General features: G+C 38.0%; 57 protein-coding genes, 5 tRNA genes and 1 other RNA gene (2 of these 63 cut by a window edge). 55 read left to right on the top strand and 8 right to left on the bottom strand.

All coding sequences use genetic code 11. The features are described 5' to 3' along the window. The 3 genes from Q0E03_RS02900 to Q0E03_RS02890 all read left to right on the top strand — a co-directional run. Window positions 1-188, top strand: partial view of a sensor histidine kinase KdpD gene (locus Q0E03_RS02900; protein WP_297129352.1) — the 3' portion only. The gene continues 805 nt to the left of window position 1, outside the view; only the last 188 of its 993 coding nucleotides appear in the window; its start codon lies beyond the left edge, outside the window; it ends in the stop codon at window positions 186-188. A 76-nt stretch (window positions 189-264) separates the two neighbouring features. Further along, on the top strand, window positions 265-957 hold the full coding sequence (locus Q0E03_RS02895; RefSeq protein WP_177664167.1) for an ABC transporter ATP-binding protein: 693 nt from the start codon (window positions 265-267) through the stop codon (window positions 955-957). Next, window positions 944-3,505 (top strand): ABC transporter permease, encoded by a 2,562-nt coding sequence (locus Q0E03_RS02890; protein ID WP_297129349.1) that lies wholly within the window; start codon window positions 944-946, stop codon window positions 3,503-3,505. The genes Q0E03_RS02895 and Q0E03_RS02890 overlap by 14 nt, the downstream gene beginning before the upstream one ends. Window positions 3,506-3,838: 333 nt before the next feature. Here the strand turns inward: Q0E03_RS02890 and Q0E03_RS02885 are convergent, their stop codons facing one another. Then, window positions 3,839-4,387, bottom strand: a complete 549-nt coding sequence (locus Q0E03_RS02885) for a flavodoxin family protein (RefSeq protein WP_297129346.1) — start codon at window positions 4,385-4,387, stop codon at window positions 3,839-3,841. Window positions 4,388-4,568: 181 nt separating this feature from the next. On the opposite strand from Q0E03_RS02885, the gene Q0E03_RS02880 reads away from it, so the two are divergent. Continuing rightward, window positions 4,569-7,070, top strand: a complete 2,502-nt coding sequence (locus tag Q0E03_RS02880; RefSeq protein ID WP_297129343.1) for a heavy metal translocating P-type ATPase — start codon at window positions 4,569-4,571, stop codon at window positions 7,068-7,070. Between the two features lie 16 nt (window positions 7,071-7,086). On the opposite strand, the gene Q0E03_RS02875 is transcribed toward Q0E03_RS02880, so the two are convergent. Both Q0E03_RS02875 and Q0E03_RS02870 read right to left on the bottom strand, forming a co-directional pair. Further along, on the bottom strand, window positions 7,087-8,163 hold the full coding sequence (locus tag Q0E03_RS02875; RefSeq protein ID WP_297129339.1) for a glycosyltransferase: 1,077 nt from the start codon (window positions 8,161-8,163) through the stop codon (window positions 7,087-7,089). 39 nt (window positions 8,164-8,202) lie between these two features. Continuing rightward, on the bottom strand, window positions 8,203-9,069 hold the full coding sequence (locus Q0E03_RS02870; RefSeq protein ID WP_297129336.1) for a BclA C-terminal domain-containing protein: 867 nt from the start codon (window positions 9,067-9,069) through the stop codon (window positions 8,203-8,205). Window positions 9,070-9,312: 243 nt separating this feature from the next. On the opposite strand from Q0E03_RS02870, the gene Q0E03_RS02865 reads away from it, so the two are divergent. The 8 genes from Q0E03_RS02865 (at window position 9,313) to Q0E03_RS02830 (ending at window position 16,976) form a co-directional block, all read left to right on the top strand. Beyond that, window positions 9,313-9,756: a CtsR family transcriptional regulator gene (locus Q0E03_RS02865; protein WP_294835356.1), complete on the top strand. Its 444-nt coding sequence runs from the start codon at window positions 9,313-9,315 to the stop codon at window positions 9,754-9,756. 16 nt (window positions 9,757-9,772) lie between these two features. Continuing rightward, window positions 9,773-10,300, top strand: a complete 528-nt coding sequence (locus Q0E03_RS02860; RefSeq protein WP_297129333.1) for a UvrB/UvrC motif-containing protein — start codon at window positions 9,773-9,775, stop codon at window positions 10,298-10,300. Continuing rightward, the gene (locus tag Q0E03_RS02855; protein ID WP_297129330.1) at window positions 10,300-11,298 is read left to right on the top strand and encodes an ATP--guanido phosphotransferase; all 999 of its coding nucleotides are present in this window, start codon (window positions 10,300-10,302) and stop codon (window positions 11,296-11,298) included. The genes Q0E03_RS02860 and Q0E03_RS02855 overlap by 1 nt, the downstream gene beginning before the upstream one ends. 44 nt (window positions 11,299-11,342) lie before the next feature. Beyond that, window positions 11,343-13,766, top strand: a complete 2,424-nt coding sequence (locus Q0E03_RS02850) for an ATP-dependent Clp protease ATP-binding subunit (RefSeq protein WP_297129326.1) — start codon at window positions 11,343-11,345, stop codon at window positions 13,764-13,766. Between the two features lie 112 nt (window positions 13,767-13,878). After that, complete coding sequence (locus Q0E03_RS02845; protein WP_297129323.1) at window positions 13,879-14,316, top strand: Rrf2 family transcriptional regulator; 438 nt, start codon at window positions 13,879-13,881, stop codon at window positions 14,314-14,316. A 10-nt stretch (window positions 14,317-14,326) separates the two neighbouring features. Further along, window positions 14,327-15,352, top strand: coding sequence for a DUF2804 domain-containing protein (locus Q0E03_RS02840; protein WP_297129321.1), 1,026 nt, complete (start codon window positions 14,327-14,329; stop codon window positions 15,350-15,352). Next, window positions 15,352-16,335, top strand: a complete 984-nt coding sequence (locus Q0E03_RS02835) for an FRG domain-containing protein (RefSeq protein WP_297129318.1) — start codon at window positions 15,352-15,354, stop codon at window positions 16,333-16,335. Before Q0E03_RS02840 ends, Q0E03_RS02835 begins: the two co-directional genes overlap by 1 nt. Before the next feature lie 11 nt (window positions 16,336-16,346). Continuing rightward, on the top strand, window positions 16,347-16,976 hold the full coding sequence (locus Q0E03_RS02830) for a hypothetical protein (protein WP_297129315.1): 630 nt from the start codon (window positions 16,347-16,349) through the stop codon (window positions 16,974-16,976). 24 nt (window positions 16,977-17,000) lie between these two features. Here Q0E03_RS02830 and Q0E03_RS02825 read toward each other — a convergent pair whose 3' ends face one another. After that, window positions 17,001-17,753 carry a YdcF family protein gene (locus Q0E03_RS02825; RefSeq protein ID WP_297129312.1) on the bottom strand — a complete coding sequence of 251 codons (753 nt, stop codon included), beginning with the start codon at window positions 17,751-17,753 and terminating at the stop codon, window positions 17,001-17,003. Between the two features lie 179 nt (window positions 17,754-17,932). Here Q0E03_RS02825 and gdhA point away from each other — a divergent pair, with 179 nt between their 5' ends. From gdhA to Q0E03_RS02615, 42 genes are all read left to right on the top strand, one after another. Further along, window positions 17,933-19,267, top strand: coding sequence for an NADP-specific glutamate dehydrogenase (gene gdhA / locus Q0E03_RS02820; RefSeq protein WP_297129309.1), 1,335 nt, complete (start codon window positions 17,933-17,935; stop codon window positions 19,265-19,267). Window positions 19,268-19,398: 131 nt separating this feature from the next. Next, the gene (gene ruvC / locus Q0E03_RS02815; RefSeq protein ID WP_297129305.1) at window positions 19,399-19,917 is read left to right on the top strand and encodes a crossover junction endodeoxyribonuclease RuvC; all 519 of its coding nucleotides are present in this window, start codon (window positions 19,399-19,401) and stop codon (window positions 19,915-19,917) included. Next, window positions 19,914-20,519, top strand: coding sequence for a Holliday junction branch migration protein RuvA (gene ruvA / locus Q0E03_RS02810; protein WP_294835333.1), 606 nt, complete (start codon window positions 19,914-19,916; stop codon window positions 20,517-20,519). Before ruvC ends, ruvA begins: the two co-directional genes overlap by 4 nt. A gap of 11 nt (window positions 20,520-20,530) precedes the next feature. After that, a complete protein-coding gene (ruvB, locus tag Q0E03_RS02805; RefSeq protein ID WP_297129301.1) occupies window positions 20,531-21,583 on the top strand; it encodes a Holliday junction branch migration DNA helicase RuvB in 1,053 nt (350 codons plus the stop codon). Window positions 21,584-21,592: 9 nt separating this feature from the next. After that, a complete protein-coding gene (gene glmM / locus Q0E03_RS02800; RefSeq protein ID WP_297129299.1) occupies window positions 21,593-22,945 on the top strand; it encodes a phosphoglucosamine mutase in 1,353 nt (450 codons plus the stop codon). Then, window positions 22,945-23,811 (top strand): class I SAM-dependent methyltransferase, encoded by an 867-nt coding sequence (locus tag Q0E03_RS02795; RefSeq protein ID WP_297129296.1) that lies wholly within the window; start codon window positions 22,945-22,947, stop codon window positions 23,809-23,811. The genes glmM and Q0E03_RS02795 overlap by 1 nt, the downstream gene beginning before the upstream one ends. A gap of 3 nt (window positions 23,812-23,814) precedes the next feature. After that, window positions 23,815-24,666 carry an energy-coupling factor transporter ATPase gene (locus Q0E03_RS02790; RefSeq protein WP_297129293.1) on the top strand — a complete coding sequence of 284 codons (852 nt, stop codon included), beginning with the start codon at window positions 23,815-23,817 and terminating at the stop codon, window positions 24,664-24,666. Next, a complete protein-coding gene (locus tag Q0E03_RS02785; protein WP_297129291.1) occupies window positions 24,666-25,538 on the top strand; it encodes an energy-coupling factor transporter ATPase in 873 nt (290 codons plus the stop codon). The genes Q0E03_RS02790 and Q0E03_RS02785 overlap by 1 nt, the downstream gene beginning before the upstream one ends. Continuing rightward, window positions 25,535-26,344, top strand: coding sequence for an energy-coupling factor transporter transmembrane protein EcfT (locus tag Q0E03_RS02780; RefSeq protein ID WP_297129287.1), 810 nt, complete (start codon window positions 25,535-25,537; stop codon window positions 26,342-26,344). The genes Q0E03_RS02785 and Q0E03_RS02780 overlap by 4 nt, the downstream gene beginning before the upstream one ends. Next, a complete protein-coding gene (gene truA / locus Q0E03_RS02775; protein WP_297129284.1) occupies window positions 26,341-27,084 on the top strand; it encodes a tRNA pseudouridine(38-40) synthase TruA in 744 nt (247 codons plus the stop codon). The genes Q0E03_RS02780 and truA overlap by 4 nt, the downstream gene beginning before the upstream one ends. Further along, the gene (locus Q0E03_RS02770; protein ID WP_297129282.1) at window positions 27,074-28,249 is read left to right on the top strand and encodes a DUF5711 family protein; all 1,176 of its coding nucleotides are present in this window, start codon (window positions 27,074-27,076) and stop codon (window positions 28,247-28,249) included. Before truA ends, Q0E03_RS02770 begins: the two co-directional genes overlap by 11 nt. Before the next feature lie 3 nt (window positions 28,250-28,252). Continuing rightward, complete coding sequence (locus Q0E03_RS02765) at window positions 28,253-28,978, top strand: CvpA family protein (RefSeq protein ID WP_297129280.1); 726 nt, start codon at window positions 28,253-28,255, stop codon at window positions 28,976-28,978. Further along, window positions 28,975-29,601 (top strand): CDP-alcohol phosphatidyltransferase family protein, encoded by a 627-nt coding sequence (locus tag Q0E03_RS02760; protein ID WP_297129277.1) that lies wholly within the window; start codon window positions 28,975-28,977, stop codon window positions 29,599-29,601. Before Q0E03_RS02765 ends, Q0E03_RS02760 begins: the two co-directional genes overlap by 4 nt. Before the next feature lie 21 nt (window positions 29,602-29,622). Further along, entirely contained in the window at window positions 29,623-31,929 is a 2,307-nt protein-coding gene (locus Q0E03_RS02755; protein ID WP_297129274.1) for an ATP-dependent Clp protease ATP-binding subunit, read from the top strand. A 65-nt stretch (window positions 31,930-31,994) separates the two neighbouring features. Next, window positions 31,995-32,068, top strand: a tRNA-Gly gene (locus Q0E03_RS02750). A gap of 10 nt (window positions 32,069-32,078) precedes the next feature. Continuing rightward, a tRNA-Arg gene (locus Q0E03_RS02745) sits at window positions 32,079-32,155 on the top strand. 23 nt (window positions 32,156-32,178) lie between these two features. Next, window positions 32,179-32,255, top strand: a tRNA-His gene (locus Q0E03_RS02740). Window positions 32,256-32,266: 11 nt separating this feature from the next. Further along, window positions 32,267-32,341, top strand: a tRNA-Gln gene (locus tag Q0E03_RS02735). A gap of 6 nt (window positions 32,342-32,347) precedes the next feature. Continuing rightward, window positions 32,348-32,423, top strand: a tRNA-Lys gene (locus Q0E03_RS02730). An 87-nt stretch (window positions 32,424-32,510) separates the two neighbouring features. Beyond that, window positions 32,511-33,413 (top strand): thymidylate synthase, encoded by a 903-nt coding sequence (gene thyA / locus Q0E03_RS02725; protein ID WP_297129272.1) that lies wholly within the window; start codon window positions 32,511-32,513, stop codon window positions 33,411-33,413. A 9-nt stretch (window positions 33,414-33,422) separates the two neighbouring features. Next, a complete protein-coding gene (locus tag Q0E03_RS02720; RefSeq protein ID WP_297129270.1) occupies window positions 33,423-33,902 on the top strand; it encodes a dihydrofolate reductase in 480 nt (159 codons plus the stop codon). A 163-nt stretch (window positions 33,903-34,065) separates the two neighbouring features. Next, entirely contained in the window at window positions 34,066-35,250 is a 1,185-nt protein-coding gene (nifS, locus tag Q0E03_RS02715) for a cysteine desulfurase NifS (protein ID WP_297129265.1), read from the top strand. After that, window positions 35,250-35,672, top strand: a complete 423-nt coding sequence (gene nifU / locus Q0E03_RS02710; protein ID WP_288312398.1) for a Fe-S cluster assembly scaffold protein NifU — start codon at window positions 35,250-35,252, stop codon at window positions 35,670-35,672. The genes nifS and nifU overlap by 1 nt, the downstream gene beginning before the upstream one ends. 31 nt (window positions 35,673-35,703) lie before the next feature. Beyond that, window positions 35,704-36,618 (top strand): quinolinate synthase NadA, encoded by a 915-nt coding sequence (gene nadA, locus Q0E03_RS02705; RefSeq protein WP_297129261.1) that lies wholly within the window; start codon window positions 35,704-35,706, stop codon window positions 36,616-36,618. A gap of 5 nt (window positions 36,619-36,623) precedes the next feature. Next, window positions 36,624-37,682 (top strand): tRNA 2-thiouridine(34) synthase MnmA, encoded by a 1,059-nt coding sequence (mnmA, locus tag Q0E03_RS02700; protein ID WP_297129258.1) that lies wholly within the window; start codon window positions 36,624-36,626, stop codon window positions 37,680-37,682. A 374-nt stretch (window positions 37,683-38,056) separates the two neighbouring features. Further along, window positions 38,057-39,361, top strand: coding sequence for a VCBS repeat-containing protein (locus Q0E03_RS02695; RefSeq protein WP_297129255.1), 1,305 nt, complete (start codon window positions 38,057-38,059; stop codon window positions 39,359-39,361). A gap of 30 nt (window positions 39,362-39,391) precedes the next feature. Next, a complete protein-coding gene (locus tag Q0E03_RS02690) occupies window positions 39,392-40,105 on the top strand; it encodes a response regulator transcription factor (protein ID WP_297129253.1) in 714 nt (237 codons plus the stop codon). Window positions 40,106-40,130: 25 nt separating this feature from the next. After that, a complete protein-coding gene (locus Q0E03_RS02685; RefSeq protein ID WP_297129250.1) occupies window positions 40,131-41,609 on the top strand; it encodes a HAMP domain-containing sensor histidine kinase in 1,479 nt (492 codons plus the stop codon). Window positions 41,610-41,628: 19 nt separating this feature from the next. Further along, window positions 41,629-42,603, top strand: a complete 975-nt coding sequence (locus Q0E03_RS02680) for a DUF1385 domain-containing protein (protein ID WP_297129247.1) — start codon at window positions 41,629-41,631, stop codon at window positions 42,601-42,603. Next, entirely contained in the window at window positions 42,600-43,415 is an 816-nt protein-coding gene (gene prmC, locus Q0E03_RS02675) for a peptide chain release factor N(5)-glutamine methyltransferase (RefSeq protein ID WP_297129244.1), read from the top strand. The genes Q0E03_RS02680 and prmC overlap by 4 nt, the downstream gene beginning before the upstream one ends. A 16-nt stretch (window positions 43,416-43,431) precedes the next feature. Beyond that, window positions 43,432-44,103: a site-2 protease family protein gene (locus Q0E03_RS02670; RefSeq protein WP_297129241.1), complete on the top strand. Its 672-nt coding sequence runs from the start codon at window positions 43,432-43,434 to the stop codon at window positions 44,101-44,103. Between the two features lie 10 nt (window positions 44,104-44,113). After that, window positions 44,114-44,842 carry a ScpA family protein gene (locus tag Q0E03_RS02665; RefSeq protein WP_297129237.1) on the top strand — a complete coding sequence of 243 codons (729 nt, stop codon included), beginning with the start codon at window positions 44,114-44,116 and terminating at the stop codon, window positions 44,840-44,842. Beyond that, on the top strand, window positions 44,835-45,467 hold the full coding sequence (gene scpB / locus Q0E03_RS02660; RefSeq protein ID WP_297129234.1) for an SMC-Scp complex subunit ScpB: 633 nt from the start codon (window positions 44,835-44,837) through the stop codon (window positions 45,465-45,467). The genes Q0E03_RS02665 and scpB overlap by 8 nt, the downstream gene beginning before the upstream one ends. Beyond that, window positions 45,468-46,244 carry a hypothetical protein gene (locus Q0E03_RS02655; protein ID WP_297129231.1) on the top strand — a complete coding sequence of 259 codons (777 nt, stop codon included), beginning with the start codon at window positions 45,468-45,470 and terminating at the stop codon, window positions 46,242-46,244. Between the two features lie 22 nt (window positions 46,245-46,266). Next, a complete protein-coding gene (locus Q0E03_RS02650; protein WP_294835275.1) occupies window positions 46,267-46,662 on the top strand; it encodes a GerW family sporulation protein in 396 nt (131 codons plus the stop codon). A gap of 92 nt (window positions 46,663-46,754) precedes the next feature. Further along, on the top strand, window positions 46,755-47,762 hold the full coding sequence (locus Q0E03_RS02645) for a D-alanyl-D-alanine carboxypeptidase family protein (protein ID WP_297129226.1): 1,008 nt from the start codon (window positions 46,755-46,757) through the stop codon (window positions 47,760-47,762). Beyond that, on the top strand, window positions 47,741-48,487 hold the full coding sequence (locus Q0E03_RS02640; RefSeq protein ID WP_297129223.1) for a pseudouridine synthase: 747 nt from the start codon (window positions 47,741-47,743) through the stop codon (window positions 48,485-48,487). The genes Q0E03_RS02645 and Q0E03_RS02640 overlap by 22 nt, the downstream gene beginning before the upstream one ends. Before the next feature lie 137 nt (window positions 48,488-48,624). Next, window positions 48,625-49,947 (top strand): carboxyl transferase domain-containing protein, encoded by a 1,323-nt coding sequence (locus Q0E03_RS02635; RefSeq protein WP_297129220.1) that lies wholly within the window; start codon window positions 48,625-48,627, stop codon window positions 49,945-49,947. A gap of 15 nt (window positions 49,948-49,962) precedes the next feature. Then, complete coding sequence (locus Q0E03_RS02630; protein ID WP_297129217.1) at window positions 49,963-50,340, top strand: biotin/lipoyl-containing protein; 378 nt, start codon at window positions 49,963-49,965, stop codon at window positions 50,338-50,340. Window positions 50,341-50,350: 10 nt separating this feature from the next. Continuing rightward, a complete protein-coding gene (locus Q0E03_RS02625) occupies window positions 50,351-51,748 on the top strand; it encodes an oxaloacetate decarboxylase subunit alpha (RefSeq protein WP_297129214.1) in 1,398 nt (465 codons plus the stop codon). Window positions 51,749-51,838: 90 nt separating this feature from the next. After that, on the top strand, window positions 51,839-53,320 hold the full coding sequence (locus Q0E03_RS02620; protein ID WP_297129212.1) for a transglutaminase domain-containing protein: 1,482 nt from the start codon (window positions 51,839-51,841) through the stop codon (window positions 53,318-53,320). A gap of 63 nt (window positions 53,321-53,383) precedes the next feature. After that, a complete protein-coding gene (locus tag Q0E03_RS02615; RefSeq protein ID WP_297129209.1) occupies window positions 53,384-54,403 on the top strand; it encodes an NAD(P)-dependent oxidoreductase in 1,020 nt (339 codons plus the stop codon). Window positions 54,404-54,503: 100 nt separating this feature from the next. On the opposite strand, the gene ssrS is transcribed toward Q0E03_RS02615, so the two are convergent. From ssrS to Q0E03_RS02595, 4 genes are all read right to left on the bottom strand, one after another. Next, a non-coding RNA gene (ssrS, locus tag Q0E03_RS02610) (6S RNA) lies at window positions 54,504-54,699 on the bottom strand. A gap of 27 nt (window positions 54,700-54,726) precedes the next feature. Continuing rightward, window positions 54,727-55,044: a DUF1292 domain-containing protein gene (locus tag Q0E03_RS02605; RefSeq protein ID WP_078768443.1), complete on the bottom strand. Its 318-nt coding sequence runs from the start codon at window positions 55,042-55,044 to the stop codon at window positions 54,727-54,729. Window positions 55,045-55,738: 694 nt separating this feature from the next. After that, window positions 55,739-56,620: an ROK family protein gene (locus tag Q0E03_RS02600; RefSeq protein WP_297129206.1), complete on the bottom strand. Its 882-nt coding sequence runs from the start codon at window positions 56,618-56,620 to the stop codon at window positions 55,739-55,741. A 1-nt stretch (window position 56,621) separates the two neighbouring features. Next, complete coding sequence (locus tag Q0E03_RS02595; RefSeq protein WP_297129203.1) at window positions 56,622-57,314, bottom strand: N-acetylmannosamine-6-phosphate 2-epimerase; 693 nt, start codon at window positions 57,312-57,314, stop codon at window positions 56,622-56,624. 89 nt (window positions 57,315-57,403) lie between these two features. Between Q0E03_RS02595 and Q0E03_RS02590 the strand changes: the two genes are divergently transcribed. Beyond that, a protein-coding gene (locus Q0E03_RS02590; RefSeq protein WP_297129199.1) for a dihydrodipicolinate synthase family protein crosses the window boundary here: on the top strand, window positions 57,404-57,671 show its start. The gene runs 641 nt beyond the window's last position; 268 of the gene's 909 nt are visible here — the first part of the coding sequence; the start codon lies at window positions 57,404-57,406; the stop codon falls past the right edge of the window.

The following is a 57,671-nucleotide window of genomic DNA, read 5'->3' as shown; positions in this document are numbered from 1 at the left end:
CCGAGGAGGATTTGCCACATATATTTGAGCGATTCTATCACGGCAAGAATTCTTCAAAGGACAGCGTCGGTATTGGTTTAGCTCTTGCAAAAACCGTCTTTGAAAAAGAAAATGCCTCCGTCACGGTTGAAAGTGAGCAGGGCAGAGGCAGTATTTTTGAAATAAGATTTTACAAATCTGTTGTTTAGTGACATAACTGTAATTTTTTTGTCACGGCATTGTAATTCTCGTTTTATAGAATAGGGCACGAAAGGAGAGAAAGATATGAATATTCTCGAAGTAAAAAATCTATCCAAAATCTACGGCAAGGACGAAACAAAGGTCGTTGCACTTGATAATGTGTCTTTTTCTGTAAAACAAGGTGAATTTGTGGCAATTATCGGTCCGTCGGGATCGGGCAAATCAACTCTTTTGCACATCCTCGGCGGAGTTGATGTGCCGACAAAGGGAAGCGTAATAATCAACGGAACCGATATTTCGACCCTTGATGAAACAAATCTTGCAATTTTCCGTCGCAGACAAATCGGACTTATTTATCAATTCTACAACCTCATCCCGATTTTGACTGTTGAGGAAAACTTAACCCTCCCGCTGTTGTTAGACGGCAGAAAGCCAAATCAAAAAATTATTGATTCTCTCGTAAAAACACTCGGTCTTGAAAACAGATTGAAGCATTTACCGAGCCAACTTTCAGGCGGTCAGCAACAGCGTGTTTCCATCGGCAGAGCGTTGATGAACAATCCGGCTCTTATGCTTGCCGATGAGCCGACAGGAAATCTTGACAGCGAAAACACAAAAGAAATTATTTCTTTGCTCAAAAAATTTAATAAAGAGAACAACCAAACTCTCATTGTCATAACTCACGATGAACGAATTGCACTTGCAGCCGACCGAGTTATTGCTATTGAGGACGGCAGAATTACAAGAGATGAGGTGAAAACGGATGAATATCGTTAACAAACTCACTCTCCGTCATCTCAAAGAAAACAAGGGCAGAACCCTTGTTACAACCTTTGGAATTATTGTTTCGGTTGCAATGATAACCGCTGTTTTTGTTGCAATGGCATCTTTTTTGCAGTTGTTTGCAGATGTTACTGTTGTGTCAGACGGCAATTATGCCGCAGAACTGTATGATGTAAAATCATCAAGTCTTGCCGAACTTTACAAAGACGAAAGAATAGAAACCGTCGGTCTGTGTGATGAAAATTACAAACAGTTAAAAATTGACAACGGCAAGTCTGACAGGCTTGCAACAGGCTCAATAGGAGCTTGTGATGACGGATATTATAAAATGTTCATTCAGGCTGATTATGAAGGAACTTTGCCAAAAACAAGTGACGAAATCGCTGTGCAAAGTGATTTTATCGAAAATAACGAACTTGATTGGCAGGTTGGCGATATTGTTTCTATCCCGTGCGGTATAAGAACTATGAGGGATAAAGACGGTGAATTTGATGTTAAGGGTGCATATTCAAAAGGTGAAAAGTTTGTCCGTAAAGAGGTTAAACAATACAGAATAACTGCGATTCTTCATCAAAATAAACCTACTTCCGAATTTGCATTTTTAACTTATTCGGATGATTTAAAGGCAAATCCGACTGTTGCCTTTCAACTTAAAACTCTTAACAGCAAGTCTTTGGATGTTGTGAACAGTATTATAGATAAGGCAAATCCGGGTTCAAGCACAGTAAATAACGAATTGCTTTATTCTAAACTTTCATATTCAAGTGATAGCTTTGTAGCGATGATTTTGCCTCTTGTTGCTATTTTACTTGCTATAATTATGGTTGCTTCCGTTGTTCTTATTTATAACGCTTTTGCAATGTCACTTTCCGAAAAAGTAAAGTATCTCGGTATGCTCTCGTCAGTAGGTGCAACCAAGCGACAAAAACGACTTTCCATATATTATGAGGGATTTATTCTTGCGCTGTTTGGTATTCCTCTTGGTATCGGTGCAGGTGTGGCAGGTATTGGTATAACACTCAAAGCACTTGGCAAAAAAATCATTGCTTCGTCAATGATTAACGGAGTAACCGAACAAAATGTTTCAATGAAAGTCGTATTCCCGATTTGGGCGGTTTTGATTGTTTTGGGTTTGAGTATCATTACAATTTTGATTTCTTGTTCAATTCCGGCTAAAAAGGCTTCAAAGATTTCTACAATTTCCGCCATCAGACAATCTGACGAAATCAAGGTTAAAGCAAAGACGCTCAAATGCCCGAAATATATCAAAGTGATTTTTGGCTACGAAGGAGAACTTGCATATAAAAATCTCAAACGAAACGGCAGAAAAGCAAGGGTAATTACCGTTTCAATCGCACTTTCTATTATTTTATTCTTGAGTTGCAATTATTTTTGTGCTATTTTTGCAAACGAAACGGTAGGGCAGGACTCAATGCCGTATCAAATCGGCGTTTATTTTGATGAAACAAACCGAGAAAGTGCAATAAAAGAATTTGAAAATGTTGACGGCATTGACGATATGTATTGTGTAACAAATGTTTATTATTTTGTTCAAAAAAGCAAGAACTATAAAAATAATTTCAAGATGTTTACCGATAATAAAAACCTTACCAATGCTTACAGTCGAGAGTTTTCAAATAGATTTGCTGTTCAAATAAATATGCTTGATGACGATATGTTTAATGAACTCTGTGCCAAAAACGGCATTGACAGCAAGGCGTATTATAACTCAAACAATAAGTGCAAATTGCTGTTGATGAACAATGTTTCGCACACCGCAAACGGCAAAAAGGTGTTCACCGATAATATTCTCGGTTCAAGTTTTAAAGAAGCATATTATCCGGAAGATAATCTTCAATTTGAAATTACGGACTTTGTTAAATATAGCAATACTAGACCTTGCAATTTGAACAAAATCGGAGTTATTTCACTGTATATGCCGTATTCACAGTTTGTAAAAGTTTGCAAGAATATCAATGCAAACGACAATCAACTCTCAAACTATATTTTGGGAATAGAAACAACCGACCATCAGAAGGTTACAGAAAAGTTGAACACAATATCCGATGAAGGAAAATATTCCGACTTCTCAGTTGTTGATTTTTCGGAACAAATGCAAGCATTCAATGCCATTGCTTTGGTAATTCAGGTGTTTGTTTATGGCTTCGTTGCATTGATTTCGCTGATTACTGTCTTTAATATTATCAACACGATTTCTTCGGGCATCGCTTCTCGTAAAAAGGAGTTTGCAATGATGAAATCTGTCGGAATAACACCAAAAGGCTTCAACAAAATGATTATGCTCGAAAGTGCTTTTTACGGAATAAAGGCTGTAATTTTCGGTTTGCCGATAAGTGCACTGATTTCTTTCGGTATGCACAAGGCTTTGAACAACAGCGCAGCAACATTTTCAATAGATTATCTGCTGTATTTGATTGTTGCACTTGTTGTGTTTGCAATCATCGGTATGACAATGATTTATTCAGTCAAAAAAGTCCAGCAAAACAATATAATCGAAACCTTAAAAGATGATATAAATTAAAAACAGAGGCTGCTCCAAAACGGAACAGCCTCTTAGACTGTCGATAAAGTCCCTGAACCACGCCAAAATATAATTAACCGATTTGCCTCCACTTGAAGCAAGGGGTGCGGGTCTCCTGTGGAGACCTCTGCATTTTAATGCAGAAGCACCGACCGAACCGGTAGGTGAGACGGTGGCAACACGAAGTGTTGACGGTGGGGTTTAAAAAAGCTGTAAGTTCAACACTTACAGCTTTTGGCGTTTTTCGTTTTTTGCTCAGTCGAGGTACCATCGTACATCTTCCTTCGTAAGAAAACGAAATTCAGAATCTTTCTCAACAGCCTTTGTTGGTTGTTATTTTTTGATTTGGTGCACAAATTTTTCAAGTTCAACAATGTTGAATGTGTAGTTATTTGAATCCGTGCCGGGGATGTAGTATCGTGCTTTCAATTCTCCGCCGAGAGGGGAGAACAGTTGCTTGATACTGTTTGACATATAGTTTGCACATTCTCGTGCGTTTGTTCCGCTTGTGATTACAAGACCCACACTTTTTTGTTTGCCTATAGGCTCGCTGTCGCCACGCAGATATTTTGCACTGCAAAAGCGTTGAAATCTGTCCATAAGAGCCTTTAGCGGAGCAGGGAAGAAGTTGTTGTACATCGGAGAAAGAATTGCAACATAGTCAGCTTCTTTCAAATCCAAAAAGAAAAAGTCAAGGTCTTTGTTTGCACAGCCGTTGTGCATTTCGCAATATCCGCAAGCCTTGCATGGCAAAGGGTCGAGTTTGTATACATTATATTCTTTTGTTTCACAATCAATAAAATAAGGCTTAATTTGCTTTAAAACCTCTGCGCAAACTCCGTTTTCCCTTGGAGAAGCATTTATAATTAATAGCTTTTTCATTTCATCACCAAAGGGTATTATATATTTTTGCACATAATATGTAAAGTAAAAATTGACAAATTAATATTTTGTGTATATTATTTATTTAGAAGGTGATTACTCGGTAATCATATTAACATAATAGGCTTTTGCGGCTGATTGCCTTTGTGTTATTATTGCAAAATTCAGAAACGAGGTAAAAATGACTCAATACAATGTGACAGGTATGAGCTGTGCTGCTTGTTCTGCAAGAGTGGAAAAAGCGGTTAGCTTGGTTGACGGGGTTTCTTCTTGCTCTGTAAATCTATTGACAAATTCAATGGGCGTTGAGGGTACCGCAACATCAAAAGAAATTATTGAAGCGGTGGAAAAAGCAGGATACGGAGCTTCGCTTAAAACAAAAAATAAAAAAGCTAAAAGTAATTCCGATGATGAACTGAAAGATATCCAAACACCGAAATTAGTTAAGCGACTTGTAGGGTCCTTGGTGTTCCTTGCTCCGCTTATGTATATCTCTATGGGGCATATGATGTGGGGGTGGAAGCTCCCGAGTTTTATGGAAAACAATCATATTGCCATGGGACTTGCACAAATGCTTTTTGCAATCATTATTATGGTGATAAATCAAAATTTCTTCATCAGCGGTTTTAAGGGACTAATCCACAAATCACCAAATATGGACACCCTTGTTGCTCTCGGAAGCGGTGCATCGTTTGTATACAGCACCTATGCGCTTTTTGCAATGACGGTTGCACAAACAAAAGGCGATATGTCTGCGGTTATGTCATATATGGATGATTTTTATTTTGAATCCGCAGCTATGATTCTTGCGCTGATTACAGTCGGAAAAACTCTTGAAGCATATTCAAAAGGCAGAACAACCGACGCTTTGAAAGGTTTGATGTCGCTTTCTCCGAAAACCGCAAATGTTGTTCGTGACGGTAAAGAAATAACGGTTGATATTGACGATGTTGCTGTCGGTGATGTTTTTGTTGTTAGACCGGGCGAGAGCGTTCCTGTTGACGGAATAGTTATTGAAGGCGAAAGTGCGGTTGATGAATCCGTGCTCACGGGTGAGAGTTTGCCTGTCGACAAAGCAGTTAACGATAAGGTCACATCAGCCACAATCAATAAATCGGGTTTCTTGAAATGTAAGGCTACGAGAGTCGGTGAAGATACAACATTGGCACAGATAATCAATCTTGTGTCGGATGCTTCGGCTACAAAAGCACCTATTGCAAAACTTGCCGACAGAGTGTCCGGGGTGTTTGTTCCGACTGTTATTGTTATTGCGATTATCACTTTTATCGTGTGGTTGATTGTGCCACAACCGTTTGGATATGCACTCAGCAGAGCAATCAGCGTCTTGGTTATCAGCTGTCCTTGCGCTCTTGGATTGGCAACTCCTGTTGCGATTATGGTCGGCAACGGCAAAGGCGCAAAGAACGGTGTTTTGTTCAAAACCGCCGTTTCTCTTGAAGAAGCAGGCAAAACTCAAATAGTTGTTCTTGATAAAACGGGTACTATAACTGAGGGCAAACCAAAGGTTACTGATGTAATTCCTGTTGGTATTTCCGAAAAAGAACTTTTGCAACTTGCTTATTCACTCGAAATAAAAAGTGAACATCCGCTTGCAAAAGCGATAGTGGAAAAAGCAGAAGAAATGCAAATTCCATCGCTTGATGTTACAGATTTTGAATCTAAAACAGGCAACGGCTTGTGTGCAACTTTGGATAATTTCAAGATTTATGCAGGCAGTTCAAAATATATTTCGACTGTTTGCGATGTTTCATCAGCCAAAAATGATATTGTAAGATTGTCTAATGACGGCAAAACTCCGTTGCTTTTTGCAAAAGATAAAAAGTTGATTGGTGTTATTTCTGTTGCCGACACAATCAAAAAAGACAGTCCGGAAGCAATCAAGCAACTTAAAAATATGGGAATAAAGGTTGTTATGCTTACAGGCGACAACAAACGAACTGCTGACGCAATCGGCAAGCAAACAGGCGTTGATATGGTTATATCCGATGTTTTGCCTGACGGTAAAGAAGCTGTTGTGAAAAAGCTTCAATCATTCGGCAAAGTAGCTATGGTTGGTGACGGTGTAAACGATGCTCCTGCTCTTACAAGGGCAGATGTCGGCATTGCAATCGGTGCAGGTGCGGATGTTGCGGTTGACAGCGCAGATGTTGTTTTGATGAACAGCAAGCTATCAGATGTTTGTTCCGCAATCAGGCTCAGCCGTCATACGCTTACTAATATAAAAGAAAATCTGTTTTGGGCTTTTATTTACAATATTATCGGTATTCCGTTGGCTGCCGGTGTGTGGATTCCAATCACAGGTTGGACGCTCAATCCTATGTTCGGTGCGGCTGCGATGAGTCTTTCAAGTTTTTGCGTTGTTATGAATGCGTTAAGACTTAATTTTGTGAATGTAACAAGTTCAAAATCCGATAAAAAGATTAAAGAAGTAAATATAAATTATACGGAGGAATTTAAAATGACAAAAACAATTAAAATTGACGGAATGATGTGCCCGCATTGCGAAGCTGCTGTGAAAAAAGCACTTGAAGCAATTGACGGCGTAACTTCAGCTACTGCAAGTCATACCGAAAAGCAGGCAACCGTTGAGCTATCCAAGGATGTTGATACAGCCGTTTTGGAACAAGCCGTTGTTGATGCAGGATACACAATCATTAAATAAAGAATTTAGGAATTCGTCAATTGATGAATTCCTTTATTTTTTGCATATTGTCCTTTAGTCTTTTGTTTTCAGGTTCAAGAAGATATGCAGACACGGCATTTTTTAGCGACAGGGGATAATTAACCAAATTGAAGTATGCAATCGCCAAAAGGTCATACGGAACATAATTCCAACAATAGCCTTCACTTATATATGTCATAGGTCGCTCCGTGATTTTCAAAGCGTTTTCAACCAATTCTGTGACTTTGTTCCAATTTTGGAGTTCATATTCAAGCTCTGCATATTCAATATACGGTTCACGCAAATACGGAGCTTCTTTTACAGCTTTTTCGTACCACAACTCTGCTTGACTGTAATCTGTTTTTTTGATATAACATTTTGCAATATAACGCATTGATGCACAACTCTCGTCTTTCCATTTGGCACTTGGCAACACAAGGTGCTTTTTCAATGTTTCAATGCTTTTGTCGTACATTTTATAAAACATATATTCTCGTCCGAGGTAGTGCATATTTCTGTCGTCGTTCGGGTTTTCTTTTACCGATAATTCGAGAAGCGGCAAATACTGACCACGCGATTTTGTTTTGTCAGGAAAATGTTTTAAAGTTACATTGTCCAATAAAACATACTTCTGTTCTTGAGTGCCTGTATATAGCAAAACTTCGTGTACAGGATGTATCCATTTAAAATTATGCCTTGAATGGATTTTTTCAATGTAAAACTGCATTTGCGGTTTTCCGTTTTCATCAAAACTCCAAATGTAATTATATCTTGCGTTTGTTGTGCCGTTTGTCCATTTTTCTTCCAATTCTTTTCTCCAACCTTTTGAGAACAATTCGTCAAGGTCGGTGCATACGCAAATATCAATATCCTTGCTTACAAATTCCAACGATTTATTTCGTGCCGTGTCAAACCTCCAAGGCTCAATTTTGATAGAATTTACAATAACACCTTTTTCCTTTAATAACTCAACGGTGTTGTCTGTTGAACCTGTGTCGGCAACATATATTTCGTCTGCCTCGCTCATTGAATTTACCCAACGCTCAACAAATTTTTCTTCGTTTTTTGAGATTGCATAAACAGCAATTTTCACATAATCACCTCTATGTACGGTGGCATAAGCCACCTTTATTCACGCAAGTTTTATGATGTTTAATGCCGAAACAGTCGAATTTGTTCCTCCTGCATCAGGCGTGATTGTTATACTTGTTGCATTTGGATTGACAATACTGAGCTCGGTATTCGGCGCAGTTGTCGTGATTATCGAAGTGCCGTCAATACTGCCGTTAGCCGTTGCAGTACCAAAGGTTGTGTTTGGCTGAACTGCTCCGTTGAGAGCAATGCCAAGTTGACCTGCTTCGTTGGAATTTACCTTAAACTGAACAAGATATTCACCCGGTTCGGCAAGATTAAAGCTTGTATTTGTCAATCTTGTTATGCCTGTTGTTCCTGCTGCTGCGTTAGGGAACGGAACGGCTGTGTTTTGTGCAACTACTGTCGGATCTCCTGCGGCAGAAGTTCCGTTAAACGAAGCAAACTCAGCAATTCCACCGGCAATACCTTGAGGACCTGTCGGACCAACTGCACCCGTTGCGCCTGCAACACCTTGCGGACCTTGAGGGCCTGTCGGACCAATTGCACCTGTTGCGCCTGCAATACCCTGTGGACCTTGAGGGCCTGTCGGACCTACTGCACCCGTTGCACCTACGGTACCGGGAACACCCTGTGGACCGGTTGGACCTGTTGCACCGTCAGGACCCGGAATACCTTGAGGACCTGTCGGACCTATAGGACCTTGCGTTCCTTGATACCCCTGTACGCCTTGCGGACCCATAGGTCCCATTGGTCCGGTCGGACCTGTCGGACCGACTACAGGGTACGGTACAGGAACAGGCTCCGGCGGAGCAGGAGGGTACGGAGGTCTTGGCGGAGGACACGGACAAGGCTTAATCGGAGCAGGGCATGCGCAGCATTGCTCTCTTTGATTATATATCATCATATTTATCACCTTTTCATCAAATTATATACGCCTGCCGTAACAGCCAAAGGCATATATTTTATTTTATGAATTCCATACATTTATGGTTACTTTTTCGACAAAAATATTTTTTAAAAAAAGTCAAAAAAACTATTGACTTTTCCTGACCTTTGTGATATAACACAATTAAAGGGCAAAGAAAGTCAAAGTCAGAGTTTGATAATTGCCCAATACAAATTGAAAGAAGATGATTAAGAAATGAAGATGAGTGATGTAATAGCTGATATGATACTTGATATGTTTGATGACAATACATCAACAGTCCAAATTCAGCGTAATGATTTAGCAAACAGAATCGGTTGTGTGCCAAGCCAAATTAATTATGTGATTACATCAAGGTTTACCCCCGAAGCAGGCTATCAGATTGAGAGCAGGCGAGGCGGCGGAGGATATATCTTAATCACCCGTGCAACTTCTCCGCAAAACGCTTTAATGGGTTTCATTAATTCAATAGGAAACAGTATTGACGAGAGAAGTGCAAAGGCAAATTTAATAAATTGTAATTATCAAAAATTAATTAATGACAAGGCAACAAAAATGATGGTTTGCGCTGTTGCAGACAGCAATTATAAAGGTGTTCCAAAGGAATACGCAAATGCAATTCGTGCAAGACAGCTAAAGCAGATGCTTCTTGCATATATTGATTAAATGGGAGGCGTTATTTATGAAATGTACACATTGTCATATGAATGAGGCTAACACTCATATTCAAAGAATTATTAACGGTCAAAAGGAAGAAATGTATCTTTGCGAGGATTGCGCAAGAGAACTCGGAGTTATGAATGATTTTAACTTTGAGCCATTTTCATCCGACAGCTTTTTCGGCGACAGTTTCTTCGGCAATCTTTTGGGCGCAGGTGCAAGTGCATTTAATTCACTTGTCGGATTGAACAGCTGTGCAACTTGCGGTTCAACACTCAATGATATTGTAAATTCCGGTCATGTGGGTTGTTCGGATTGCTACGACAAGTTTGATGACAGACTTGCCCCAAGTGTTGAAAAAATCCACGGAAATGTAAAACATATCGGTAAGAATGTAACCTATACCGAGGCTACAAATACCGAAAAGAAAACAGCTAACGACACCTTGACTCAACTCAAGGAAGAACTTAAACAAGCCGTAAAGGAACAAAGATTTGAAGATGCGGCGGTTCTTCGAGATAAAATCAAGGAATTTAACAAGGAGGATTGATGATGGAAAGCAGATATAAGAAAACATCTGAAAATTCGGATGTTGTGTTGTATTCAAAGGCTGTGCTTATGCGAAATTTGGCGCACACACCATTCCCGACAAGAATGAATGACGACATCAAAAGATCGGTAGTTAAAAAGGTTTTTGCCTGTATAAAGAATTCACCGCTTGCACAGGAATTTGATTTAGTCAATACCTCCGATATTTCAAAAGCAAAGGCTTTGTCTTATGCGGAAAAGGATTTGATTTCCAACAATTTTGCAAAGCAGAGTTCCTCGTTTCTTCTTTCAAAAAATGAGGATGTCAGCATTATGATAAATGATGATGACCACATCAAAATTTCATCATTTTCCGCAGGTCAAAATCCTATTGATGCTTATAACAAAGCAAACGACATTGATGATATATTGATTGACGGACTTCCGATTGCATATTCCGATAAATACGGATTTTTGACATCATCTCCGTACAATTTGGGTACAGGACTTAATGTTTCAATCGTTCTTCATTTGCCGGCACTTGCTCAAAAGAATGTCATTCCAAAGTTGTCAACCACGGTTTCAAAGCTCGGCTTTGTTCTCGGCGAAATGTATGACGGCGGAGCAGGAGACTTTTATATCCTTACAAACACGGTAACTCTCGGTATCACCGAGAAAAGTGCAATTGATAATTTAAATTCAGTTTGCAATCAAATTGTACTTCAAGAACGAAAACTCAGAGATTCTCTCAAAGAAAACGCCGAATGTGAGGATAAAATATATCGAACCTTGGGCATACTTAAACTTGCAAGAAAGCTGTCTGTTGATGAATTCTTAAACAGTATTTCGTTAGTCAGACTCGGTATCTCGCTCGGATATTTTGATTATTCATACGAACTTATCGGGGATATGATGTACAACCTTTTTGATGCAACTCTTGTTGAGTCATCAAAATCAGATTTAACTCAGTCAATGTGCGAAACCTTAAGAGCACAAATAGTCAGAGAAAAATTGGTGTAGCGTTTCGCACTGTTAATTAATTTACAGTGAAAGGCGATGATATTATGTATCGTTTTAATTCATTTACTACGAAAGCTAATGAGGTGCTTAACCTCGCAATCAAAAGTGCACAGGCATACGGTCACAATTATATCGGCACAGAGCATATCCTTATAGGTTTGCTTTCAACCGATTCAACCATTCCTGCACTCACTGACAATAACATTACTTATGAGGGTGTAGACCGTCTTATCCGTGAGGAAATAGGCGTCGGCAACCCAACATCTCTTACTCCCGATGATTTCACACCGAGAGCAAAGAGAATAATTGAAATTTCTTTCCAAATTGCAAGAACAATGCGTAATTCCTATGTAAGTGTTGAGCATTTGCTCGCTGCACTTCTCAAGGAGGACGACAGTTATGCCGTAAAGTTCATCAATGAACTTGGCACAGATTCTCAAAGAGTGTTTGATGATTTAATTACAGATTTGAGTTCAAACAGCTATGATTCAAATCCTCAGTCATCATCTAAGAAAAAAGGTAAGAGCAAAACTCCTACTCTTGATGAATTTGGCAAAAATCTTACAGAACTTGCAAAGCAAGGCAAGATTGACCCTGTAATCGGCAGAGAAAAGGAAATAGAAAGAGTTATTCAAATTCTTTCAAGACGAAACAAAAACAATCCTTGCCTTATCGGTGAACCTGGTGTTGGCAAAACCGCAATCGCAGAGGGACTTGCACTTAAAATTGTTAACGGCGAAGTTCCTGAAATGCTTGCAAACAAAACCATTTATTCACTTGATTTGACTTCAATGGTAGCCGGTACAAAGTACAGAGGCGACTTTGAGGAAAGAATCAAAAAGGCAATGGACGAAGTCAAGGACAACAAGGATGTTATCCTCTTTATTGATGAAATCCACAACATTATGGGTGCAGGTGCAGCCGAAGGTGCTGTTGACGCTGCAAACATTCTCAAGCCGTCACTTGCCCGTGGTGAAATTCAAGTAATCGGTGCAACAACCATTTCCGAATACAGAAAAAATATTGAAAAGGATGCGGCACTTGAAAGAAGATTTCAGCCTGTAACAGTCGGTGAACCAACCGAAGAAGAAACAGTTGAAATTCTCAAAGGACTTCGTGACAAGTACGAAGCACACCACAAGGTAAAGATTACCGATGACGCTATCGACTCAGCAGTAAAGCTTTCATCAAGATATATCAATGACAGATTTTTGCCTGATAAGGCTATTGACCTTATTGATGAGGCTGCTTCGGTTGTAAGACTCAATGCTTACACACTTCCGCAAAATCTTAAGGATATGGAAGAAGAAATCAAGCGACTTAACGCCGAAAAGCAGGACGCAGTCAACAATCAAAAGTTTGAAGAAGCCGCAAAATTAAGAGATAAGGCAAACGAACTCAAAAAGCTTCTTGAAGATGAAAAGTCAAAGTGGCGTAATTCGTCAAATCACGATGCAAAGGCTGTTTCAAGCGAGGAAATCGCACAGGTTGTTTCGCAATGGACAGGTGTTCCCGTAAGTCAACTTACTAAAGAAGAAAGCGAAAGATTGCTTAATATGGAAAATATTTTGCATGAAAGAATTGTCGGTCAAGACAAGGCTGTAAGTGCAATTTCAAAGGCAATCAGAAGAGGCAGAGTAGGACTTAAAAATCCTAACAGACCTATTGGTTCGTTCATCTTCCTTGGTCCAACCGGTGTTGGCAAAACAGAACTTTGTAAATCACTTGCAGAAGCAATGTTCGGCGATGAAAATGCAATTATCAAGCTTGATATGTCCGAATATATGGAAAAGCACACTGTATCAAAACTTATCGGTGCGCCTCCGGGATATGTCGGTTTTGACGAGGGTGGTCAATTGACCGAGAAAATCAGAAGAAAACCATACAGCGTTGTACTTTTTGATGAAATCGAAAAGGCTCATCCCGATGTGTTCAATATGCTTCTTCAAATCCTTGAGGACGGTGTCTTGACTGATTCACAGGGCAGAAAGGTTTCGTTCAAGAATGCAATCATCATTATGACTTCTAACGTCGGTGCTTCAAAAATTACCGATGAAAAACTTGCTCTTGGATTTGTTCAGGAGGACGGCAAGAAACTTTCAATTGAAGATTTGGTAATGCCTGATTTGAAAAAGACCTTTAAGCCTGAATTTCTTAACCGTCTTGATGATATTATTGTGTTCAATCAACTTAACCAAAACGATATTGAAGAAATTGCAAAGCGTATGCTTAAATCTTTGAAGAAGAGAACATCCGACCTCGGTATTGAACTTGATTTTACAGACAATGCCATCACGGAACTTGCAAAAGAGGGCTTTGATAAAACCTATGGCGCAAGACCGCTTCGTCGTGCAATTCAGTCAAAGATTGAGGACAGACTTTCCGAGCTTATTCTTGATAAGACAATCGGCGAGGGTTCAAAGTGCACTGTTGATTTTGCTGACGGTGAGTTTCAGTTTAACTCCTAATTTATAAAGATATACGGCACAAAGAAAATTTCTTTGTGCCGTATTTTTAATAAAATCCTTGAAAACCTACTAAAATGGTGGTATTATTAAATCAAGGATTGGAGATGATGTTTTGAAAATTTCTACAAAAGGCAGATATGCGCTGCGTATGATGATTGACTTGGCACAAAATCAAGGCGACGGATATGTGTCTTTGAAGGATATAGCAAATAGACAGGAAATTTCCAAAAAATATTTGGAACAAATTGTGGCAATTCTAAATAAACCTGATGTTCTTCGCACAAACAGAGGTTATCAGGGCGGTTACAGATTGGCAAAAAGCGCAAATGAATATACAGTAGGAGATATTCTGCGTTTGACAGAGGGTGGACTCGCTCCCGTGACTTGTCTTGACAATTCGCCTGTTTTGTGTGACAGAGCAGAGGATTGTATCACTCTTCCGATTTGGAAAGGGTTGTACAAGGTCATTTCCGAATATCTCGACAGCATCACTTTGCAGGATATTGTTGACAGAAATTCGGATATTTCAAACTTTGATTATATAATATAAGGAGTTAGTTATGAGAAATCACGAGGTAGTAAACAGCCACAATCTTCTTGATGAAAACGGTCATCTCATCGAACCCGGTTGGAGTAAATCTTTAGTCCAAAAATACGACAGAAATATGATTAAAAAACGCAAGACAAGAATTAAAGAATGGGATTATTATTACATAATATCAAATTCAAACAAGTTTTGCCTTGCTCTCACTATTTCCGATTTGAGTTATCTCGGTATGTACAGCGTCAGCTTCATTGATCTTGATAAAGCAGTTGAACACACTCAGTCGGAACTTACTCCGTTTCCTATGGGCAAAACTAATTTGCCGTCACATTCTGCAAGAGGCGATGTTTCGTTCAAGAATAAAAACCTTGATGTTTCATTCAAACACATTGGCGATTCTAGAGCAATAAAAATGAACTACAAATCATTTGATAACAAGCAGGGCGTTTCCTGTGATATTATTCTCACAGATGAACCTCGTGACAGTATGGTTATTGCAACACCTTGGGCAGAGGATAAAAAAGCGTTTTATTATAACCAAAAAATCAACTGTATGCGTGCAAGCGGAACAGTAACATACAAAGGCAAAACCTACACACTCAATCCTGAAACAGACTTTGCGGGTCTTGATTGGGGCAGAGGCGTTTGGACAAAAGATAATGTTTGGTATTGGGGTTCCGGTTCAGGTCAAATAGACGGTGTGCCGTTCGGTTTTAACATCGGCTATGGCTTTGGCGACACAACCGCCGCAAGTGAAAATGTTATTTTCTATAATGGCATTGCAAACAAATTTGATGATGTTGTGTTCAATATCAGTGACAATTACACTGACCCGTGGACAATAAAATCGTCCGATGGCAGATTTGATATGGATTTCACACCGATTATCGACAGGAATGCATTGATTGATGTTAAGGTCATCGTTACCGACCAACATCAGGTATTTGGCAAGATGAACGGTACTGCTATCCTTGATGACGGTACAAAAATTGAACTGAAGGACTTTGTCTGCTTTGCGGAAAAGGTACATAACAAGTATTGATGAAAAAGTTAAATAAGCTGTATGATTTGGCAGGCAAACTTGAAGATGAACTTGATTTCGATTTTCGAGCACAGTCAAACAGAATCGACTCTTTTCAAGAATTTTATGAGAATATAATCGTTCCGTATGCTCACGGTGACAGAATTTATTTCAGAGGCGAAAGGATAAGAAGCATCGACCGTCCGCTTTTGCCGTCAATTTTCAGGCATAGAAATATTGTGCTTGATGATGACGAAAATTTTGCACAGCTTGATGCTCAAAGACTGCTCTATTTTTATAATAAATATCCCGAATATACCGATGTGTTCAAAAAGACTATTGGGGGATTGTCAGAAGATAATTTGTATCCGTTTTTGAGCTTTTCACAGCATTATTTTGGTTTGAGTCCATTGATTGATTTGACGAAAAATCCTTTTGTTTCCTTGTCTTTTGCATTAAAGAACAGAACGGAATATAATGAGGATATTTTGCTTTATACCGTTGAAATCAAGGACGAAAACGACTATACATCTCATTCTCATATCGCAAATGAGTGGATGAAGAATTACAATGTTATTGTACTCCGAGAAGCACCGACAAACGCAACCGATGCCATAAAGGAGTATAGCAAGGAAAGTCTGCTTAAACGCAAAGAATATGGCAAAGAAAATTTGCTTCAATACAAAGATTTGATTGAAGAAATAAAGGGCAGGTCAATATTTGAAATCAGCGCCCCTACGGCAAAACTGATTGATGTTCCTACCAACGATTTGATGCGTTTTCAGCAAGGCGTGTTTCTTTTGCTTGATGATTTTACGATATTCGGCAATGGCTATCTTACAAAGAAAATCAGGGATGATTTTGCAATTAAAAAGTGGATAATCAACAAGAATATTTGTCATGAATTGTTGGATTATCAAAAACAAAAAGCGCCGTATTATGATTACGACACTATAACCGATTTGTCAAAAGCAGTCGGTAAAATTAAGCAAATTTATTTTTAGGATGTGATTTTATGACATTTTTCAGTCAGCTTTCAGGTGACAATAAAGAGTTGATAAAACTTGCGGTTTTAGTTTTATTATCTTCATTTTTATCTCTTGTTGTTTGTGTTTTGACCTCTGTTGCAATCAGTGAGGATTCAAAAGCAAGAGGAATAAAAAGCAGAATTTCTTTTGCGGTTTTTGGATTTTTCTTTCCTGTGCCAACTGCGATTGTTTATTTGATTGTCAGAAATAAAGCAAAGAAAATCCAGCCTAAAATATGCAACTGTTGCGGAATATCTCTTGATAATTCGTTTGCCGTCTGTCCACAGTGCGGTTCAACACAATTTACTGATTATTTAATTGTAGATAACGAAAAACATCGCAAAGTCGCTAAATCAACTGCTATATCTGCGGCTGTTTTGTATATTCTTGTTTTAATTATCGGCTTGTATATGCAATTTTCCGGATTGTTTTATACCACAAGTTTTGCACGGGATAAAAACAATTATAATTATGATAACGGTTATCAATACGGTTTTAATAATGACGACCGAGATGATGACGACGACAAAGATGACGAATTCGACAAGGATGATATGGACGAATACTTCAATCAATTTGGCAACGGTCAAAATAATTCGGAGTCATTTGACGATTGACGCTAAAAAACAAGGGGCTTTACATTATTTTTGTAAAGCCTCTTTTATTTTCATATACCATATTCCGAAAACTTCTCTTGTAAAATATGCCACTCGCAGTATCGGTATGCTTTTTGCAGGGAGTGACGACGGAACAAAACCAATCTTTTGAGCATACATTTTTGCTCGCAACATATGATATTCGCTTGTTGCGATTGCTGTGTTATTTGACAATTTTAATTCATCGACAATTTGTTTTGAAAACAGCATATTTTCATATGTGGATGTTGATTTTTCTTCTTTGATCAATCGTTCTTTTTCAATTCCGTTGGAAGTTAAAATTTGTTCCATACATTCGGCTTCGGATATATCCTCGTCATCACCTTGTCCGCCCGACAGGATTGCAACAGCATTTTTGTTTTTTGTCATATAATCTTTTGCGGCAAGGCATCTTTTTACAAGTGCTTTTGACGGAACACTTCCTTTAACTCTGCAACCGAGCACAATAACGGTGTTTTCGCTTTTTGCAGAATATTTTGAAGCTTTGATAATTCTGAATAAAGTTGTGAAAAATAGAATAAAGAATACAGTTGCTATTGTTGAAATTACGATTATAATAATTTTGCCGATTTGTGTTTTGTAAAACAACTCAATTTCATTTTGAAATGTTGCAAGCAAAAGCATAACCGTTCCTAATAGTATGCCGAATATGTTGCCGATATTTATTTTTGATTTGTACAACGGTGAAATATATATTCCTATGATTAAAACCGCAAAAATAATCAGTGCTGATTTCATACTATCTCCTTTGTGAAATTTATACAAATACTTTAGCATATTGACGAAAAATTGTAAATGATTTTATAAAATTTATCCAAAAATAGTGACAAAATAATATAAGTGTGATATTATATAAATGCTTTAATCAGTTAAAGTTATATAACAAACATAACAAACGAAATACGGAGGGATAAGTTATGGCTTATGTTGATGAGATACTTGAGTATCTTGAAAGAAAAGACTATTATGAACCGGAATTTGTTCAGGCAGTAAGTGAAGTTCTTAATTCACTTCGTCCTGTAATTGATGCAAACGAGAAGAAATACCGTCAGGTTGCACTTCTTGAAAGAATTATCGAACCTGAAAGAATTCTTAGATTTAGAGTTCCTTGGATTGATGATAAGGGTCAGGTGCATGTAAATCGCGGCTATCGTGTACAGTTTAACTCTGCTATCGGTCCATATAAAGGCGGTTTAAGACTTCACCCAAGTGTAAACCTTGGTATTATTAAATTCCTTGGTTTTGAGCAAATATTCAAAAACTCGCTTACCGGACTTCCAATCGGCGGCGGTAAGGGTGGCTCTGACTTTGACCCAAAGGGCAAGAGCGACAGAGAAATTATGATGTTCTGCCAAAGCTTTATGACAGAACTTTGCAAGGTTATCGGTGCCGACACAGACGTTCCTGCCGGTGACATCGGTACAGGTGCAAGAGAAATCGGCTATATGTTCGGTCAATATAAGAGAATTTGCGGTACCTATGAAGGCGTACTTACCGGTAAGGGTCTTTCATTTGGCGGTTCTCTTGCAAGAACAGAGGCAACAGGCTACGGACTTCTTTATTTTACAGAAGAAATGCTTAAGTGCAACGATTCTACTATCGAGGGCAAGACTGTTTGTGTTTCCGGTTCAGGTAATGTTGCTATTTATGCAGTTGAAAAGGCACAAATGCTCGGTGCAAAAGTTGTTACCGTTTCCGATTCAACAGGTTGGATTTACGATAAAGACGGCATTGATGTTGCTCTCCTTAAAGATATTAAGGAAAACAGAAGAGAAAGACTTACCGCTTATGCGGAAGCTCGCCCATCTGCTCAGTATCACGCAGGCAGAGGTGTATGGCAAATCAAGTGTGATGTTGCTTTGCCTTGTGCAACTCAAAACGAACTTACTATCGATGATGCAAAACTCCTTGTTGAAAACGGCTGTATTGCTGTTGCAGAGGGTGCTAATATGCCTACAACTCTTGAAGCTACAAAGTATCTCCAAGAGCACGGTGTAATGTTTGCTCCGGGTAAGGCTGCCAACGCAGGCGGTGTTGCAACATCAGCTCTCGAAATGAGCCAAAACAGCGAGCGTATAAGCTGGACATTTGAAAAGGTTGATGCAAAGCTTAAAGATATTATGGTTAATATCTATCACAATATTGACAATGCCGCTAAAAAGTACGGACTTGACGGCGACTATGTTGCAGGTGCAAACATTGCAGGCTTCGAAAAGGTTGCAGATGCAATGATGGCACAGGGTATTGTTTGATTTAACTTCAATTTACAGAGGACGACTTGTTTCGTCCTCTTTTTTATTATATATAAATATTATAATTATATTGCAAAATATATGTAAATGTGGTATAATTTCAAAAATATTATGTGAAAGAGCGTCTTGAAATGATTATCTTAGGAATTGACCCCGGCTATGCAATAGTCGGATGGGGAGTAATTGAATATTCTTATTCGCGATTTCACGTGCTCGGTTACGGAGCGATTACAACTCCTGCCGATTCGCCGTTTCCTCAAAGGCTTCAAACTATCTACAATGATATGTGCTATATTTTTGAAAAATACAAGCCTGAGGTTATGAGTATGGAAAAACTGTTCTATAACTCGAACCAAAAGACAGTTATTGACGTTGCGCAGGCAAGGGGAGTTATCACTCTTGCGGCGCAAATGAATATGAAGGATATTTACGAATATACTCCGTTACAGGTTAAGCAATCGGTAACAGGCTATGGCAGAGCGGAAAAAAAGCAAGTTATGGAAATGACAAAGAACATTTTGAACTTGCCTGCCATTCCAAAACCTGACGACACGGCAGATGCTTTGGCTATGGCGATTTGTCACGCACATTGCAGCGGATCGGCTATGAACAAAATCAGCAATATGATTAATTTTGGAGATAAAAAATGATTTACAGCTTAAAGGGCACACTTACATATCTTGAACCAACCTTTGCAGTTGTCGAGTGCGGAGGTGTCGGCTTCAAATGCTTTGCAAGCACAACGACTATAACTTCTTTGACTTCCGTCGGAACAGAAGTTCAGCTTTTGACATATATGAGCATCAGAGAGGACGCAATGGATTTGTACGGCTTCGCAACTCAAAACGAATTGGAGGCATTCAAACTTCTCATTTCTGTAAGCGGAGTTGGTCCAAAGGCTGCAATTTCTATTTTATCTGCTCTTGCTCCCGACCGACTTGCCGTTGCCGTTTCGTGCGGAGATGTCAAATCAATTCAGGTTGCACAGGGTGTCGGCAAAAAAACAGCAGAACGCATTGTTCTTGAACTAAAGGACAAAATGAACATTGTTGCAGGCGGCGAAACCGCAACTGTTGTGGAGAATATTCAATCACAGGTTGTCGGCAGTAATTCATCAGAAGCTATTGAGGTTCTTGTATCTCTCGGATTTAACCAATCCGATGCGGCGCTTGTTGTCAGCAAATTTGACCCAAAGATGTCTGTTGACGATATGATAAGAAAAGGACTTCAAAGTCTTTCTTCTAACTTATAACAGGTGAAATTATGATAGAAAACGAATTTGAATATGATTTTGAAAATCGTATGTCGGCACCGGAATACACTCCTGCTGACGAGGAAATAGAAAATTCCTTACGACCAAAACAACTGACCGATTATGTCGGACAGGAAAAGGCAAAGGAAAACCTTTCGATTTATATTAAAGCCGCAAAACAGCGTGGCGAATCGCTCGACCATGTTTTGTTCTATGGCCCACCGGGACTCGGCAAAACAACCCTTGCCGGAATAGTTGCAAACGAGATGGGGGTCAACATTCGTGTTACTTCAGGCCCTGCAATCGAAAAACAGGGCGATTTGGTTGCTATTCTTTCAAACCTTGAGCAAGGCGATGTCCTTTTTATTGACGAAATTCACAGACTTAACAGAACAGTTGAAGAAATCCTTTATCCGGCAATGGAAGACGGCAAGATTGATATCATCATCGGTAAAGGTCCGAGTGCAAGAAGCTATCAACTTAGCCTACCAAAGTTCACTCTTATCGGTGCAACAACAAGAGCGGGTCAGCTCTCAGCACCGCTTCGTGACAGATTTGGTGTGATTCTTCGCCTTGAAATGTATACACCTGAGGAACTTTCGCAGATTGTTAAGAGGTCGTCAAAAATTCTCAACATTCCTGTTGATGACGACGGTGCATATCAAATTGCAAGCCGTTCAAGAGGAACACCGCGTATTGCTAACCGACTTCTTAAACGAAGCAGAGATTTTGCCGAGGTTAAATATGAGGGCATCATAACAGCCGAGGCGGCAGCGTCAGCTCTCAACAGTATGGAAATTGATGAACTCGGACTTGATTCAATCGACCGCAGATTGTTAACAACTATGATTAAGAATTATAATGGCGGTCCTGTCGGACTCGAAACTATTTCTGCCGCAATCGGGGAAGAATCGGTTACTATAGAGGATGTTTATGAGCCGTATCTTATGCAAATCGGCTTTTTGGCAAGAACTCCGAGGGGAAGAATTGTAACTCCGGCAGGTTATAAGCATCTCGGATTTGAAAATTATTCAGACAATCCACAACAGTCATTTGATTTATAAGGAGAAATTATGGGTAGACTTTTTGGTACAGACGGTGTAAGAGGAATTGCTAATAAAGATTTGACAAACGAGCTCGCAATGCAAATCGGTGCGGCGGCTGCCGAGGTTTTGCTTAAAGAATCAAAGAGTGCAAAACCGACCGTACTTATCGGCAAAGATACAAGAGCTTCGGGCGATATGCTTGAAGCGGCACTTACCGCAGGACTTTGCAGCGTTGGTTGCAATGTTCTTTCTGTCGGAATTGTTCCGACTCCGGCGGTTGCATATCTTGTCGGTCTTTATGAATGTGAGGCAGGAATTATGATTTCCGCTTCTCACAATCCTTGTGAATATAACGGAATTAAAATTTTCCAAAAGTCAGGATATAAACTTGATGACGCACTTGAAGATGAAATTGAGGCTATCATTCTCGACAACGCTGAAAAAATCGAATATAAAACCGGCGGTGAAGTCGGCAATGCAACGAAGTGCAAATCTGCCGTAAAAGATTATATTGAACACGTTGTTGCTACTACAAACGTTAATTTTGACGGACTTAAAGTAGCACTTGATTGTGCAAACGGTTCGGCAAGTGTTTGTGCAAAAGAAATATTTACATCATTGGGTGCTAAATGCTTTATGTTATCAGATACACCGGACGGTGTGAACATTAATGATAAGTGCGGTTCAACTCATCCCGAAGAACTTATGAAGTTTGTCAAGGATGCAGGCCTCGACCTCGGTCTTGCATTTGACGGTGATGCTGACAGAATGCTTGCTGTTGATGAAAACGGTGAACTTGTGGACGGTGACAAGGTTATTGCTATTTGTTCATCAAAAATGAAACAAGAGGGCACTCTGAAAAAAAATACCGCAGTTGTTACTGTTATGAGCAATATGGGCTTTTTCAAGTTCTGCGAGGAAAACGGTATTAGATGTGAAAAAACTGCTGTCGGCGACAGATATGTTCTTGAAAAGATGCTTAAAGAAGGCTATAATATCGGCGGCGAACAATCGGGACATGTAATATTCCTCGATTATGCCACAACAGGCGACGGTGAGCTTTCAGGCGTTCAACTTCTTGAAGCTGTTGTAAAAAGCGGTAAGAAATTGTCTGAACTTGCTTCTGTTATGCAAGTTTATCCTCAGGTGCTTATTAACGTAAAAGTTTCGGCTGAGGGCAAGAAAAAATATAATAATGACGAATATATCATTGCCGCAACTCAAAAGGCTGAAATGGAACTTATGGGTGACGGTCGTGTGCTTGTAAGAGTCAGTGGTACAGAACCGTTGGTTAGAGTTATGCTTGAAGGCAAGGATATAAATCATATACAAAAACTCGGTGAACAGATCGCCGAAGTAGTTAAGGAAAGACTTTCATAATGAGATATTCAAAAGATTGGAAAGATTACGAACTTATTGATTGCTCTTGCGGTGAAAAACTTGAACGCTGGACAAGAGAAATCTTAATCAGACCGGACCCGCAGGTTATTTGGAAAAGCGAAAAAAATCACAAACTTTGGTATCAGCCAAACGCAAGATATGTAAGATCAAAAACCGGCGGAGGTAAATGGCAGGTGTTTTCGCATATGCCGTCTGCTTGGCAGGTTAGATACAAGGATTTGACTTTCAACATCAAAACAATGGGCTTTAAGCATACAGGTTTGTTCCCGGAACAAGCCGTCAATTGGGATTATGTAAGAGAACTTATCAAGAATTCCGATAAAGAGCAGGTTAAGGTTCTAAATCTTTTTGCATATACAGGTGCAGCTACAGTTGCTTGTCTTAAAGAGGGTGCAAGCGTTGTGCATGTAGATGCATCCAAAGGTATGACAAATTGGGCAAAGGAAAATGCACAGGCGTCAGGCGTTGCCGAGGGCGATGTCAGATGGATTGTTGATGATTGCATAAAGTTTGTTAAAAGAGAATACAGACGAGAGAATAAGTACGATATTATTATTCTTGACCCTCCTTCATACGGCAGAGGACCAAAGGGCGAAATTTGGCACCTTGAAGAGTGTCTGTATGACTTTATGCTTGAAGTTGAAAAAGTACTTTCAGACGAACCCATTGCAGTTATTCTTAATTCATACACTACAGGACTTTCTGCTTCCGTTATGAAATACATACTTGATGATATCATCACCTCAAAGCACGGTGGAAGCGTTGAAGCAGACGAAATCGGCTTGCCTGTAACTGCAAACGGCGGCATTCTTCCGTGCGGAACAACAGCTATTTGGAAGGCTTGATGTATGGAATTAATTAGATTTGAAAATGTTTCGTTTTCGTACAAAACGACGGATGAAAATGACAATCCTTTAAAAATTCCCGTACTTAAAGATTTTAATCTTTCGATAGAACAAGGCTCTTTTGTTGCTATTCTCGGACATAATGGTTCAGGTAAATCAACTGTTGCCAAATTAACAAACGGCATTTTATTTGCTGATGAAGGTACTGTTATCGTTAACGGAAAAGTCGCCAAGGATGACGACAGTATTTACGATATAAGACGAGATGCGGGTATGGTTTTTCAAAATCCCGACAATCAAATTGTTTCTTCTATCGTTGAAGAAGATGTTGCATTCGGCGTTGAAAATCTCGGCGTTCCGTCCGATGAATGCAGAAAAAGAGTTGACGAAGCGTTAAAAACAGTCGGTATGTATGAATACAGACTCAAAACTCCGTCAAAACTTTCGGGCGGCCAAAAGCAAAGGGTTGCAGTTGCAGGAATTATTGCAATGAAACCGAAATGTATTGTACTTGATGAACCGACCGCTATGCTTGACCCTGTCGGTCGAAAAGAAGTTATCGACACGGTTATGAAATTGAACAAAGAAGAGGGCATAACCATTGTTCTTATTACTCACTATATGGACGAAGCCGTAAAGGCTGACAGAGTTGTTGTTATGGATGATGGAGTTATCAAACTTGACGGCACACCGAGAGAAGTGTTTGCGGATGTTGACAAAATAAAATCTTTGTCACTTGAAGTTCCGCAGTCAACAGAACTTATCAATTGTCTTGGTTTAGACACAGAGCAAACCGTTCTTAATTCGGACGAGTGTGCAAAAGAACTATATAAATATTTAAAGAGAGAAAAATAATGGCGATTTTAGAGTGTAAAAATTTAAAATTCATATATGGCATAGGAACTCCTTTTGAGTTTTGTGCTGTTGACGGCGTTGATTTTTATGCTCAGGAAAACGAGATTATCGGCATAATCGGTCATACAGGTTCCGGCAAATCAACATTTATTCAGCATCTCAACGGTCTTTTAAAACCGACCGATGGTACAGTAATTGTAAACGGCAAAGATATTTGGGCAAAAGAGAACAAAGACAATATCCGTCAGGTTCGTTTTGCAGTCGGTCTTTGTTTTCAATATCCCGAGCATCAAATTTTTGAAGAAACTATTTTTAAGGAAATTGCTTTCGGTCCAAAACAAATGGGTCTTGACGATGTCGAAATCAAGAGCCGTGTGTACAAAAGTATGGAGTATGTCGGTCTTGACAAAGCAATTGAAAACAAATCGCCGTTTGATTTATCGGGCGGTCAAAAGCGTAGAGTGGCAATAGCCTCAATAATCGCTATGAAACCGCAGGTGCTCATTTTGGACGAACCTTGTGCAGGACTTGACCCAAAGGGCAGAGATGTCATTTTAAGCCTTGTAAAGGATTATCAAAGTAAGTCGGGCAGTACCGTGCTTTTTGTTTCACATTCTATGGAAGATGTCGCAAAAATTGCCGATAGAGTTTTGGTGTTTAACGACAGCAAAGTTGCTATGTTTGGTACGGTTGACGAGGTTTATTCAAGAGGCAAGGAACTTAAAGAAATGGGGCTTAATGTTCCTGAAGTCACCGAAGCGTTCATAAAACTTCACGATATGGGAATTGATTGCAGAACTGATATTTATACCGTTGAGCAGGGAATTGAGGAATTTGCAAGACTTAAAAGCCAAAAGGAGGAACTGCAATGATTGATGTTACCATCGGGCAGTATCTACCGGGTGATTCTGTCGTACACAAAGCAGATGCAAGAGTAAAAATAGTTACTGCGCTGTTGTTTATGATTTCTGTATTCTTGTGCAGAAACTATTACACAATGGGGGTGGCTCTTCTCCTTTCAATTGCCATAACAACAATTTCAAAGATTAAACCGAAAGTTATGCTTAAAGGTTTAAAACCGATTATTGTCATTGTTATTTTTACAACCGTTCTTAATCTTTTTTACGGTTCGGGCGAACCGCTTGTACAATTAGGCTTTTTGAAAATCACCGCTCAAGGAATCAATAATTCAATATTTATGGCACTTAGGATTATCATCCTTGTTATATTCGGCTTGATTTTGACATACACAACGACTCCGACTGCGTTGACTGATGCAATGGAATCTCTTATGAAACCGCTTAAATTATTCAAGGTTGATGTTCATTCAATAGCGATGACCATGACCATTGCACTTCGATTTATCCCAACTCTTGTTGAGGAAGTAGACAAGATTATGTCTGCTCAAAAAAGCAGGGGCGCAGATATGGAAAGCGGTGGAATATTCAAGAGAGTAAAGGCTGTTGTTCCTGTTATGATTCCGCTTTTTGTTTCATCATTCAGACGAGCAAACGAGCTTGAATATGCAATGGAATGCAGATGCTATCGTGGCGGTGCCGGCAGAACTAAAATGAAAATTATGAAAATGTCTGCAAAAGACTATGTATTGCTTATTTTGTCAATCATATATTTTGTCGGCATTGTTCTTGCAAGAATTTTTATGAGTAAGGTTATATGAGAAGATTACTTGTAACAATCAGATATGACGGCTCAGCTTATCACGGCTATCAGGTTCAAAACAATGCCGTGACGGTTCAAGAGGTGTTTCAAAACGCTGTTGAAAAGGTGTTCAATCAAAGGCTTGATGTCAAGGGTTGCAGCCGTACAGACAGCGGAGTACACGCAAATATGTACTGCATATCGTTTGACACGGATATGAATATTCCAAACGAGAGTGTAGTTTTGGCTCTTAACACATATTTGCCTGATGACATTGCAGCTTATGACTGCAAGGAAGTCAGCCTTGATTTTCATCCTCGATACAGCTGTGAATCAAAGGAATATGTTTATAAAATTTATAACGGAAAATATCGCAATCCGTTTTTTGCAAAATACGCTTTGTGGTACAGATGGAATTTAGACGCTGAATATTTGAATAAAGAGGCTCAGGCTTTTGTCGGCAAGTATGATTATTCAGGCTTTTGCAGCATTAAATCCGATGTTGAGGATTCTGTCAGAGAAATTTATTCTTGCAAAGTTTGGCGTGAGGATGATTTTGTTTTCTTCAAGGTTTGCGGTGACGGATTTTTATATAATATGGTCAGAATTATGGTTGGCACATTGCTTTTTGTCAACGAAGGAAAAATAAAAAGCGGTGAGCTAAAAGATGTAATTCTTTCAAAAGACAGGCGAAGGGCAGGAAAAACCGCTCCGCCACAGGGTCTTTACTTAAATAAGGTGAATTATTATGCCAAGTAATGAACGAGAAAATCAAAGAATAGAAAGAAAAAAGCTCAAAGACAACAAAATCAAAAAAATAATTTGGATTGTTTTGGGCATTATTGTTTTTCTTTTGATTGTTCTAAAGATTTGCGAAATTGATTTTGCGGATATAAAAAACAAAGTTGATTCAGCCAATATTTCAAGCTCGGTTGACAGCGATACATATCCTTATTCGGTTGATGTTCGTAAAGATTCCAATATGGAATTGGTAAACGGTAAACTATACGCTTTAACCGATACAAGTGTTGTTTCAATAGAACCGGCATCGGGCAAAACCGCATATCATTTTGATCACGGCTACGCATCTCCCGTGCTTAAATCAAACGGTAATTACACTTGCCTTTTTGACAGGGGAGGAACAAGAGTCAGACTTGATTCAACAACGAAGAATTTGTACGAAAAAACTCTTGACCGTAATCTAATAACTGCCGTTGTTGCAAAAAACGGTACTATTGTCTATTCTGCATTTTGTGATGATGCAAAATCAAAAATTGTTGTTATCAACAAAAACGAAGCTAAAAAACTTGAATATGAAATCAATGACGGCTACGTAACAACTCTTGCCGTAAATTCAAACGCTTCAAAAATCGCTTTTACAAGTGTTAACTCAAAAGATGCTTTTTTGTCATCTACGGTTCATATTTTCAATGTTTCAAATAAAGAAATGACATTTGAAAAAGAATTTAAAAAATCAGATGTTCTTGATTTACACTTTACTAATTCAAACAATTTGTATATCATCGGCGATGATTTTTTATCGATTGTAAAATCGGGAAAAAATGCCGAATATATATTTAAACAGGGCAGCATTTCAACAATGAATTATTGCTATACCTCATCAAACGAACTTTTGATTAATTACAGCGATTTTTCAAATTCATCAAAGTCAAAACTTGATTATATAAAATCAAACGGCAATATAAAAACAAGTGTTGCCTTAAAATCCGCTTCAAAGAGTATTACATCAAATTCTAATGAAATAACTGTTTTGTTCCATAATAAAATTTGCATTTATTCTTTGACAAGCGGTGAACTAAAACGTTCTGTAAAATGTGACAGTTCAGTAGACAGTGCTTATAAATTGTCGTCAAGAATTTATGTTCAATACGGGCAATGTATTGATGTAATAAAGAAGGAATAACAAATGACAATATTTAATTATACGGTTAATTATGTTGATTTGATTATTATCGGTATATTTTTACTTTTTGGATTTATCGGATTAAATAAGGGTATTTTCATTACTCTTGTGAACTTCATAAGATATGCGCTTGGATTATCTGCTTGTATGATATCGGCAGACAGATTGCCACAGCCTATTTATGACAATTTCTTAAAAAATAAAGTGCTTGACACTGTTAATCAAAAAATCGTAACCTCGACTAATATTGACGAAATAATGGATAATATTAACAGTTTCATAAACAGCTTGCCGAACATCATTAAAAACAACATTGATTTAACTTCGTTAAAACTTTCTTCAAACAATATTTCCCAAAATATAACAAATGATGTGTTTGAACCTGTTATAATAATATTTCTCAAGGTTGTTATATTTATCGTTGTGTTTGCTTTATTCTTTGGTATAACAGGTGCTGTCATTAGCCACATTAGAAAAAAGAATAAAGAAAAGAGAAAAGAAAATAATAAAAAAAGTTTTGTTGTGTTTATAGACAGACTTATTGGCTTTTTGTTCGGAATTCTTAAAGGCGCTCTTGTTGTATTTGTTTTTGTAAGTGCTGTAACAAGTCTTTTGGGAGTGTCAAACATTGCCGACAATCAATTTTTACAAACCGCTGCCAACAGTCAGCTTTATCAACTGTTACTCAACTATAATCCATTTAATGTGATTACGGAGGGAATTATATGAGCAAATTTAAAGAAAATGTAAATGATTTATTTGAAAACTGGAACACCATTCCAAACTGGCTGAGCTTTTTAAGAATTGCTCTTATTCCTGTTTTTTCAATTCTTTTCATCAAAGAAAAATACATACCTGCATTTGTACTTATGATTATTGCCGCTTTAACAGATTTAATTGACGGAAAAATTGCAAGAAAGTACAATATGGTGTCTAATCTTGGTAAAATCCTTGACCCTATTGCCGACAAGCTTTCTCAAGTTGCAATAGTAATTATTTTGATTGTTAAGTTTTGGTCTTTTGACGGTCCGCTCAAATATTTATTGTTTTTATTTATTGCCAAAGAACTCATTATGGTTGTAGGCGGTGGACTGCTTCTTGCAAAAGGCTTGCGCCCTGTTGCGGCTGAAATGTGGGGAAAAGTTGCCACAACTGTATTTTATGTATTTATGATTGCCATTATTGCTATCGGTCCAAACGGTGCATTGGTAGGCCATTGGTTCTTTAAGGCTTTGCCAACACCTGTTATCTATGGTATGGTGATTATATCGGTTATTCTTGCATTTGTATCTTTGTTCGGATATGCTCCGGGCTTTATTAAGCAAATCAAGGAGAACAAATCAAACAAATAACTTTAGGAGATTATATATCGAATGAAACAACCAATGTGTACACGATGCGGTGAAAGACCGGCTATTGTGTTTATTCAAAAAATGGAAGACGGCGTTATGAAGCCTGAGGGGCTTTGCTACAAGTGTGCCAAAGAACTGAATGTCGATATGGGACCTATTCAGGGTCTTATGGAAAAAATGGGTATCAGCGAGGACGAACTTGAGCAGGCAAGCGAGCAAATGGGTATGTTTATGGAAAATATGGACGATTTCGACTTCGGTGACATCGGAGCAATGTTCAATTCCGAAAATGCCGACGGTGCTCAAACAATGCCTTTTTCAGAAATGATGAGCAATATTATGGGCGGTTCTGAGTCATCAACCGAAGAACCAAAGAAAAAAGGAAAGAGAAATCATAAAAAGTCGCAAGATGAATCCAGAAAGTTTTTAAACAACTATTGCAACAATCTTACCGAAAAGGCTAAAAAAGGCGAAATAGACAATATTATCGGCAGAGAAAGCGAGATTGAGCGTGCTGTTCAAATTCTTTGCAGAAGAACCAAGAACAACCCTTGCCTTATCGGTGAGCCGGGCGTTGGTAAAACAGCCATTGCCGAGGGTCTTGCAATAAAAATTGCCAAAGGCGAAGTCCCTGCAAGACTTATGGACAAAGAGATTTATCTTCTTGACCTTACCGCCCTTGTTGCCGGAACTCAGTTCAGAGGTCAATTTGAGGGCAGAATTAAGGGACTTGTTGATGAGGTTAAACACGAGGGTAATATTATTCTCTTTATCGATGAGGTTCACAATCTTGTCGGCACGGGCGACAGCGAGGGCACAATGAATGCCGCTAACATCTTGAAGCCTGCACTTTCAAGAGGCGAAATTCAAGTTATCGGAGCAACAACTTTTAATGAATATAGAAAATATATCGAAAAAGATGCCGCACTCGAAAGAAGATTTCAACCTATTAAAGTTGAAGAACCGTCTATTGACGATGCTTACAGAATGCTTCTTGGTATCAAGAGTTATTATGAGGACTACCATAAGGTAAAAATCAACGATTCTTTGGTATACAAGGCTGTTACAATGAGTGAAAGATTTGTAACCGACCGTTATTTGCCTGATAAGGCGATTGACCTTTTGGATGAATCGTGCACCTGTGCAAATCTTCGTAATCCTGCTATCAGCAGATACCAAATGCTTATTGAAAAGAAAAACAATCTTATGGATAATATTGATAAGTTGTCCGAGCCTGAAGAGGGTGAACAGATTGACTATGAACTTATTTCCAAGCTTAAATCTCAGCTTATTAATATTGATAACGAAATTCCTGAGGTCGAAGAAAAAGCAAAGGACAATCAAGTTCTTGAAGCTGATTTGGCAAAAGTTATCTCACTTTGGACGGGTATTCCGGCTTCTAAGGTTGAACAGGGCGATATTAATAAACTTGCATCGTTAGATAACGAACTCAAGGCTCATATTATTGGTCAAGATGAAGCTATTAAAAAAGTTGCAAATGCTGTTCGCAGAGGCAGAATTCAAATCAGCCCTAAAAAAAGACCGCAATCGTTTATTTTTGTTGGTCCGACAGGTGTCGGTAAAACAGAACTTGTAAAACAGCTTGCTAATGCTCTTTTTGATTCACCGGATAACCTCATTCGCCTTGATATGAGCGAGTTTATGGAAAAATTCAGCGTTTCAAGAATTATCGGTTCACCTCCGGGATATGTCGGATATGATGACGCAGGTCAGCTTACTGAAAAAGTTCGCAGAAAGCCATATAGCGTAATTCTCTTTGACGAAATTGAAAAAGCTCATAAGGATGTTCTTAATATACTTCTTCAAATTCTTGATGAAGGAAGAATTACCGATGCACAGGGCAGGGTAGTCAACTTTGAAAACACCGTTATCATTATGACTTCTAATGCAGGTTCAACCGACCAAAACACTATGGGATTTGGAAAATCGACTGACGACATCAATCGTGAAGTCACTATGAAAGCTCTTGAAAGATTTTTGCGTCCTGAATTTCTTGGCAGAGTTGATGAGATTGTAATTTTCAACAAGCTTACTTTTGATAATTTCGAAAAGATTGCAAAAATTATGCTTGATGAACTTGTTCCTAGTTTAAAAGACAAGGGCATTGACTTGGTTTATGAGGACAGTGTTCCTGTTTATCTTGCAAAAAAGGCTTACGGTTCAAAGAAAAACGCAAGAGGACTTCGTGATGCTGTCAGACGAGATATTGAGGAAAAACTTGCAAATGCAATTGTTTTCAACAACAATATTGACATTAAAAAGATAACTTTGACAGGCACAGAAGAAATTTCTGTAAAAATAAATTAAGAAATTTGTTAAAAAAGTATTGACATTTCAGCGGTCATTAGATATAATAATGACCGTTGTGACACGCGGGTGTAGTTCAATGGTAGAATCCCAGCCTTCCAAGCTGGTCGCGTGGGTTCGATTCCCATCACCCGCTCCACATATCATATGCGCTGTTAGCTCAGCTGGATAGAGCAACTGCCTTCTAAGCAGTAGGCCGGAGGTTCGAGTCCCCCACAGCGCGCCACTTTTTTGTCACAACATGATATGGTGGGATTGGCCTAGTTGGTTAGGGCGCCAGTTTGTGGCACTGGAGGTCATCAGTTCGACTCTGATATCCCACCCCATTTTTTATTAATGGGGAGTAGCCAAGCGGTAAGGCAACGGACTTTGACTCCGTCATGCGTGGGTTCAAATCCCGCCTCCCCAGCCAGTATATGATCCATTAGCTCAGTAGGTAGAGCACTTGACTTTTAATCAAGGTGTCCGGGGTTCGAATCCCCGATGGGTCACCAAAGCCTCGATTTTCGAGGCTTTTCTTTTTTCTGTTTACTAATTTACTTGTTTGTGATATTATATATAAAAATGTTTGAGGTGAAGTTATGGGACTTTGGGATAAGGAATATATTGCGCTGTGCAAGAAAATTTTGACAACAGGCACAGAAGTTGTTAACAGAACGGGTATTAATACAATTAAAGTTCCGTCACATCATTTTCAACTTGATATTGGCGAGGAGTTTCCTATTTTAACAACCAAGCAGTTATTCATCAGACAAGCTGTACTTGAAATGCTTTGGATTTATCAGGCGCAGTCAAATGATGTTCGTTGGCTGAAAGAACGAGATGTAAACATTTGGAACGAATGGGAAATTGATGATAAAGGCTATTGGAACGCTACTCAAATGCTTCCCGATGAAAACGGAAATCTTGTTAAACAGGATGTTCACAAATTTTTCGGCGAAGAATATGCACACACTATCGGTACCGCATATGGTTATATAGTTAACAAATTTCAAATGACGCAAAACCTCATTGATAAGATAAAAAATCATCCTGAGGACAGACGAATGGTTATGACCTTGTGGCAAAATGATTATCTTGACACTGCCGTTCTTCCAAGTTGTGTTTGGTCTAGCGAATGGGATGTAACCGATGGAAAGCTTAACTGTTGGGTACATCAGAGAAGCTGTGATGTTCCTCTCGGTTTGCCGTTTAATGTAACGCAGTATTCTGTGCTTAATTGTATGCTCGCTCAGGTTTGCGGCTTGAAACCCGGCACTATTGATTGGTCAATTAAAGATGCGCACATTTATGTTAACCAGGTTGACGGAATAAAAGAACAAATTAAACGATTTGATGAGCAGGGAGATTTGCCGGCGCCTCAGCTATGGCTCAATCCCGATGTAAAAGACTTTTTTGAATTTGACAATTCAAGAGATTGTAAGGATGTAAAACTTTTGAATTACGAACATCTAGGAAAAATTAAATTTCCAATCGCACAATAAGGAGAATTTATGGCTATTTCTATGATTGCCGCAGTAGGTAAAAATCTTGAACTCGGTAAAAATAACGATTTGATTTGGCATTTTAAAGAAGATATGAAATTTTTTAAAGAAACAACTATGGGTCATCCTGTAATTATGGGCAGAAAGACCTTTGAATCCTTGCCAAAGGCACTTCCGGGCAGAAAGAATATTGTTATATCTGCCAATCCCGAATATAAAGCTGACGGAGCAGAAGTTGTTTCTTCGGTTGAAGAAGCGATTAAACTTGCCGAAGCTGAGAATACAGAAGCTTTTGTTATCGGCGGAGGCAGAATTTACACCGAATTTTTGCCGTATGCCGACAATTTGTATCTCACGGAAATCAATGCAGAATGTCCGGACGCAGACACATATTTTCCTGAATTTAACAAAAGTGATTATATCAAAGAAATTGTAAACTTCTATGATGTTAACGGAACAGAGTTCTATCACGTTATATACAAAAAGTAGTCTTAAGCCTCTTATTTTAGAGGCTTTTGTATTATTGTGTAAAAATGGATAATAATATTGTAAAAATATTTCAATTTCCTATTGACAAAGTAGGAAATAAGTTATATATTTATAGAATAAATACCTATAAATTTAATAGGAATAAAAAGGCAGGTTAAAAATTATGACAACTATTTATGTTGATAACGCTGCAACCACACAGCTTTCCGACACTGCTTTAGAGGCTATGAAGCCAATGATGCAAGAGATTTACGGCAATCCGTCATCACTTCATCATATCGGTCAAATTGCCAAAGAGCACCTTGAGGATGCAAGAGCAAGGGCTGCAAAATGTATAAATGCAAATCCAAACGAAATTTACTTCACATCAGGCGGAAGTGAAGCTGATAATCAGGCTATTATCACCGCTGCATATAATGGCGCAAAAAAAGGCAAGAAACATATTATTTCTTCAAAGTTTGAGCACCACGCTGTTCTTCACACTTTGGACAAGCTCGCAAAAGAGGGCTTTGAAATTGAACTTCTGGATGTTTACAGCAACGGAATCGTTAAGGTTGAAGATGTAAAAAATGCTATCAGAGATGACACCGCACTTGTTACAATTATGACTGCTAACAATGAAGTAGGCACAATTCAGCCTATCAAAGAAATCGGTGCTGTTTGTAAAGAAAAGGGCGTTTTGTTCCACACCGACGCCGTTCAAGGCTTCGGTCATATTCCGATTGATGTTGTTGATATGAACATTGATATGCTTTCTATTTCCGGACACAAATTTCACGGTCCAAAGGGCGTTGGCTTGTTGTATTGCAGAAAGGGCATTGTACTTCAAAATGTAATCAACGGCGGTGCGCAAGAAAGAGGCAAGAGAGCCGGCACAGAAAATATGGCGTCTATCGTTGGTATGGCTGCCGCAATGGAAGAAGCAGTTAAAGACCTTGATAAAAATGCAAAATATGTAAGTGCACTTCGTGACAAGATTATTGACGGTTGTGCAGATATTGAACGCCACACTTTGAACGGCGACAGATACAACAGACTTCCGGGCACAATCAATTTCTGCTTTGAGGGCATTGAGGGCGAAGGCTTGCTCCTTCTTCTTGACCAAGACGGCATTTGCGCTTCATCGGGTTCTGCCTGTACAAGTGGTTCGCTCGACCCGTCACATGTTCTTTTGTCAATGGGTATTCCTGTTGCAACTGCTCACGGTTCACTTCGTATTTCTCTTTGTGAATACAATACCGAAGAAGAAGCGGATATTATTATAAATTCAATCCACAAGGTTGTAACATATTTAAGATCGATTTCTCCTGTTTGGGAGAAAATTCAAAAAGGAGAGGTAGTAGAATAATGGCTTTATATTCAGAAAAAGTAATGGATCACTTTACAAATCCAAGAAATGTTGGTAAAATCGAAGATGCTGACGGTGTCGGAGAAGTTGGAAACGCAAAATGCGGAGATATTATGAAAATATATCTCAAGATTGATGAAAATCACATTATCACCGATGTTAAGTTCAACACCTTTGGTTGTGCGTCTGCTATTGCATCAAGTTCTATGGCAACATGCCTTATCAAAGGCAAGCCTGTCAGCGAAGCAGTTGAGCTTTCAAACAAGGCAGTTGTTGAAGCTTTGGACGGTTTGCCACCGATAAAAATTCACTGCTCGGTTCTTGCCGAAGAAGCAATCAAGGCTGCTGTTAAGGATTATTATGATAAGAACGGCATTGAGTACGATCCTGAAACATTTAAGGAGAAGGAAGCTCACGAGTAATATTTAATTTTGTGATGCTTAGGAGTAGGTTATGGCTTTAAAAGACATACAAGAGGAAATTATAAGATTAAAAAAAGAAAAAGATATTTGCATTTTGGCGCATTGCTATCAATCACCCGATATACTTGAAGTTGCGGATTTTGTAGGCGACAGTTTTGCTTTGTCTGTTTCGGCTTCAAAAGTAACAAACAAGACCGTAATTATGTGCGGTGTTAGATTTATGGCTGAAACCGTAAAAATTCTTTCACCCGACAAAAAGGTTATTCTTGCAAACGGCGACGCAGGTTGTCCGATGGCTGAAATGATGGATAAGGAACTTATCGAACAGGTTAAGGAACAATATCCCGACTACACAGTTGTTGCTTATGTAAACACAACAAGCGAACTTAAAACCGTTTGTGATGTTTGCGTAACTTCATCTTCTGCTCTTAAGATTTGCAGAAGCCTTGATTCGGATAAAATACTGTTTATTCCTGATAAAAATCTTGGCTCATATATTGCAAAACAAATTCCTGAAAAAGAATTTAAACTTCTGTCAGGCGGTTGTCCGACTCACGCAAGAATGGGTATTGCAGAAGTTAAAAAAGCAAAAGAAGCTCATCCAAACGCATTGTTTCTTGTTCATCCCGAATGTGTGCCTGAGGTTGTTGCAGAGGCTGATTATGTCGGCTCAACAACAGGAATAATGGATTTTGCAAAAAAGAGCGATGCAAAAGAGTTCTTAATCGGAACAGAGAACAGCATTGTTTCTCATTTGCAACTTGCGTGTCCTGACAAGATGTTTTATCCGCTTTCAAAAGACCTTGTATGCCACAATATGAAGTTAACAACAATTGTTGATGTGTTGAATTGCGTCAAAGGTATCGGCGGTGAAGAAATCGAACTTGATGAAGATGTCAGACTCGGTGCAAAACGCTGTATTGACAAAATGATTGAGCTGGGCTGATTGATATGAAAAAAGCAATTGTCGCAATGAGTGGCGGTGTTGATTCAAGTGTTGCCGCACTTTTTATGAAAGAGCAGGGCTATGAATGTATCGGCGCTACTATGAAACTTTACGATAACGAAGATATAGGCATTGACAAAGAAAAGACTTGCTGTTCTATTGATGATATAGAGGACGCAAGGGCTGTTGCTTATAAACTCGGTATGCCTTATTATGTCTTTAATTTTAAAGATGAATTTGAACATAAAGTCATAGACAAATTTATTTCAACATACGAAGCGGGTGGAACGCCGAATCCTTGTATTGACTGCAACAGATATCTGAAATTTGAAAAGTTGATGAAGCGAATGGAGGAGCTGCAATACGATTGTGTTGTAACAGGTCATTACGCAGATATTGAATATGTAAACGGCAGATATATGCTCAAAAAAGGCAAGGATTTGTCAAAAGACCAAAGCTATGTTTTGTATTCTTTGACTCAATATCAACTTGAACATACAGTTTTTCCTTTGGGTAAATATTCAAAAGATGAAATCAGGGAAGTTGCAGAGAAAAACGGCTTTATCAATGCAAAAAAGCGTGACAGTCAGGATATTTGCTTTGTTCCTGACGGTGATTATTCAAAATTTATTGAGCAATATAAGGGCAAAATCTATCCAAGCGGTAACTTTATTGACAAGCAGGGGAATTTTCTCGGAAAACATAACGGACTTATTCGTTATACCATCGGTCAACGAAAAGGGTTGAATATTGCTCTCGGTCATCCTGTTTATGTTATCAGTAAAGATATTGAAAGCAACACCGTTGTTTTAGGCTCAAATGATGAATTAAATAAAAAAAGCCTTGTCGCAATAGATTTTAATTGGATAGCTCAAAAGCCTGATGAGAAAATAGCTTGCTGTGCCAAAACTCGATATAATATGCGTGAAATTCCTTGTGTCGCATATTGTAATGATGACAAGGTTATTGTTGAATTTGACGAGCCTGTAAGAGCTATTACACCGGGCCAAGCAGTTGTTTTATATGACGGTGATTATGTTCTTGGGGGCGGAACAATAGAATAATTGTAAAATTAATGAAATTTTAATTAAATATTCATTATTGTTTCTTGAAAATTTCAGAAAAATATGTATAATATAATTGTAATTGAATAATTATAAAGGGTGGAAGACATGTAATGGTTTCTCCAACCATACGGCATTGACTGTTTCGGAGTCGGTAAAATGTTTCTCTTTTCATTGTTTCTCCTCTAACCGATGTCTTTAAAAAGGCTCCAATCCACCTCTTTTTTGTAGTATTTTTTTATAAACATCCAATTTTTCAGATTGGATGTTTATTTTTGTAACAAAAATGTTATTTTTTCTTAATTTGCTATTTATTTTATTTTACAAATCTGTTATAATTAATTTAATTATTGTGTCTGCAAGGGGGAATCGGTGTGAAATACATAAAAGTGCTTTTATGCATTGTGTTGATTGTTACATTATTCTCCGGTTGCAGTTTCAGACTTGCTTCGTCGGTTAACGACTTGATTTCGGCTGTCGCACCTTTTGGTGAAAATGCCGATGTAAAAAGTGCTTTGGACAGCTTTTTGTCTAACGGTTATTCTCTTAAAAATCCGTCTTCTGGCGAATTCATAACATCATATAATTTTTATGATTTGGACGGCGACGAAAAAGAAGAAGCTGTGGCTTTTTACGAACCGAATGATAATCTCGGTACAATTCGTATGGCGATTATAAAAGAGTATTCAGGCAAATGGGAGGTTGTGTCCGACATTTCGGGCTATGGTGATGATGCCTACCGTCTTGATTTTGCCGATTTAAACAATGACGGCAAAGATGAAATTATTGTTTGTTGGAACAATATTTCGAATTCAAACAGTCATTTGTTTGTTGTCTATAACCTTAAATTTGAAGACAAAAAATTTGAGGTTAAACAAATCAATAAGGATGAAATTTATCTAAATAATTATGTTATTGTTGATTTTAATCAAACAGGCAATAATGAAATATTAATGTTTGAAATAAATTCGGGAACAAAAACAAGTGCAAAGGCTGAATTATATTCTTTGAATGATAATAACTTGAGGCTTAAAGGCGAAACAAAACTCGACTCACGTGTTATTTCTTACAGAAATATCAATGTTGAAAAGGCCGAGGGCGATATAAGAGTTTATGCCGACGCTATCGGTTCAAACGGTAACAGCATCAGAACGGAAGTTATCTATTGGTCAAATATGTACGATTCAATTGTTTCTCCGTTTTACAGTTACTCAACAGGCAGAACTTCCGGAACATCAAGAGGCTGTCTTGTAAATTCCTGTGACATAAACGAGGATGAGAGGATAGAAATTCCAACTGACACAACCGTTAAAGGCTTGCCGAAAAACATTAAGCCTTTGAATTGGAAAATCTATAACAAAACAATTCTTGTTCACACAAATTATTCGTTATATGTAAAGGATGATAATTATAATGTCATCATCCCCGACAAATATTTTAAGAATATTTCTGCTACATATAACAAAAAAACTCGTGAAATGACTGTTATTAATAAAAAAACAAAAACCGCTGTATTTTCCATTATGCCTGTTTTAAAAGCGGTTTATGATGAAAATATTTATCGAGGATATGATATTATCCTTGACAAATCCGGATATTATTATCTTGCAAAAACATCAAACGACAAAGAAATTAAAATTTCAATCGACGAATTGAAGCAATACATCAAAATTGGTTAGCTTACTGTTTTAGAAAGGCACGGTGTAAATATGAAAAAGGTACTTGTAGCTGAAGATGAAGAATCCATCAGAGAATTTATTGTAATAAACCTTTCTCGTTCGGGCTATACGGTTGAACAGGCTGAAAACGGTCTTGTTGCACTTCAAAAATTCAAGCAGGACGAAGAAGGCTTTGATGTTGCTATTCTTGACATTATGATGCCTGAGCTTGACGGTCTTGCTGTTTGCAAGGAACTTCGCAAACTCTCGTCAGATCTCGGAATTATTATGCTCAGCGCAAAAACTCAGGAAATGGATAAAGTCACCGGACTTCTTGTCGGTGCGGATGATTATGTTACAAAGCCGTTTTCTCCAAGCGAACTTATGGCTCGTGTTGATGCTGTATATCGCCGAGTTGAAATGACAAGAGGCTTCAAAAAAGGTGATTCAAGCTCCGACAGTATAATTCTTGACGAATTTGAACTTAATCTTCGTAACAGAACTCTTTTGAAATCAGGCAATATGATTGAACTTACTCAAGTTGAATTTCAGATTGTTGAATACTTTTTTCGCAATCCCAATGCCGCTTTGTCAAGAAATGACATACTAAAACAGGTATGGGGAGCAAATTACTTTGGCGATGAAAAAATTGTTGATGTTAACATTCGTCGACTTCGTATGAAAATTGAGGACAATCCATCAAGCCCGACACGACTTGTTACAATTTGGGGACTTGGATATAAATGGATTACAAGCGAACAATAAACAGAAAGTAGAGAATCATAAACAAATGAGCAATGATTTTAATGTAGATTACATTAAAAAAATTAAAAGCAAAAAAATTGAAGGTATTACACGAAGATGGTTAATTTTGATTATCGGTCTTGTCGTTTTGCTTTTTACTGTTGCATTTATTGTTTGTACTTCTCTAATTAAGGTTTATTATTACAACTCGGTCGAAAGTATTGTTAATTCTGCAGCTTCCGACTCTGCCGTTAACTACTTTGAAAATAATATAAACAACGGTGAATCTCTTGAGTCTTCTGCCGCTCTCTATATAGACACCTATTCAAACAAAGACTCAACTACCGTTTGGATTGTTGACAACGAGGGAAACGTCATCATTTCTTCCAATGGTTTTGCTGTTGAAAAACAAGAAATGCCCGATTATGTATCCGCTATGGAAAACGAAAACGGCAGAGCCAAATTTGTCGGAAAACTGACAAACGGTCAAAAAGTTATGGCAGTTTGCAGAGTAATCAAAAGTTCCGACAGCACCAAGGTCGGCGCTATTCGTGTTATGACCGCCGTTGACAATGTTGACCGTCAAATTGCAAGTATTTCTTTGCTTATTGCGTTTGTTTTTCTTATTATACTTGCTATAATTATTTTATCAAATCTATATTTTATCAGAACAATTATCACTCCACTAAAAGAGGTTAATCAGGCAACGAAAAAAATTGCCGAGGGGAATCTCGATGTCAGAATCGAGAAAAAATATAACGATGAAATCGGCGACCTTGCAGACAGTATCAACACAATGGCTTCTGAAATTGCAACAGCCGATAAAATGAAAAACGATTTTATTTCAACAATTTCTCACGAATTGAGAACTCCGCTGACTTCAATTAAGGGTTGGGGAGAAACTCTCACACTCGGTAATCAGGACAATGTTGATGAACTCACAAAAAAAGGCTTGCAGGTTATCGTTAAAGAAGCAGGCAGACTTGAGGGCTTTGTTGAGGAACTTCTTGATTTCTCAAGACTTCAAAGCGGAAGAATGACGCTTCGACTTGCAAATGTAGATATTTTTGCCGAACTTGAAGAAACGCTGTTTACATTCATTGAGCGTGCCGTACGAGAGGGATATGAAGTTAAGTACAGCATTCCCGAAGTGCCTTGCATTGCAAACGCCGATGCAAATCGACTCAAGCAAGTGTTTATGAATATTCTTGATAATGCACTCAAATATTCTCGCCCCGGAAGCAAAATTCTTGTTAAGGCTGAATTTGAAAAAAGAGATGGCAAGGATTTTGTAAAAATAGCTATTGCTGACCAAGGATGCGGTATTTCGGCAGAGGATTTGCCACATGTTAAGGAAAAGTTCTACAAGGCGAATGTAAGTGTTAAAGGTTCGGGTATCGGACTTGCGGTTACAACCGAAATCGTTAATTTACATAATGGTTTTTTGGATATTGACAGTGTCGAAAATAAGGGAACTTTGGTTACAATCCATCTTCCGTTATTAGAAGCACCAAATCAAAATTAATTTGAAAGGCAACTGTTTAATGAGTAAAAAACAACACATCACTTCTGTTGGCGGTCAAGCTCTCATTGAGGGCGTTATGATGCAAGGACCTAAAGGAATTGCAACCGCTGTCAGAAAAACAGACAATTCAATTCTTGTCGAATACCACGATTTCAAACATTTAAAAGATAAGAATAAATTTTTCGGACTTCCTATTATTCGAGGCATCGTTGCTTTTATAGAATCGATGATTATGGGCTATAAACTTTTGATGTATTCTGCTGAGGCTTCGGGGATGGAAGACCTTGAAGATGTAGAAATGAACAAGTTTGAAAAACGGCTTACCGACAAACTTGGCGACAAGTTTATGGATATAATTATGGGCATTGCAACTGTTTTGGGATTTGCACTTGCATTTTTGATTTTCTTCTTTTTGCCTGTTTTTATATTTAACAAAATAAACGAAGCAACAAATTTGGCTCTTACTCCTTGGCAGGGAACTATTGAGGGATGTATGAAAATAGTTATTTTTGTTGTTTATATGCTTTTGGTATCTCAAATGAAAGACATTAAAAGACTTTTCAAATATCACGGTGCCGAACATAAAAGTATTGCTTGCTATGAAGCAGGAGAAGAACTTACAGTTGAAAACGTTAAAAAATGCACACGCTTTCACCCAAGATGCGGAACATCATTTATGTTTGTCATGCTTATTTTGAGCATTGTTATCGTAACACTTCTTGCGCTTATTGTTCCCGCTGAATTAAAGCAAAACACGATTGCATGGATGCTTATCAAATTACCGCTTATTCCACTTATTATGGGTGTCGGATATGAATTCATCAGATATGCGGGCAAGCATAATAATTTGTTTGTCAAAATATTGTCTGCACCGGGTTTATGGATGCAAAGAATTACAACAAAAGAACCCGATGATGATATAATCGAAGTAGGCATTGCTTCAATCAAAGCGGTTATTACAGACAATATTGAGGATGACGAAATTAAACGATGAATGTTAAAGAAGCATACAGTTACAGCGTAAGTTTTTTGCAGGCAAACGGTGTTGAGGAAGCCGATTTCAAGGCACTTACGGTTGTTTGCCATATTGCAGGAATAAAAAACAGCGAATATCACGCTCATAAAGATGATTTTGTGATTACACGGCAACTTGCAGATTGTTTGTGGAAATTAAAGTCAGGAGACCCGCTTCAATATGTTATTGGCAAATGGGATTTCTACGAGAGTGAATTCTATGTAGGCGAGGGTGTTCTTATTCCAAGACCCGAAACCGAAGAACTTGTTGAACTTGCAGTTAAGCATTTAAAAACCGTTAACGCTCCTGTTGTTGTTGATTTATGTTCGGGCAGCGGATGTATCGGGCTGAGCATTGCAAAAGCCGTTCTGTCATCAAAGGTTTATTGCATTGAAAAAAGCAAAGAAGCATTTGAATATTTGAAAAAGAATTCCGATGGCATAAATAACGCAATTTTGATTGATGACGACATTTTTAATGATATTGATATTGAACAGGCAGATTTGATTATTTCCAATCCGCCGTATATTAAAACGGCTGTTCTTGATTCTTTGCAGGATGAAGTAAAAAAAGAACCGAAAATGGCTCTTGACGGCGGAACTGACGGACTTGATTTTTATAGAATAATCAATGATAAATGGAGTGAAAAACTTAAACAAAACGGTGTTTTGATGCTTGAAATAGGCGAGGATCAAGGCAAATCCATAATTGATGTTCTTACGGCATTTGACAATGTTGAAGTTAAAAAAGATATGTACGGCAACGACAGAATGGTTGTTGCTAAAAGATAAAATAAAAGGTGATTAAATGATTTCAATTTTCAGATATATACAGCAAGGCGAATATTTGCTTGCTGTTATTGCGGTACTTTCAAGATGCTTTGTTGTATTTTGTTGTTTGCCGATTCACGAGCTTGCACACGGTCTTATGGCACACTTGCTCGGTGATGATACCGCAAAACGAGAGGGCAGACTTTCACTCAATCCGTTTGCTCATCTTAACCCTATCGGTACTGTGATGATTTTCCTTTTTGGTATCGGTTATGCAAACCCCGTGCCAATCAATCCGAGAAACTTCAAAAACGAAAAAGGCGGAATGGCTTTGACAGCGTTTGCAGGTCCTCTTGCAAACATTCTTATGGGTTTTGTATCGGTTTGGGGATATTGTATTTTGGCAAAATTTGCAGGCAATTCTGCTTTTGGAAGTGCTGTTTCTTATTTCTTCCTTTATGCAGCTCAAATCAATGTTATGCTTGCGGTGTTTAATTTGTTTCCGATTCCGCCGCTTGACGGCTCAAAGATTTTGGCAGCAGTTTTGCCTGACAAGATTTATTATAAATATATGATGTACGAAAGATATATAATGATTGCTCTTATGATTCTTCTTTTCACAGGAGTTTTGGATACTCCGATATCTTTCCTTACAAGTAAATTGTTGAACTTTATTTCTTTACTGCCAAGATTGGTGCTCCATATTTAATTGAGGTATTATGGATAATTTAACCTATAAAATCGAGGTGTTTGAAGGTCCTATGGACTTGCTCTTGCACCTTATCAGTAAACATAAACTGAATATCAACGACATTCCTATTGTTGAACTTGTCAACCAATATCTTGATTATGTCAGACAAATGGAAGAGGCAGATTTTGATGTTGCCGGAGATTTTCTTGAAATGGCGGCAAGACTCATTTATATCAAAACGGTTTCATTGCTTCCTCGACACGAAGAAGCGGAAGTGCTCAAAAAGGAACTCACAGGCGAACTCATAGAATATCGTGACTGTAAGTTGATGGCTGAAAAACTCTCCAATCAAACAGACGGTTTCGGCAGATTTGTTCGTCAACCGCAAGGCGGATGGGTGAATTATGATTATGAGAGGTTTCACGAACCTGATGAACTTTTGGATGCATATATCAATGTTGCGGGTAAGGCTCAAAGACGATTGCCTCCGCCGATTGATTCGTTCAAAGTGATTGTTGCAAAGAAATTTGTAAATGTCGCATCAAAGGTCAGAACCGTTATGCGTAAACTTTGGAGCGGAAAAAAAGTTAACTTTTTGAATTTGTTTGAGGGAGCTAAATCAAAGTCGGATATTGTTGCAACATTTTTGGCTGTTTTAGAGCTCACAAAAACGAAAAGAATCACGGTTGAGGGCGATATGCACAACCCGACCGTTCAAATTGTAAATGAAGCAAAAGAGGTGGACAACCTTGAATAAAACTGAAAATTTGGTTTCAACTCTTGAAGCAATGCTTTTTGCCGCAGGTGACCCTGTTGAGCCCTCAAAGCTTGCAGAAGTTCTTGATATAGATATCGAAACTATTGAAAAAATGCTTGATTATTTAGGTGCACAATATGATGAACGCGGCTCAGGTTTAATGCTTATCCGTGTTGATAACAAATATCAAATATGTACAAGAGAAAAATACAGTGAAGAAGTGCGTAGACTTATGGAAATTAAGAAAAATGCACCGTTGAGCAATGCCGCATTTGAAGTTCTCGCTGTTATTGCTTATAACAAAACCGTAACCCGTTCGTTTATTGAGCAGGTCAGAGGTGTTGACTGTTCCGGTCCGATTTCTTCACTTGTTCAAAAAGGACTTATTGAAGAAAAGGGAAGAATGGATTTGCCCGGCAGACCGCTTATTTATGGCACGACCGATAGATTTTTAAGATGCTTTTCGCTCAACTCCCTTGAAGATTTGCCCGATTTGCCAAAAACCGAGGAAATCGAAAGCATCGCAAAGGACGACAGCCAAACTTCTTTATTTGACAATGAGAATAAATCTGATATACTAAAAGAAAAAGAAATATCAGAGCTTGCTCATATTGAGGAGGAGTAAATGAAAGTTTTTCTGATAATTTTAGCTGTTTTGGTATTGCTGTTTGTATTTATCCTTTCTCTTTCAGCTGAATTAACCGTTGTTTATGATAACGGTTGGCACACATCGGTTCAGGTGCTGTTTATAAAAAAAGACATTGAGCTTTCAAAAATTCTTAATTTCGTTTTATTCCCGGATAAAGCCGGTAAACAAGCCGCCGAGAAGAAAAAAGAAAAAAAGAAAGACAGTTCAAATAAATCAAAACCTGTTGAAGAACCTAAAACAGAAACACCTGTTGAACCTGTGGTTGAAGTTGAAGCAGAAAAAACTGCCGAAACAGTCAAAGAAACCGAAACAAAAACCGTTAAAGCGGATGTTCCAAAAACAAATGCAGAGCCAAAAAAGAATCCGATTGCAAAAATCATTGACGAGAACGGCATTGTCGGAATTATGATTTTAGCGTCTAATTTGGTTGAAACTTTAAATACAGCAGTAACAACTTTATTTAGAGGTTTGCATATTTACTCATTATATGTTAAAATGATAGTCGGTGGTGCAGATGCAGAAGAAATTGCTCGTGCCTACGGTAAAATTTGCGGATTTTATTATCCACTAAAAGGTATGATTTTGAACGGTATGAAGGTTGACCAATACGATGATTATATTCAACCCGATTTCATCGCACCGTTCAATGAATACGAATTTCAGCTTATTGCATCTATGAATGTTGCGCTGATTTTAAAAATCGGTATTAAAGCAGGAACTAAGTTCTTGGTTAACTTAATAAAAAACAAGTAATTAATTTTAAGGGGAATGTATTATGAAAGAAACTCCGGTAAACAAAATAATGGAATCAACACTTGAAAAGATGAGAGAAATGGTTGATGTTTCAACTATTATCGGCGAGCCTATGGTAACGGGTAATACTACTCTTATCCCTGTATCAAAGGTATCATATGGCTTCACATCAGGCGGAACAGACCTTCCTTCAAAGCAAAACAAGGAATTGTTCGGCGGTGCAGGCGGAGGCGGTATTTCTATCACTCCTGTTGCTTTCATCGTTATTCAGGATTCTAAGGTTAGACTTATGCAAATCAACAACTACACATCATCTGCTGACAGAGCTATTGCAATGATTCCTGAGCTTGTTGATAAGCTTGCCGAACTTACTGAATTGAAGAAAAACGAGTCAAAGACTGAAGAAACAGCAGAATAATTTTAATTAAATTAAATCACCTGCATATATTTATGTAGGTGATTGTTTTGTATAAAAGATTTATATGTTTTTTGTGTATATTCGCTTTGATTGTGCCTTTTACAGCATATGCCAAGAATGATAACATCACGGCTGAAAGGGCTGTTGTAATTGATAAAGCAACCTCAACCGTTTTATATCAAAAATTAAGCGATTGCAAATGCTCGATGGCTTCAACAACAAAGATTATGACTTGCCTTATTGCGTGCGAAAGACTGAAACAAAATGAAGTTGTGGAAATCACAAATTCTATGCTCGATAAAACAGAGGGTTCTCTTATTTATTTAAAAGCAGGGGATAAGATAACCGTTTCGGATTTGATAAAGGGCGCAATGCTTGCGTCGGGCAATGATGCGGCAAATGCGCTTGCTGTCTATCTTTCGGGTTCTGTTTCTCAGTTTGTTAAGTTGATGAACTATTATGCTCAAAAATTCGGAATGACAAACACGCATTTTGAAACACCGTCGGGCTTAGACGGCAAAGAACATTATTCAACTGCTTATGATATGGCTGTTTTGACCTCTAATGCACTTGATAATGATATTTTTTCGCAAATTTGCAAACTTCAAAAAGCTGAAATAAAAATTAATGACAAACCGCAGATAATTTACAATCATAATAAACTTTTATATCAAACAGAAGATTGTATCGGCGTTAAAACAGGATTCACAAAAAAATCCGGCAGATGTCTTGTCAGTGCATATGATTACAAAGGCAGTATAATAATTATTGTTACATTAAATGATTGTGATGATTGGAACGACCATAAAAAACTTCTTGAATATGCAAAAGGGAAGTATCAAATACTTTCAAAAACACAAGGAATAGAAATTGACTGTGTAGGCTCAAATAAGAAAAAAATCCTATGCACAGCATCTTTTGATGTTTCATATCTTGACAAATTAAGCTTTAAGCTTTATTATTATCCTATTTTGTACGCTCCGATATTGAAAAATACAAAAGTCGGCAAAATGGAAATTTTTTCAAACAATAAATTAATTAGGACTGTAGATATTATAGCTCCGGAAAGTGTAAAAGTATGGCAAACAACAACGAAGTAAGACTTCAAAAATTTATGGCAGAGCAGGGAGTTGCCTCCCGTAGAAAAAGCGAAGATTTAATCCGAGCAGGCAAAGTTAAAGTAAACGGACACGTTGCTGAAATCGGTATGAAAATCAATCCACGCAAGGATTTGGTTACTGTCGGCAAGCAAAAACTAACTAATGTAAAAAAACGCAAAATGGTTTATGTTATGCTCAACAAACCTCGTGGATATGTAACAACCGTATCTGATGAGCTCGGCAGAAAAACCGTTATGGATTTGCTTCCTGATTTTGGTTGCAGAATTTATCCCGTCGGCAGACTCGACAAAGATAGTGAGGGACTTTTGCTTTTGACAAATGACGGTTCGTTCACAAACTGTATGACTCATCCGTCACACGAATACGCAAAGGTATATCGTGTTACCGTAAGACCGTCTGTTAATGACGATATTCTTTACAATCTTCGCAACGGTATCGAAATTGACGGCAGAATGACAGCACCTTGCGAGGTTACTGTTTTGACGGAACAGGAGAACAGAGTTGTTCTTGAGTTTATTCTTCACGAGGGCAGAAACCGCCAAATCAGAAAAATGTGCGAAAGTCAAGGATTGGAAGTCGCAAGACTTAAAAGAATTTCTATCGGTCCGATTAAACTCGGTATGCTTAAACAGGGTGATTACAGAGAATTATCCGAACAGGACGTTAAAAAATTGCTTCGTTCGGCAGGACATAACGAAAACTGATATAAAAGGCAGAGATTTCTCTGTCTTTTTTAATTTTTATATTGATATTATAAGTAAAAGGTGTTAAAATCAATAATAGGTCATTTTGGTGATTTTGTAATCAAAATGGATTATTAAGTTCTCAAGGAGGATAAAAAATGGGTAATTCAAACAAAGAGAGCGTTGCACTTCAGCGACTTGCTACTCTTTTTGATGACGGCATTTTTACTGAAATTGAGCCATTCACAAAAGGTGAAAACGGCGAGGTTGAGGTCGTTGCCGGTTACGGATATGTAAACGGTACCGAATGTTATGCTTTTGCGCAGGACAGCGAAATAAACGGCGGTGCTGTTACGGTTGCGCAATGCTCAAAATTATTAAAAGTTTTTTCTTTGGCAAAAAAGACAGGATGCGGTATTGTCGGCATTTATGATTCAAACGGTGTTCAGCTTACACAAGGCTTTGAAGTTCTTAATGCTTTTGGTGAAGTTGTAAAGTTTGCGACTATGCTTTCAGGTGTTGTTCCACAAGTCAGCGTTGTTGCAGGTGCTTGCCTCGGAACTTCAGCCCTTATTGCAAATTTAGCTGATGTAGTCATCGCAAGCAAGAACAGTGATTTTTATATCACAGCTCCAAACGAAATAACAGTTGCAGAAAGTGCTCAGGCAGGAACCGTTGATATTTTATGTGATGATGTTGATTCCGCTATTTTAGATGCAAAAAAAGTTATTTGTATGCTTCCAAAGAACAATCTTTACAGTGCACCAATGGTTGATTTTGAATATTCCGCACCAACTGTTTCTGCAACAGAAGGCTGTTCTGTTGAAAATATTGTTGATTCTATTCTTGATTCAACTCTTTCTGTTGAATTCAAAGCTGAATACGGCAAGCATGTTATTACAAAACTTGGCACAGTTGATGGCTCAACTGTCGGTATCGTTGCTTTCGACAATGACGAAATTTGCCCAAATTGTTCATATAAAGCAGAAGCAATGATAAAACTTTGCGATGCATTCAACATTCCTGTTATCACTATTGCAAATTCAACAGGACTCACAAAAGGCAATGATGCTCAAATGCTTATTGCCGCTACAAAGCTTACAACTGCATATGCAAGTGCAACATGCCCAAAAATCAGTTTGATTACAGGACAGGCAATCGGTGCATCATATATCATTCTTGCAGGTAAAGGCGCAAATGCCGATGCAACTTTGGCGTGGGAAAATGCTGTGGCTTCTCCTCTTGATGTTGAAGCAGGCGTTGCATTCTTGTATAACGACAGACTTGCAAACGGTGAGGACAGAGCCAAACTTGAAGATGAATACAAGCAAACTGTAGGTTCAGTATACACAGCGGCTGCTTGCGGTGCGGTTGATGATGTGTTTGCACCTGAAGAAACAAGAAATAAGGTTTCTCAATATCTTGATATGCTTATGAACAAGAGAGAAACTACTGTTCCAAGAAAACATTCTGTTAAATAATCGGAGGACATAAAAATGAAAAATTATACAATTACAGTTAACGGTATACCATACAATGTAACAGTTGAAGAGGGCGGTGCTTCTGCATCTGCTCCTGTTGCTTCAGTTTCTGCTCCGGCCGCAGCACCTGCTGCTCCTGCACCACAAGCCGCACCGAAAGCTGCTCCTGCAGCTGCCGGCAGCGTAAAGGTTGATGCTCCTATGCCGGGCAACATTCTTGATGTTAAGGTTTCAAACGGCGCTTCTGTAAAGGCGGGTCAGGTGCTTGTTATCCTTGAAGCAATGAAAATGGAAAATGAAATTGTTGCTCCTCAGGACGGCACAGTTGCTTCAATCAATGTAAACAAGGGCGACACTGTAGAAGCAGGTCAAACAATCATCACATTGGCATAAGAGGTGCACTATGGCTAAAATAGGAATTACAGAAACTGTTTTACGTGATGCACATCAGTCTTTGATTGCAACTCGTATGAGAACAGAAGAATTTGTTGATATTCTTCCTCAAATGGATAAAATCGGTTATCATTCTTTGGAATGTTGGGGCGGTGCAACATTTGATGCTTGCCTCCGTTTCCTTGATGAAGACCCATGGGAAAGACTCCGTACTATCAGAAAAAAATGTCCTGAAACAAAGCTTCAAATGCTTTTCAGAGGTCAAAATATGCTCGGCTATCGTCATTACAGCGACGAAGTTGTAGATTATTTTGTTAAGAAAAGTATTGATAACGGTATTGATATTCTTCGTATTTTTGACGCACTTAATGATGTTCGCAACCTTGAAACAGCAATCAATGCGGCAAATAAATACGGCGGACATGTTCAAGCTGCTATTTCATACACAACAGGTCCTGTTTTTGATGTTGACTACTATTGTCACTATGCTAAACAGCTTGAAAACGCAGGTGCATCATCAATCTGCATTAAGGATATGGCGGGTCTTTTAACTCCTTACGGAACTTACGATTTGGTTAAGGCTCTTAAGGAAACCGTTAAAATTCCGATTCAACTTCACACTCACTACACTTCGGGTCTCGCTTCAATGGTTCTTCTCAAAGGTATCGAAGCAGGAGTTGATGTAATTGACACAGCAATGTCGCCGCTTGCAATGGGAACTTCTCACCCTGCAACAGAATCAATGGTTGCTGCACTCAAGGGTACAGAATATGACACAGAACTCGACCTCAAGGCATTAAGCGAAGTCAGAGATTTCTTTGCACCGCTTCGTCAAAAGTATCTTGACAATGGACTCCTTGACCCTAAGATGCTTGGCGTTGATGCAAACACACTTCTTTATCAAGTGCCGGGTGGTATGCTCTCTAATCTCAACAGTCAACTTAAACAAGCCGCTAAAGAAGACCAACTTGAGGAAGTTCTCGCAGAAGTACCTCGTGTTCGTAAAGATGCAGGTTATCCGCCACTTGTAACCCCATCATCTCAAATCGTTGGTACACAGGCTGTATTCAATGTTATTATGGGCGAAAGATACAAGATGGTTACAAAGGAATTTAAGGATTTGGTTGCCGGAAAGTACGGTGCCACCCCATGTAAGATTGATCCTGAATTTCAAAAGAAAATTGTTGGTGATGATGAAATCATTACTTGTCGTCCTGCTGATTTACTTAATGATACAATCGAGCAGTTCAAAAGCGAGATTTCTGAATATTACGAGCAGGAAGAAGATGTATTGTCTTATGCTCAGTTTGGTCAAGTTGCCGTTAAATTCTTTGAAAAGAGAAGAGATAGAAAATACGGACTTGACGGAAAACACGATAACATCGAAACAAAAGTTCATCCTGTATAATAACAAAACATTAACAGCACTCTTGACGGAGTGCTGTTTTTTATGTATTATGTAATAAACAGATAAATTTATTGATTGGAGATGATTATTTTGAAAAAAATTATATGTTTAGTTTTATCTTTAGTAGTTATTATAACCGTTTCTTTTCCTATTGCAGTTTATGGTAATGTCAAATCATATAATTCAAAAGCTCATCTCATTCAAGAAGGGGATTACTCTTATGCTGACACAAGCGTTAACTCTGTTTCTCTTGACTCAAACACAGTAACTGAAATCGAAAATCTAATTTACAAAAATCTTATAGAATGTAACAATTCTTTTAATATTGCAAAATTTGAATTTTCATTAGAACAATTTTTAGTTGAATTTCCAATTATCTATTCAAATGTTATAAATAATCATCCTGAATTGTTTTATGTATCAAGCAATATCAATTTCAATTATAACCAAAATACGCCTTATCTCGTTGTTTCTGTTTTTCCGGGATACACAATGTCTAAGGAAGAAATCTTATCTGCAAAAACTGATTTTGATAATGAAATAACTCGTATTATTTCAAAAACAGATGACACAATGACAGATTTACAAAAAGCATTAACTGTTCATGATTATATATGTAGCCTTGCTATTTATCCGACGTTGATATTTAATGATAAAAATGAATGTACAAATGACAAAGACATTTATCACTCTGCCTACGGTTTTGTTAAAGACAGAAAAATCGTATGTGCAGGATACACTCTTATATATTCAGCTGTTATGAATAAGTTGAACATTCCTTGCAGATATGTTATTTCAGACAAAATGAGCCACGCTTGGAATGCAATTTGTATCAACAACAAATGGTACAATGTTGATTTAACTTGGGATGACTCTACGTATTGCGAAACTGATAAAAACAATATGAGTAAATTTGCTCATAATTATTTTTTAAAAAGTCAATATGATTTTGAAACCAATAAAAACCACGAAGATATAATATATCCCGATGGCATTGAATGTACCGACACTACATACGATAATGCTTTTTGGGACAATTATATTTCTAACATCTATTCATATAAAGGGGATTATTATTATCTCGACCTTGATGCAGAAAGTTTTAAGATAAATATCATAAAAAGAGATAAAAACGGCAACACATCAATTATAAATAAAAATATATACAAAAGTATGTATTCAAAATATTCTTCGGGCATATCTTCGCCTTATGCATATTTAGTAAAAATAGGTAATGTTTTATATTTTACGGCATCAAACAGCACTTCATCACATCTGTATTACTACGATTTGTTGACAAACAAAGAAAATGAATTTAAAACCTTTTCTAATCGCAATATGGGGTTAGGCGAAATAGACGGCACTCTTTATTACGCACTATTAGACGACAAATATAACTATAACCGTCTTGATAAACTTGACATATTTATGGAATTATACAATGCAACATCATCTGTTTACGGCTTCAGTCCTTATTTAGATATCAATCGAGATGGTTATATCAATGCAAAAGATTACGCTTCTATATATATTTCACAAAAAAATAAACAATTTATTAACTTTTTTTATTGACGAATGGAAAATTTTGTAGTAGAATAAATAACGTTAAAATAATTTTAGATACGGGAGGGTATTATGAACGTATTGATTTTCGGCGGTACCGGACTTCTTGGCTCGGCAGCTGCACAAATTTTTATTGACAGAGGACACAAGGTAAAGACTATTGCTCTTCCTCCTCTTCCGGAAGGTGCTCCAATTCCAGAGGAAATGGAAATTGAATTCGGTAACTTCCTTGAACTCACTGATGAAGAACTTGAAAAGGCTATGACAGGCGTTGATGCTTTTGTTTACGCTGCAGGTGTAGACGAAAGAGTTGAATTCCCGGCTCCTGTTTATGATGCTTATAAGAAGTTCAATATTGACCCTGTTGACAGATGTCTTGCTATGGCAAAGAAGTGTGGCGTTAAGCGTTGCGTAGTTCTTGGCTCATATTTTGCTTGGCTTGCAAAGGATCGTCCTGATATGAAGCTTTGCGAAAAGCACCCATACATCCGTTCAAGAATCGACCAAGAGAATGTTGCTTTCAAGTATGCTGACGACGATATGGGCGTAGCTGTTCTTGAACTTCCATATATCTTTGGTACACAGCCTGGCAGAAGACCTGTTTGGGTTATCCTTATTGAACAACTTCAAAGATTTGAAAAGATGCCATTCACAATGTATCCAAAGGGAGGTACAGCAATGCTTACAGTTCGCCAGGTTGGTGAAGCTATTGTAGGTGCTGCTGAGCAAGTTAAGGGCGCAAGAGCTTACGGTATTTCTTGCTACAACCTTACTTGGAGAGAATTCCTCAAGATTGTTTACAGAGCTATGGACGGTATTCCTGACAGAAAGATTGTTGACGTTCCAAAATGGACATTCCAGGCTTTTGGTCTTGTTATGAGAAAAGACTATGCTAAGAGAAATGTAGATGCAGGTATCGACCCTGTAGGACTTGCTGACATTATGGGTATGAACCTCTTCATCCCAACAGATGACACCAAGGAACTTGGTTGTACTCCTGACGATATCGAATCAGCTATCTTTGATTCTATCGCACTTTCAAAGGCATCATTTGAAGGTAAGGCAAAGCTCCTCGAAATGAAGGGTGAATAATCCATATTTTAAAAATACATATTTTTTACGGATAGGGAAACCTATCCGTTTTTTTATTTGTGGGCAAAAGAATAAACTCAAGTATAAAACTTGAGTTTATAAAACATCCACACATCCGCCTATGCCGAATATAACCTGCTGTTAAAGGCAGGTGGGCACCACCCAATAAATTTTGTGCTCCCAGCGTCCTGCAAAAGCAGGGAGGTCTGCATTCCCATAAATCGGAGTCTGGTTCCCTAAATATAAAAATTGTTCGGGTTATTTAGGCGATAGGTTGTCGTGATGCGCAGACAATATTAATTTATGTAATAACAATCCAATTATTACTGTTCAGGCTCAAAATATTCTACATCGAATTTTTCTTCAACCTTAGCCATAAGAATATCGGAAATTTGCTCGTATTCCATTTCGTCCTGAATTTCCTCAAGAAATTCGTCGCCGTTTTCGTCTTCAACAACTTTAAGAATAATTACTTCATAATCGGCGTCAACGATTTCTTCAGCTGTGTCGTGATATTCTGTAATAGCAACATAAACATCATCATCTGTTTCGTATCTTTCAAGAAGTTCAAACACGATTTCGTTTCCGTCTTCGTCTGTGACAGAGAGAAGATCAGGTTCATAAATTTCTTCGTTTTCCATAATTACACCTCATTTCTGCTCTTATTATAATATTAATATATAAATTAGTCAATAGGGAACATTCATTTGTAACATTTTACATATTTTTTATATTTTTTTCAAAAAAACTATTGACAATTACCAAAAGGTATGCTATTATTTAGTTGAACTTAAGGATAGTTCGATAATCGAAAGGAGGCTGGAGATATGAAACTTCAGATTGATACACCAGCCACCTATACAGTATCCCAATAGATAACGGAACTTTTTCAATCGAGATTATTAAAACGGAATTAATAACCGATTGAGCGTCTTATGAGATATTAATTAGTTATTGCAGGGTTGGGTTTAATACTTGTAGGTGTCGAAAAAAGTGAATAGTAAGGATATATAAGATTATCATCCTGCAGATAGTCAGAGTAGATGGCTCTTAAAATTCAAACAAATTTATTGTGAGGTAAACTCCAATGTACTGAGTATTATCTTTTTAGATTTTAATTCCAAGATAAAGAGGTAAATTCCAATGGGCTAAGAAATTTCAAATTAATTTGATTTGAGGTACGGTCCGATGTACAAATAAAAATTAAATAAAAATAAATGGCTCTCGGCTTTCAAAGTCGAGAGCTTTGTTGTATATATAAATGTTCTTTCGGTTGTATAAAAAATAATTAACTAAAAAAGGGAAGTGATGTTTTCACTCCCCAAATTTAAAACATTATAATTTTGATGCTTCGTATGCAACTCCCAAAAGTGCCGAATCTCCGCCGAGTTTTGTTCTTTCAATCTTGACATTACGGAAGTTTTCCATAAGTCTGTTGTAGATTTTTCTATCAATCAACTCAATGATGTAATCTTCATTCATAATTCCGCCGCCGATAACAATCAAAGGTGGGTTAAATATATAAATGATGTTCATCAAACCAAGAATGATTTCGTCAATCCATTTGTCAATTTCCGACCTGATTTCAGGCTTTGACATATTTTCTTTTTCAAAAATTTGAAAAGCGTCAAGTGGTTCATCAGAAATCTTGTTAACTGCATTAATCAAAGCATTTGCCGAAGCATAACACTCAAAACAGCCCTCGCCGCCGCAAGTACATTGCTTACCGCCTGCGTGGGTAATCATATGACCGAGTTCTCCTGCGGCAGAAGTTGAACCTGTGTATAACTTATTATTAAGATATATCGCTCCGCCGATACCCGTACCGAGAGCAAGGCTAATAAAATCAGAATATCCCTTTGCAGCACCAAATCGTGCTTCGCCCAAAGCAACAGCGTTAACATCATTTTCAACGTATGTCAAAATGCCAGTCTTATTTTCAATAATGCTTTTAACCATCATTCCTGTATAATAAGGAATATTATCGGTTGAATAAACAACAATTCCGTTCTTGCTGTCTACCTGACCGGCGGTTGAAATTGCAACTCTGTCAATATTGTCATAACTTTCAATTACTTCAATAATTCTTTGAATTATTGCTTGTCCGCCTTCCTTTGCATTGGTAGGCATTTTTTGTTTTTCGGAAAGCTGGAATTTCTCGTTACACAAAGCGTATTTTATAAATGTACCGCCAATATCGAAACATAATATTCTCATATCAGTCCTCCAAAGCTTTTACAAATCGTTTTGTAATATCCATCGGTCGTGTGATTGCAGTTCCGCAAACAGCGCTGAACGCACCTGCTTTGTATACAGCTTTAAGGTCGTCGGGAGACCAAATACCACCCTCGGCAATTACAGGCTTGTCAAGTTCCTTAGAATATCTTTCGATAAGCTCACAATCAGGAAGTTTTCTGCCTTTCGTATAAGGTGTGTAGCCTGCCATTGTTGTGCCAATCAAGTCAAATCCAAGCTCGGCAGCCAATTTACCTTCTTCAAAACAAGATGTATCAGCCATAAAGAGTTGGTCAGGGTACTTTGCACGAACTTCCTTGAAGAATTCTTCAAACGATTTACCGTTAGGACGAGTTCTGTTTGTTGCATCGGTTGCAATGATATCACATCCGATTTCAACAAGTGCGTCAATTTCTTTCATTGTCGGAGTAATATAAACATCGCTGTCCGGGTACTCCTCTTTAATAATGCCGATAATAGGCAAGTCAACTCTTTCTCTGATTGCCAAAATATCAACTATTGTATTTGCTCTGATACCAACAGCACCACCGAGCATAGCTGCATATGCCATTTTGGACATAATGTAAGAGTCGTAAAGCGGCTCAGTCTTTAACGCTTGACAAGAAACGATAAGACCGCCTTTTATTTTGTTTAGTGTTTCATTTTTAATATCCATATTTTGATTATATCAATTAAAGTATTAAAATTCAATATTAATATTGAAAAGTATTCTTTTTTATGCTATTATCTTTGTGGTGATGAAATATGAAGAATTTAGAAAAGTTTAAAGGAATTTTCGTAGCTCTTAATACAATTTACGATGAAAATGACGAAATAAATGTTAGCGAAATTCAAAAGCTTGTTAAGGTTTATGAGTCAAAAGGTGTAAAAGGCGTATATGTATGCGGTTCAACAGGTGAGGGTTTCTTGCTTTCAACAGAAGAAAGAATGCAAGTTGTTGAAGCGGTTAAAGAAGTTGCATCAGACGACTTTACAATTATTGTTCATGTTGGATGTGCCGGAACAAAGGAAA

It is taken from the genome of uncultured Eubacterium sp., from assembly GCF_934525195.1.
Taxonomy (GTDB): Bacteria; Bacillota; Clostridia; order Oscillospirales; family Acutalibacteraceae; genus Eubacterium_R.
Note: the sequence above shows the minus strand (reverse complement) of the source record. Positions and strands in the feature narration are given on the sequence as shown.

Bases quoted from the DNA above. Each gene is read 5' to 3' on its own strand.
- Q0E03_RS02895 (WP_177664167.1), top strand. From the start codon at position 265: ATGAATATTCTCGAAGTAAAAAATCTATCCAAAATCTACGGCAAGGAC.
- Q0E03_RS02890 (WP_297129349.1), top strand. From the start codon at position 944: ATGAATATCGTTAACAAACTCACTCTCCGTCATCTCAAAGAAAACAAG.
- Q0E03_RS02885 (WP_297129346.1), bottom strand. From the start codon at position 4,387: ATGAAAAAGCTATTAATTATAAATGCTTCTCCAAGGGAAAACGGAGTT.
- Q0E03_RS02880 (WP_297129343.1), top strand. From the start codon at position 4,569: ATGACTCAATACAATGTGACAGGTATGAGCTGTGCTGCTTGTTCTGCA.
- Q0E03_RS02870 (WP_297129336.1), bottom strand. From the start codon at position 9,069: ATGATGATATATAATCAAAGAGAGCAATGCTGCGCATGCCCTGCTCCG.
- Q0E03_RS02865 (WP_294835356.1), top strand. From the start codon at position 9,313: ATGAGTGATGTAATAGCTGATATGATACTTGATATGTTTGATGACAAT.
- Q0E03_RS02860 (WP_297129333.1), top strand. From the start codon at position 9,773: ATGAAATGTACACATTGTCATATGAATGAGGCTAACACTCATATTCAA.
- Q0E03_RS02855 (WP_297129330.1), top strand. From the start codon at position 10,300: ATGATGGAAAGCAGATATAAGAAAACATCTGAAAATTCGGATGTTGTG.
- Q0E03_RS02850 (WP_297129326.1), top strand. From the start codon at position 11,343: ATGTATCGTTTTAATTCATTTACTACGAAAGCTAATGAGGTGCTTAAC.
- Q0E03_RS02840 (WP_297129321.1), top strand. From the start codon at position 14,327: ATGAGAAATCACGAGGTAGTAAACAGCCACAATCTTCTTGATGAAAAC.
- Q0E03_RS02835 (WP_297129318.1), top strand. From the start codon at position 15,352: ATGAAAAAGTTAAATAAGCTGTATGATTTGGCAGGCAAACTTGAAGAT.
- Q0E03_RS02830 (WP_297129315.1), top strand. From the start codon at position 16,347: ATGACATTTTTCAGTCAGCTTTCAGGTGACAATAAAGAGTTGATAAAA.
- Q0E03_RS02825 (WP_297129312.1), bottom strand. From the start codon at position 17,753: ATGAAATCAGCACTGATTATTTTTGCGGTTTTAATCATAGGAATATAT.
- gdhA (WP_297129309.1), top strand. From the start codon at position 17,933: ATGGCTTATGTTGATGAGATACTTGAGTATCTTGAAAGAAAAGACTAT.
- ruvC (WP_297129305.1), top strand. From the start codon at position 19,399: ATGATTATCTTAGGAATTGACCCCGGCTATGCAATAGTCGGATGGGGA.
- ruvA (WP_294835333.1), top strand. From the start codon at position 19,914: ATGATTTACAGCTTAAAGGGCACACTTACATATCTTGAACCAACCTTT.
- ruvB (WP_297129301.1), top strand. From the start codon at position 20,531: ATGATAGAAAACGAATTTGAATATGATTTTGAAAATCGTATGTCGGCA.
- glmM (WP_297129299.1), top strand. From the start codon at position 21,593: ATGGGTAGACTTTTTGGTACAGACGGTGTAAGAGGAATTGCTAATAAA.
- Q0E03_RS02795 (WP_297129296.1), top strand. From the start codon at position 22,945: ATGAGATATTCAAAAGATTGGAAAGATTACGAACTTATTGATTGCTCT.
- Q0E03_RS02790 (WP_297129293.1), top strand. From the start codon at position 23,815: ATGGAATTAATTAGATTTGAAAATGTTTCGTTTTCGTACAAAACGACG.
- Q0E03_RS02785 (WP_297129291.1), top strand. From the start codon at position 24,666: ATGGCGATTTTAGAGTGTAAAAATTTAAAATTCATATATGGCATAGGA.
- Q0E03_RS02780 (WP_297129287.1), top strand. From the start codon at position 25,535: ATGATTGATGTTACCATCGGGCAGTATCTACCGGGTGATTCTGTCGTA.
- truA (WP_297129284.1), top strand. From the start codon at position 26,341: ATGAGAAGATTACTTGTAACAATCAGATATGACGGCTCAGCTTATCAC.
- Q0E03_RS02770 (WP_297129282.1), top strand. From the start codon at position 27,074: ATGCCAAGTAATGAACGAGAAAATCAAAGAATAGAAAGAAAAAAGCTC.
- Q0E03_RS02765 (WP_297129280.1), top strand. From the start codon at position 28,253: ATGACAATATTTAATTATACGGTTAATTATGTTGATTTGATTATTATC.
- Q0E03_RS02760 (WP_297129277.1), top strand. From the start codon at position 28,975: ATGAGCAAATTTAAAGAAAATGTAAATGATTTATTTGAAAACTGGAAC.
- Q0E03_RS02755 (WP_297129274.1), top strand. From the start codon at position 29,623: ATGAAACAACCAATGTGTACACGATGCGGTGAAAGACCGGCTATTGTG.
- thyA (WP_297129272.1), top strand. From the start codon at position 32,511: ATGGGACTTTGGGATAAGGAATATATTGCGCTGTGCAAGAAAATTTTG.
- Q0E03_RS02720 (WP_297129270.1), top strand. From the start codon at position 33,423: ATGGCTATTTCTATGATTGCCGCAGTAGGTAAAAATCTTGAACTCGGT.
- nifS (WP_297129265.1), top strand. From the start codon at position 34,066: ATGACAACTATTTATGTTGATAACGCTGCAACCACACAGCTTTCCGAC.
- nifU (WP_288312398.1), top strand. From the start codon at position 35,250: ATGGCTTTATATTCAGAAAAAGTAATGGATCACTTTACAAATCCAAGA.
- nadA (WP_297129261.1), top strand. From the start codon at position 35,704: ATGGCTTTAAAAGACATACAAGAGGAAATTATAAGATTAAAAAAAGAA.
- mnmA (WP_297129258.1), top strand. From the start codon at position 36,624: ATGAAAAAAGCAATTGTCGCAATGAGTGGCGGTGTTGATTCAAGTGTT.
- Q0E03_RS02690 (WP_297129253.1), top strand. From the start codon at position 39,392: ATGAAAAAGGTACTTGTAGCTGAAGATGAAGAATCCATCAGAGAATTT.
- Q0E03_RS02685 (WP_297129250.1), top strand. From the start codon at position 40,131: ATGAGCAATGATTTTAATGTAGATTACATTAAAAAAATTAAAAGCAAA.
- Q0E03_RS02680 (WP_297129247.1), top strand. From the start codon at position 41,629: ATGAGTAAAAAACAACACATCACTTCTGTTGGCGGTCAAGCTCTCATT.
- prmC (WP_297129244.1), top strand. From the start codon at position 42,600: ATGAATGTTAAAGAAGCATACAGTTACAGCGTAAGTTTTTTGCAGGCA.
- Q0E03_RS02670 (WP_297129241.1), top strand. From the start codon at position 43,432: ATGATTTCAATTTTCAGATATATACAGCAAGGCGAATATTTGCTTGCT.
- Q0E03_RS02665 (WP_297129237.1), top strand. From the start codon at position 44,114: ATGGATAATTTAACCTATAAAATCGAGGTGTTTGAAGGTCCTATGGAC.
- Q0E03_RS02655 (WP_297129231.1), top strand. From the start codon at position 45,468: ATGAAAGTTTTTCTGATAATTTTAGCTGTTTTGGTATTGCTGTTTGTA.
- Q0E03_RS02650 (WP_294835275.1), top strand. From the start codon at position 46,267: ATGAAAGAAACTCCGGTAAACAAAATAATGGAATCAACACTTGAAAAG.
- Q0E03_RS02640 (WP_297129223.1), top strand. From the start codon at position 47,741: ATGGCAAACAACAACGAAGTAAGACTTCAAAAATTTATGGCAGAGCAG.
- Q0E03_RS02635 (WP_297129220.1), top strand. From the start codon at position 48,625: ATGGGTAATTCAAACAAAGAGAGCGTTGCACTTCAGCGACTTGCTACT.
- Q0E03_RS02630 (WP_297129217.1), top strand. From the start codon at position 49,963: ATGAAAAATTATACAATTACAGTTAACGGTATACCATACAATGTAACA.
- Q0E03_RS02625 (WP_297129214.1), top strand. From the start codon at position 50,351: ATGGCTAAAATAGGAATTACAGAAACTGTTTTACGTGATGCACATCAG.
- Q0E03_RS02615 (WP_297129209.1), top strand. From the start codon at position 53,384: ATGAACGTATTGATTTTCGGCGGTACCGGACTTCTTGGCTCGGCAGCT.
- Q0E03_RS02605 (WP_078768443.1), bottom strand. From the start codon at position 55,044: ATGGAAAACGAAGAAATTTATGAACCTGATCTTCTCTCTGTCACAGAC.
- Q0E03_RS02600 (WP_297129206.1), bottom strand. From the start codon at position 56,620: ATGAGAATATTATGTTTCGATATTGGCGGTACATTTATAAAATACGCT.
- Q0E03_RS02595 (WP_297129203.1), bottom strand. From the start codon at position 57,314: ATGGATATTAAAAATGAAACACTAAACAAAATAAAAGGCGGTCTTATC.